This window comes from Pantoea sp. CS_6 (assembly GCF_041954745.1).
In the GTDB taxonomy this organism is placed as follows: domain Bacteria; phylum Pseudomonadota; class Gammaproteobacteria; order Enterobacterales; family Enterobacteriaceae; genus Pantoea; species Pantoea stewartii.
Genome location: NZ_JAVAYG010000001.1, coordinates 574,303 through 631,973 on the forward strand (window position 1 = coordinate 574,303; position 57,671 = coordinate 631,973).

The 57,671-nt window shown below is 54.8% G+C and carries 50 protein-coding genes and 1 pseudogene (2 of these 51 only partly in view); 24 read left to right on the forward strand and 27 right to left on the reverse strand.

Going from position 1 to position 57,671, the window contains the following annotated elements:
• On the forward strand, nucleotides 1–2,250 hold the 3' portion of the coding sequence (gene hrpA, locus RAC90_RS02575) for an ATP-dependent RNA helicase HrpA (RefSeq protein ID WP_375123905.1). 1,650 nt of this gene lie to the left of the window's left edge; the window shows 2,250 of its 3,900 coding nt (coding positions 1,651–3,900); its start codon lies beyond the left edge, outside the window; the stop codon is at nucleotides 2,248–2,250.
• Nucleotides 2,251–2,326: 76 nt separating this feature from the next.
• Here the strand turns inward: hrpA and RAC90_RS02580 are convergent, their stop codons facing one another.
• From RAC90_RS02580 to rstA, 5 genes and pseudogenes are all read right to left on the reverse strand, one after another.
• A complete protein-coding gene (locus RAC90_RS02580) occupies nucleotides 2,327–3,136 on the reverse strand; it encodes a trypsin-like serine peptidase (RefSeq protein ID WP_375123906.1) in 810 nt (269 codons plus the stop codon).
• Between the two features lie 278 nt (nucleotides 3,137–3,414).
• Nucleotides 3,415–3,900 (reverse strand): acid resistance repetitive basic protein Asr, encoded by a 486-nt coding sequence (asr, locus tag RAC90_RS02585; protein ID WP_006119259.1) that lies wholly within the window; start codon nucleotides 3,898–3,900, stop codon nucleotides 3,415–3,417.
• Between the two features lie 167 nt (nucleotides 3,901–4,067).
• Nucleotides 4,068–5,555: pseudogene (locus RAC90_RS02590) on the reverse strand (carboxypeptidase M32).
• Between the two features lie 18 nt (nucleotides 5,556–5,573).
• Complete coding sequence (rstB, locus tag RAC90_RS02595) at nucleotides 5,574–6,875, reverse strand: two-component system sensor histidine kinase RstB (protein ID WP_006119257.1); 1,302 nt, start codon at nucleotides 6,873–6,875, stop codon at nucleotides 5,574–5,576.
• Complete coding sequence (gene rstA / locus RAC90_RS02600; protein WP_006119256.1) at nucleotides 6,872–7,597, reverse strand: two-component system response regulator RstA; 726 nt, start codon at nucleotides 7,595–7,597, stop codon at nucleotides 6,872–6,874. Before rstA ends, rstB begins: the two co-directional genes overlap by 4 nt.
• Before the next feature lie 174 nt (nucleotides 7,598–7,771).
• Here rstA and RAC90_RS02605 point away from each other — a divergent pair, with 174 nt between their 5' ends.
• Nucleotides 7,772–8,182, forward strand: a complete 411-nt coding sequence (locus RAC90_RS02605) for a hypothetical protein (protein WP_006119255.1) — start codon at nucleotides 7,772–7,774, stop codon at nucleotides 8,180–8,182.
• Here RAC90_RS02605 and RAC90_RS02610 read toward each other — a convergent pair.
• Together RAC90_RS02610 and ydgH are read right to left on the reverse strand one after the other, a co-directional pair.
• A complete protein-coding gene (locus RAC90_RS02610) occupies nucleotides 8,179–9,567 on the reverse strand; it encodes a basic amino acid/polyamine antiporter (protein WP_375123907.1) in 1,389 nt (462 codons plus the stop codon). The two genes, RAC90_RS02605 and RAC90_RS02610, sit on opposite strands and share 4 nt — an antisense overlap.
• A 205-nt stretch (nucleotides 9,568–9,772) precedes the next feature.
• Nucleotides 9,773–10,726, reverse strand: a complete 954-nt coding sequence (gene ydgH, locus RAC90_RS02615; RefSeq protein ID WP_006119253.1) for a DUF1471 family protein YdgH — start codon at nucleotides 10,724–10,726, stop codon at nucleotides 9,773–9,775.
• Nucleotides 10,727–11,259: 533 nt separating this feature from the next.
• Here ydgH and pntA point away from each other — a divergent pair.
• Together pntA and pntB are read left to right on the forward strand one after the other, a co-directional pair.
• Nucleotides 11,260–12,792, forward strand: a complete 1,533-nt coding sequence (pntA, locus tag RAC90_RS02620) for a Re/Si-specific NAD(P)(+) transhydrogenase subunit alpha (protein WP_375123908.1) — start codon at nucleotides 11,260–11,262, stop codon at nucleotides 12,790–12,792.
• A gap of 3 nt (nucleotides 12,793–12,795) precedes the next feature.
• Nucleotides 12,796–14,184 (forward strand): Re/Si-specific NAD(P)(+) transhydrogenase subunit beta, encoded by a 1,389-nt coding sequence (gene pntB / locus RAC90_RS02625; RefSeq protein ID WP_375092464.1) that lies wholly within the window; start codon nucleotides 12,796–12,798, stop codon nucleotides 14,182–14,184.
• A gap of 46 nt (nucleotides 14,185–14,230) precedes the next feature.
• Here the strand turns inward: pntB and uspE are convergent, their stop codons facing one another.
• Entirely contained in the window at nucleotides 14,231–15,184 is a 954-nt protein-coding gene (uspE, locus tag RAC90_RS02630) for a universal stress protein UspE (protein WP_006119247.1), read from the reverse strand.
• A 118-nt stretch (nucleotides 15,185–15,302) separates the two neighbouring features.
• Complete coding sequence (locus tag RAC90_RS02635) at nucleotides 15,303–16,043, reverse strand: FNR family transcription factor (RefSeq protein ID WP_006119246.1); 741 nt, start codon at nucleotides 16,041–16,043, stop codon at nucleotides 15,303–15,305.
• A 318-nt stretch (nucleotides 16,044–16,361) separates the two neighbouring features.
• Here RAC90_RS02635 and smrA point away from each other — a divergent pair, with 318 nt between their 5' ends.
• A complete protein-coding gene (smrA, locus tag RAC90_RS02640) occupies nucleotides 16,362–16,928 on the forward strand; it encodes a DNA endonuclease SmrA (RefSeq protein WP_033741758.1) in 567 nt (188 codons plus the stop codon).
• Here the strand turns inward: smrA and RAC90_RS02645 are convergent.
• Entirely contained in the window at nucleotides 16,925–17,845 is a 921-nt protein-coding gene (locus RAC90_RS02645) for a LysR substrate-binding domain-containing protein (protein ID WP_033741756.1), read from the reverse strand. The genes smrA and RAC90_RS02645 overlap by 4 nt on opposite strands.
• A gap of 314 nt (nucleotides 17,846–18,159) precedes the next feature.
• Here RAC90_RS02645 and RAC90_RS02650 point away from each other — a divergent pair, with 314 nt between their 5' ends.
• Together RAC90_RS02650 and RAC90_RS02655 are read left to right on the forward strand one after the other, a co-directional pair.
• Nucleotides 18,160–19,500: an aromatic acid/H+ symport family MFS transporter gene (locus RAC90_RS02650; protein ID WP_033741755.1), complete on the forward strand. Its 1,341-nt coding sequence runs from the start codon at nucleotides 18,160–18,162 to the stop codon at nucleotides 19,498–19,500.
• Nucleotides 19,501–19,567: 67 nt separating this feature from the next.
• Nucleotides 19,568–20,908 carry a VOC family protein gene (locus RAC90_RS02655; protein WP_033741752.1) on the forward strand — a complete coding sequence of 447 codons (1,341 nt, stop codon included), beginning with the start codon at nucleotides 19,568–19,570 and terminating at the stop codon, nucleotides 20,906–20,908.
• Nucleotides 20,909–20,940: 32 nt separating this feature from the next.
• On the opposite strand, the gene RAC90_RS02660 is transcribed toward RAC90_RS02655, so the two are convergent.
• Nucleotides 20,941–21,375: a DoxX family protein gene (locus RAC90_RS02660; RefSeq protein ID WP_058701859.1), complete on the reverse strand. Its 435-nt coding sequence runs from the start codon at nucleotides 21,373–21,375 to the stop codon at nucleotides 20,941–20,943.
• A gap of 186 nt (nucleotides 21,376–21,561) precedes the next feature.
• Here RAC90_RS02660 and RAC90_RS02665 point away from each other — a divergent pair, with 186 nt between their 5' ends.
• Both RAC90_RS02665 and RAC90_RS02670 read left to right on the forward strand, forming a co-directional pair.
• Complete coding sequence (locus tag RAC90_RS02665) at nucleotides 21,562–23,079, forward strand: carboxylesterase/lipase family protein (protein ID WP_033741750.1); 1,518 nt, start codon at nucleotides 21,562–21,564, stop codon at nucleotides 23,077–23,079.
• 171 nt (nucleotides 23,080–23,250) lie between these two features.
• On the forward strand, nucleotides 23,251–24,933 hold the full coding sequence (locus tag RAC90_RS02670) for a methyl-accepting chemotaxis protein (RefSeq protein WP_039340263.1): 1,683 nt from the start codon (nucleotides 23,251–23,253) through the stop codon (nucleotides 24,931–24,933).
• Nucleotides 24,934–24,973: 40 nt separating this feature from the next.
• On the opposite strand, the gene pepT is transcribed toward RAC90_RS02670, so the two are convergent.
• Nucleotides 24,974–26,227: a peptidase T gene (gene pepT / locus RAC90_RS02675; RefSeq protein WP_375123909.1), complete on the reverse strand. Its 1,254-nt coding sequence runs from the start codon at nucleotides 26,225–26,227 to the stop codon at nucleotides 24,974–24,976.
• A 127-nt stretch (nucleotides 26,228–26,354) separates the two neighbouring features.
• Between pepT and RAC90_RS02680 the strand changes: the two genes are divergently transcribed.
• Nucleotides 26,355–27,950: an ABC transporter substrate-binding protein gene (locus RAC90_RS02680; RefSeq protein ID WP_375123910.1), complete on the forward strand. Its 1,596-nt coding sequence runs from the start codon at nucleotides 26,355–26,357 to the stop codon at nucleotides 27,948–27,950.
• A gap of 100 nt (nucleotides 27,951–28,050) precedes the next feature.
• The gene (locus RAC90_RS02685) at nucleotides 28,051–28,317 is read left to right on the forward strand and encodes a DksA/TraR family C4-type zinc finger protein (RefSeq protein ID WP_006119238.1); all 267 of its coding nucleotides are present in this window, start codon (nucleotides 28,051–28,053) and stop codon (nucleotides 28,315–28,317) included.
• A 2-nt stretch (nucleotides 28,318–28,319) separates the two neighbouring features.
• Here RAC90_RS02685 and RAC90_RS02690 read toward each other — a convergent pair whose 3' ends face one another.
• From RAC90_RS02690 to RAC90_RS02715, 6 genes are all read right to left on the reverse strand, one after another.
• Complete coding sequence (locus RAC90_RS02690; protein WP_015700245.1) at nucleotides 28,320–28,418, reverse strand: YoaK family small membrane protein; 99 nt, start codon at nucleotides 28,416–28,418, stop codon at nucleotides 28,320–28,322.
• A gap of 25 nt (nucleotides 28,419–28,443) precedes the next feature.
• The gene (locus RAC90_RS02695; protein ID WP_006119236.1) at nucleotides 28,444–28,767 is read right to left on the reverse strand and encodes a hypothetical protein; all 324 of its coding nucleotides are present in this window, start codon (nucleotides 28,765–28,767) and stop codon (nucleotides 28,444–28,446) included.
• 236 nt (nucleotides 28,768–29,003) lie between these two features.
• Nucleotides 29,004–30,188 (reverse strand): sugar transporter, encoded by a 1,185-nt coding sequence (locus RAC90_RS02700; RefSeq protein WP_039340269.1) that lies wholly within the window; start codon nucleotides 30,186–30,188, stop codon nucleotides 29,004–29,006.
• 165 nt (nucleotides 30,189–30,353) lie between these two features.
• Nucleotides 30,354–30,899, reverse strand: coding sequence for a cytochrome b561 (cybB, locus tag RAC90_RS02705; RefSeq protein WP_375123911.1), 546 nt, complete (start codon nucleotides 30,897–30,899; stop codon nucleotides 30,354–30,356).
• Between the two features lie 203 nt (nucleotides 30,900–31,102).
• Entirely contained in the window at nucleotides 31,103–31,360 is a 258-nt protein-coding gene (locus tag RAC90_RS02710; protein ID WP_033741742.1) for a hypothetical protein, read from the reverse strand.
• Between the two features lie 164 nt (nucleotides 31,361–31,524).
• Nucleotides 31,525–32,772: an MFS transporter gene (locus tag RAC90_RS02715; protein ID WP_006119230.1), complete on the reverse strand. Its 1,248-nt coding sequence runs from the start codon at nucleotides 32,770–32,772 to the stop codon at nucleotides 31,525–31,527.
• Nucleotides 32,773–32,870: 98 nt separating this feature from the next.
• Here RAC90_RS02715 and RAC90_RS02720 point away from each other — a divergent pair, with 98 nt between their 5' ends.
• The 3 genes from RAC90_RS02720 (at nucleotide 32,871) to bioD (ending at nucleotide 35,923) form a co-directional block, all read left to right on the forward strand.
• Nucleotides 32,871–33,773: a LysR family transcriptional regulator gene (locus RAC90_RS02720; protein ID WP_058701865.1), complete on the forward strand. Its 903-nt coding sequence runs from the start codon at nucleotides 32,871–32,873 to the stop codon at nucleotides 33,771–33,773.
• 118 nt (nucleotides 33,774–33,891) lie between these two features.
• Nucleotides 33,892–35,109, forward strand: a complete 1,218-nt coding sequence (locus RAC90_RS02725; RefSeq protein ID WP_039340276.1) for an ROK family transcriptional regulator — start codon at nucleotides 33,892–33,894, stop codon at nucleotides 35,107–35,109.
• Between the two features lie 115 nt (nucleotides 35,110–35,224).
• A complete protein-coding gene (bioD, locus tag RAC90_RS02730) occupies nucleotides 35,225–35,923 on the forward strand; it encodes a dethiobiotin synthase (RefSeq protein ID WP_039340277.1) in 699 nt (232 codons plus the stop codon).
• A 109-nt stretch (nucleotides 35,924–36,032) separates the two neighbouring features.
• Here the strand turns inward: bioD and osmV are convergent, their stop codons facing one another.
• From osmV to RAC90_RS02750, 4 genes are read right to left on the reverse strand one after another with little or no spacing between them, the layout of a single operon-like run.
• On the reverse strand, nucleotides 36,033–37,169 hold the full coding sequence (gene osmV, locus RAC90_RS02735) for an osmoprotectant ABC transporter ATP-binding protein OsmV (protein WP_039340279.1): 1,137 nt from the start codon (nucleotides 37,167–37,169) through the stop codon (nucleotides 36,033–36,035).
• Entirely contained in the window at nucleotides 37,169–37,816 is a 648-nt protein-coding gene (gene osmW, locus RAC90_RS02740) for an osmoprotectant ABC transporter permease OsmW (protein WP_006119224.1), read from the reverse strand. The genes osmV and osmW overlap by 1 nt, the downstream gene beginning before the upstream one ends.
• Before the next feature lie 9 nt (nucleotides 37,817–37,825).
• A complete protein-coding gene (locus RAC90_RS02745) occupies nucleotides 37,826–38,737 on the reverse strand; it encodes a glycine betaine ABC transporter substrate-binding protein (RefSeq protein WP_039340281.1) in 912 nt (303 codons plus the stop codon).
• Between the two features lie 14 nt (nucleotides 38,738–38,751).
• Entirely contained in the window at nucleotides 38,752–39,468 is a 717-nt protein-coding gene (locus RAC90_RS02750) for an ABC transporter permease (RefSeq protein ID WP_006119222.1), read from the reverse strand.
• 377 nt (nucleotides 39,469–39,845) lie between these two features.
• Here RAC90_RS02750 and RAC90_RS02755 point away from each other — a divergent pair, with 377 nt between their 5' ends.
• Nucleotides 39,846–41,309: an MDR family MFS transporter gene (locus tag RAC90_RS02755; RefSeq protein WP_205950207.1), complete on the forward strand. Its 1,464-nt coding sequence runs from the start codon at nucleotides 39,846–39,848 to the stop codon at nucleotides 41,307–41,309.
• Between the two features lie 88 nt (nucleotides 41,310–41,397).
• On the opposite strand, the gene RAC90_RS02760 is transcribed toward RAC90_RS02755, so the two are convergent.
• Together RAC90_RS02760 and RAC90_RS02765 are read right to left on the reverse strand one after the other, a co-directional pair.
• Nucleotides 41,398–41,694, reverse strand: a complete 297-nt coding sequence (locus RAC90_RS02760) for a DUF1161 domain-containing protein (RefSeq protein WP_375123912.1) — start codon at nucleotides 41,692–41,694, stop codon at nucleotides 41,398–41,400.
• A 45-nt stretch (nucleotides 41,695–41,739) separates the two neighbouring features.
• Entirely contained in the window at nucleotides 41,740–42,063 is a 324-nt protein-coding gene (locus RAC90_RS02765; protein WP_006119218.1) for a DUF1283 family protein, read from the reverse strand.
• 132 nt (nucleotides 42,064–42,195) lie between these two features.
• On the opposite strand from RAC90_RS02765, the gene RAC90_RS02770 reads away from it, so the two are divergent.
• The gene (locus RAC90_RS02770; RefSeq protein WP_058702016.1) at nucleotides 42,196–42,522 is read left to right on the forward strand and encodes a YnfA family protein; all 327 of its coding nucleotides are present in this window, start codon (nucleotides 42,196–42,198) and stop codon (nucleotides 42,520–42,522) included.
• A gap of 28 nt (nucleotides 42,523–42,550) precedes the next feature.
• On the opposite strand, the gene ydfG is transcribed toward RAC90_RS02770, so the two are convergent.
• Nucleotides 42,551–43,297: a bifunctional NADP-dependent 3-hydroxy acid dehydrogenase/3-hydroxypropionate dehydrogenase YdfG gene (gene ydfG / locus RAC90_RS02775; protein WP_277284234.1), complete on the reverse strand. Its 747-nt coding sequence runs from the start codon at nucleotides 43,295–43,297 to the stop codon at nucleotides 42,551–42,553.
• A 381-nt stretch (nucleotides 43,298–43,678) separates the two neighbouring features.
• Here ydfG and guaD point away from each other — a divergent pair, with 381 nt between their 5' ends.
• From guaD to dcp, 5 genes are read left to right on the forward strand one after another with little or no spacing between them, the layout of a single operon-like run.
• Nucleotides 43,679–45,007, forward strand: coding sequence for a guanine deaminase (guaD, locus tag RAC90_RS02780; protein WP_375123913.1), 1,329 nt, complete (start codon nucleotides 43,679–43,681; stop codon nucleotides 45,005–45,007).
• Nucleotides 45,004–46,443, forward strand: a complete 1,440-nt coding sequence (xdhA, locus tag RAC90_RS02785) for a xanthine dehydrogenase small subunit (protein ID WP_367143010.1) — start codon at nucleotides 45,004–45,006, stop codon at nucleotides 46,441–46,443. The genes guaD and xdhA overlap by 4 nt, the downstream gene beginning before the upstream one ends.
• The gene (gene xdhB, locus RAC90_RS02790; RefSeq protein WP_375123914.1) at nucleotides 46,433–48,790 is read left to right on the forward strand and encodes a xanthine dehydrogenase molybdopterin binding subunit; all 2,358 of its coding nucleotides are present in this window, start codon (nucleotides 46,433–46,435) and stop codon (nucleotides 48,788–48,790) included. Before xdhA ends, xdhB begins: the two co-directional genes overlap by 11 nt.
• Nucleotides 48,787–49,563, forward strand: a complete 777-nt coding sequence (xdhC, locus tag RAC90_RS02795; RefSeq protein WP_375123915.1) for a xanthine dehydrogenase accessory protein XdhC — start codon at nucleotides 48,787–48,789, stop codon at nucleotides 49,561–49,563. Before xdhB ends, xdhC begins: the two co-directional genes overlap by 4 nt.
• Nucleotides 49,564–49,623: 60 nt before the next feature.
• The gene (dcp, locus tag RAC90_RS02800; protein WP_367143012.1) at nucleotides 49,624–51,666 is read left to right on the forward strand and encodes a peptidyl-dipeptidase Dcp; all 2,043 of its coding nucleotides are present in this window, start codon (nucleotides 49,624–49,626) and stop codon (nucleotides 51,664–51,666) included.
• Nucleotides 51,667–51,700: 34 nt separating this feature from the next.
• Here dcp and hpxO read toward each other — a convergent pair whose 3' ends face one another.
• Nucleotides 51,701–52,858 carry an FAD-dependent urate hydroxylase HpxO gene (gene hpxO, locus RAC90_RS02805; protein ID WP_058708123.1) on the reverse strand — a complete coding sequence of 386 codons (1,158 nt, stop codon included), beginning with the start codon at nucleotides 52,856–52,858 and terminating at the stop codon, nucleotides 51,701–51,703.
• Nucleotides 52,859–53,127: 269 nt separating this feature from the next.
• On the opposite strand from hpxO, the gene RAC90_RS02810 reads away from it, so the two are divergent.
• Both RAC90_RS02810 and ampC read left to right on the forward strand, forming a co-directional pair.
• Nucleotides 53,128–54,309, forward strand: coding sequence for a glycosyltransferase family 4 protein (locus tag RAC90_RS02810; protein WP_054633737.1), 1,182 nt, complete (start codon nucleotides 53,128–53,130; stop codon nucleotides 54,307–54,309).
• 336 nt (nucleotides 54,310–54,645) lie between these two features.
• On the forward strand, nucleotides 54,646–55,788 hold the full coding sequence (gene ampC, locus RAC90_RS02815; protein WP_054633738.1) for a class C beta-lactamase: 1,143 nt from the start codon (nucleotides 54,646–54,648) through the stop codon (nucleotides 55,786–55,788).
• Between the two features lie 50 nt (nucleotides 55,789–55,838).
• On the opposite strand, the gene RAC90_RS02820 is transcribed toward ampC, so the two are convergent.
• Nucleotides 55,839–56,732 carry an SDR family oxidoreductase gene (locus RAC90_RS02820; RefSeq protein WP_375123916.1) on the reverse strand — a complete coding sequence of 298 codons (894 nt, stop codon included), beginning with the start codon at nucleotides 56,730–56,732 and terminating at the stop codon, nucleotides 55,839–55,841.
• Between the two features lie 610 nt (nucleotides 56,733–57,342).
• On the opposite strand from RAC90_RS02820, the gene RAC90_RS02825 reads away from it, so the two are divergent.
• A protein-coding gene (locus RAC90_RS02825) for a LuxR family transcriptional regulator (RefSeq protein ID WP_039340302.1) crosses the window boundary here: on the forward strand, nucleotides 57,343–57,671 show its 5' portion. Its footprint extends 421 nt past the window's final position; 329 of the gene's 750 nt are visible here — the first part of the coding sequence; its start codon is at nucleotides 57,343–57,345; the stop codon falls past the right edge of the window.

The window sequence follows — 57,671 nt, forward strand, 5'->3', positions numbered from 1 at the left end:
GAGTCTGATTTTATGGCCTTTGTTAACCTGTGGAACTACCTGGGCGAGCAGCAAAAAGCGCTGTCCGGCAATGTCTTCCGTCGCCAGTGTAAAGCCGATTTCCTTAACTACCTGCGCGTACGGGAATGGCAGGATATCTATACCCAACTGCGTCAGGTGGTCCGTGAGCTTGGTATTCCGGTGAACAGCGAACCGGCGGAGTATCGCGAGATCCACTGCGCGTTACTGACCGGTTTACTGTCGCATATCGGCCAGAAAGATGCGGAAAAGCAGGAGTTTACCGGTGCACGCAATGCGCGCTTTGCCATTTTTCCGGGCTCAGGTTTATTCAAAAAAACGCCCAAGTGGACAATGGTGGCGGAGCTGGTGGAAACCAGCCGACTCTGGGGCCGTATTGCCGCGCGTATCGATCCGGAATGGATAGAACCGCTGGCACAGCATCTGATCAAACGTAGCTACAGTGAACCGCACTGGGAGAAATCGCAGGGCGCCGTCATGGCCAGTGAGAAAGTCACCTTGTACGGCTTGCCGATTGTGGCCGCGCGCAAGGTCAACTATGGCGCGATCGATCCTACGCTGAGTCGCGAATTGTTTATTCGCCACGCGCTGGTGGAAGGCGACTGGCAAACGCGCCACGCTTTTTTCCGTGCTAATCAGAAGCTGCGCAGTGAAGTGGAAGACCTGGAACATAAATCGCGTCGCCGCGACATTCTGGTGGATGACGAAACCTTGTTTGCCTTTTACGACCAACGTGTAGGGAAAGAGGTGGTTTCCGCACGCCACTTTGATAGCTGGTGGAAACAGGTCAGCAAAACCACCCCGGAACTGCTCAATTTTGATAAGCAGATGCTGATCAAAGCGGGCGCCGATACGGTCAGCCAGCTCGACTATCCCAATGTCTGGCATCAGGGCAATCTCAAACTCAGGTTGAGTTATCAGTTTGAACCCGGTGCGGATGCCGATGGCGTGACGGTCCATATTCCGCTTCCGCTGCTGAACCAGGTCGATGAAGCCGGCTTTGAGTGGCAGATTCCCGGTGTACGGCGTGAACTGATTATTGCGCTGATTAAATCGTTACCGAAGCCGCTGCGTCGTCATCTGGTGCCCGCGCCAAACTATGCCGAGGCGTTTTTAGGCCGCGTGACCGCAATGGAAATGCCGCTGCTTGATGCCCTGTCGCGCGAGTTCCGCCGGATGACGGGCGTGACGCTGGAGCGGGACGACTGGCAATGGGAACAGGTGCCCGATCATCTGAAAATGACCTTCCGGGTGGTAGACGAACACAACCGTAAGCTGCAGGAAGGTAAAGATCTCGCGGCGCTGAAAGTGCTGCTTAAAGGCAAGGTGCAGGAAACGCTGTCCAACGTGGCGGATGATGGTCTGGAACAGCGCGGTTTACATCTCTGGAGCTTTGGCGATTTGCCTCGCAGCTACGAGCAAAAACGCGGCAACTACCAGGTAAAAGCCTGGCCCGCGCTGGTCGATGAGAAAGACAGTGTGGCCATCCGGTTATTCGACAGTGAGCATGAGCAGCAGAAAATGATGTGGCGCGGTCAGCGTCGGTTGCTGTTGCTGAATATTCCGTCGCCGGTGAAATATCTGCACGAAAAATTGCCGAATAAAGCCAAGCTGGGCCTCTATTTTAATCCCTATGGCAAAGTGATGGAGCTGATCGATGACTGTATTGCCTGCGGTATCGATAAGCTGATTGCCGAGGCGGGTGGACCGGCCTGGGAACAGGCGGCCTTCGATGCGCTGCGCGAGAAGGTCCGCGCCGAGCTGAATGATACCGTGGTGGAGATAGCAAAGCAGGTTGAGCAGATTCTGACGGCGGTCTTCAATATCAATAAGCGCCTTAAAGGTCGGGTTGATATGACACTGGCACTGGCGCTGGCCGATATTAAGGCGCAGATGAATGGGCTGGTGTACCGGGGATTTGTGACCCAAAATGGCTGGCGGCATCTGGCAGATACCTTACGTTACCTGCACGGTATTGAGCGTCGGCTGGAAAAATTGCCGGTTGATCCCCACAGCGACCGCGCCCGTATGCTCCGGGTTCAGGCCGTTGAACAGGCCTGGCAGGCCTGGCGCAACAAACTGCCGCCGCAGCATCAGAATGATGAGGATGTGCTGCATATTCGCTGGATGCTGGAAGAACTCCGCATCAGCCTGTTCGCACAGCAGCTTGGCACGCCTTATCCCATTTCAGATAAGCGCATCATGCAGGCGATGGAGCAGATCACCGCCTGACGGCGGCAAACAGGGTCTTGTAAGAATAAAAAAGCCCGCATTTAAGAATGCGGGCTTTTTTGTGTAACGGTGAGAGCTACTGCGCCAGCGCTTCCAGCCGGTCTTTAAATGACGTCACGGCAATCGCGCGGTTGTCAGCCAGATAACGGTCTTTCGCCGCCGGGGCAGAACTCTGCACCGCTATCAGTTGCCAGCCCTTATCGCCTTTCAGCAGAAGCGGAGAACCGCTGTCGCCAGGCAAGGTATCGCACTGATGCGATAAAACCGCCCGTTGCGCCCAGCCGGTAATCAGGCAGTCGCTGTGTGAATACAGGCTGTCGAGATGATCGGCGGGATAACCTGCCTGGGTCACCTTGCGGCCCGCCGCTTTCAGCGCCTCGGTTAAGTCACTACGCGAACCTTCAAACAGCGGAATCGACGTAATGGCAGAAGGGGGATTGCGCAAAATAATCAAACCGTAATCGAACGGCGCTGCATTGCTGGGGACGATCCAGCCTTCGCCATCCGCTTTCAGCTTATGCACCAGCGACGGTTCAACGCGCGCATCGATGTCATGAATTTCGTAGCGCCAGCCTTTTTTGGTAGACATAAAACGTAGCGCTACGGGTTTATCAAATTTACCTGGAGGTGTCAGTAAACAGTGGCCCGCCGTCAGGGCAAGATGGGGAGAAATTAACGTGGCGGTGCACAGATTACCGCTCTCGGTTTCCAGTTGTCCTATCGCATCCCAGGGGGCCGCGCTGACATCGGTAATGGCCTGGCGATGATCTTTGCCAAAAAACAACATTTTAATTTCGGCGGGTGTCGGTGAATCATCATTATCATCAGCATGAACAAACGCGGTGAAACTGAAAAGTCCAACGATTAACAGGGTAGCCAGGCGCATAGAACTCTCAATAGCGAGAAAAAGAAAACGTTTTTGTTATTACTAAAGTGACATAACTATAGTCAGTGAGGCGTGAAAAAGGGAGTTTTTTCAGTGAATCAGTACGCTACAGCGACTAAATAAAAAAACTGGCCGCGATAACGCCACATAAGATCATCACAATCAGAATAATTTCGAAGCGATAGCGACGGACCATATTAGCCACTCCAGTAAAGAAACACCCGGCAGAACCGGGTGTTTTTAATTATTAACGCTTACTCGGACCCTAAAGGGCGACCTTATTTTTTAGCGGCTTTTTTGTGGTGCTTTTTAGCTGCCTGGGCTTTCTGAGCTGGCTTTTTGGTGTGTTTTTTAGCGGCCTGAGCTTTCTGGGCTGCTTTTTTGTGGTGCTTTTTAGCGGCCTGAGCTTTCTGGGCAGCTTTTTTGTGGTGTTTTTTAGCAGCCTGGGCTTTCTGAGCTGGCTTTTTGGTGTGTTTCTTAGCAGCCTGCGCTTTCTGTGCAGTGTCTTTCTTCGCTACTTTCTTCTTAGCGGCCTGCGCTTTCTGGGCAGCTTTTTTGTGGTGTTTCTTAGCAGCCTGCGCTTTCTGTGCAGCTTTATGATGCTTCTTATGGACAGCAGCTTTGTGCTCAGCTTTAGCAGGTGCAGCGGTGGTGGTCGCAGCCGCTGGAGCAGCAGTTGCAGGAGCGGCAGTTGTCTCAGCAGCGAAAGCAACTGAAGACAGACCCATAGCAGCGGCGATTACCAGTGCAAATAATTTTTTCATTGCAAAATCCTCGGACTATTTTTTCATGTGTAGCCCACTGCGGGGCCGGTGAGAAGACTATATGAAAATAAAACTGGCGCGTCCGTGGGTGATTGGTATCGCTGTGTAACCGATTGTACAAAGGGGATGTACGGGAGGAAAAGGCGGCCCTCAGGCCGCCTGCTACCTTAACTGTTCAGGTAACGTTGCTCAAGATGTTTGCGGAAATAGTCTGGGTTGAGCGCTTCGCCAGTAGCATTGACAATCAACTGTTCGGTGGTGAAACGGCTGCCATGTTGCCAGATATTCTGCTGCAGCCAGTCAAATACCGGCTGCAGGTCGCCATGCTGTATCAGCTCGGCGGATTGCGGAATTGCGTTTTGTAACGCCTGGAACAGCTGCGCAGCGTACATCGCCCCGAGTGTGTATGTCGGGAAATAGCCGAAGGCGCCATCGGTCCAGTGAATATCCTGCATGCAGCCATCGCGGTAGTTGCCGCACGTATCCAGACCCAGGGATTGTTGCATCTTCTCATCCCACAGCGCCGGAATGTCTTCAACCTCAATCTCGCCTTCAATCAGCGCGCGTTCGATCTCGTAGCGCAGAATGACGTGCGCCGGATAGCTCAGTTCGTCCGCATCCACCCGAATCAGGCCCGGTTTAACCTGCTGCGTCAGCCGGACAAAGTTATCTGCCTGAAATGCGGGCTGCTCACCGAGCTGACTGATGATTTGCGGCAGGATACGCTGCAGGAAAGGCGCGCTGCGTCCCAGTTGCATTTCCATAAACAGACTTTGTGACTCATGGATCGCCGTGGATCGCGCCAGCGCAACCGGCTGACCGCGCCATTGCTCAGGCAAATTCTGTTCGTAGCGCGCGTGGCCAGTCTCATGAATGACGCCCATCATGGCGCTCAGAAACTCATCCTGATTGTAGCGGGTGGTAATACGCACATCTTCGGGCACGCCGCCGCAGAAAGGGTGCGCGCTAATGTCCAGGCGGCCATGGTTAAAATCAAACCCCAGCTCGGCCATCACGCGTAAACCCAGTTCGCGCTGTGAGGCTATCGGGAACGGTCCCTGTGGCGTGATCACCGGCTGCTGAGCCTGTTTTTCGACGACCTGCTGCAACAAGTGTGGAAGCCAGGTTTTTAACTGCCCGAAGGTATGATCCAGCGTGGCGCTGGTCATGCCCGGTTCAAACACGTCAAGCAGCGCGTCATAGCGGGAGCAGCCGTTCGCTTGCGCACGCAGTTCAGCTTCCTGACGGCTTAAGCGTACGACCTCTTTCAAATTGGTCGCAAAACCCTGCCAGTCGTTTGCCGGACGCTGTGTACGCCAGGCATGCTCACAGCGCGATCCCGCAATGGATTTGGCTTCGACCAGTTCAGCAGGCAGTAATGTTGCCTGAACATAAGCGCGGCGCATTTCGCCCAGATTGGCGCGTTCAACATCATTCAGCGATTGCTGTTCTGCCTGATCCAGCCAGTCACCAATGCGTTTATCCGTCAGAATCTGATGTTGCAGCACACTCATTTCCGCCAGCGCTTCGCCCCGTGCGGCGCTGCCACCGGCGGGCATCATGGTTTGCATGTCCCATCCGGCGATGGCGCTGAGATGACTGAAACGCTACAGGCGCTGGAAGGTCTTACAAAGGTGTTGATAGGCTGAAGTCACACAAAGCTCCTGAATGCGTTAACGTCGTGGAAGTTCCCGAAAGGGGAGATCGAGCGGCCAGCTAAAACGCAGGCTGGCACCGCCAAGCGGGCTGGTTTCAACGGAAACCCGGCCGCTGAGCGCATGGGCGATGGAGTGAACGATGGCCAGGCCAAGTCCACAGCCGCCCGTTGCGCGGTCGCGACTCGGATCGAGCCGGACAAAGGGTTCAAATACACGTTCACGTTCTTCATGGGGGATCCCCGGACCGTCATCGTCGACCTGCAAATTACCGACTGCGCCGTCAAACCATAAGCTGACCCGCAGGCGCTGGTTTGCATAGCGCAGCGCATTATTGACAAGGTTGTCCAGCACGCGCTCCATAAGCCGGGTGTCTGAAACGCCGTAATTTTCCCGCTGGGGTAAGTCCAGCTCAATCTGCGTATCCGGGTTGATGGCCTGGAAGTCTTCCATGCGTTCACGCAACCAGCTGGCCAGATCCAGCGACTGCAAATTAAGGTCGACGCGTGGACGATCCAGACGGGCATAGGTCAGCAGCTCTTCAATCAGGCTTTCCAGCTGACTCACATCACGATTCAGCGCCGCAGATTCGGCTTCGCTCAGATTATCGCTCATCTCCAGACGATAGCGCAGCCGCACAAGCGGTGTACGCAACTCGTGAGCGATACCATCAATAAGCTGTTTCTTGCTGGCGACGAGCGTATTGATATTCTCAGCCATTTGGTTAAATGCGACGCCAACGCGAAACAGGCTGGAGGTGCTGTCGAAATGAGTACGCACGTCCAGTTGCCCCTGACCAAAACGCTGAGCGGCATGTTCCAGTCGCAGCATCTCTTTCCAGTGCGGACGCAGCCAGATAAATACCGGCAGCCCAAGCGACATGCCAATAAATACGACCAGTGCCATATCCAGCAGGCGCATTTGATGCAGATAAAAAAGGTAAGGTATAGGTCCGACGGTCAGGACATAATGACTGCGCGGAATGTGTTGCAGGAAGGTGTATTTGTCGTCCAGCGCAACGATTTCGCCCGCACGCAGACGGCGTAACTCATTTTCATCCAGTTCGAACCGGCTCATGGGCTCAATATGCAGCTCAAATGACAAACCGAGATCCAGACTTTTGATCGTCTTATTCCAGTCGCGCGGCGGGATTTCACGCAGTTCACTGCGAATCAGGTAGAGCGAGCTGGCCATCAAGTCGTTCATGGACTGGCGGCCTGCGCGTTCGGCGGTAAATTTATAGACCAGCCCGACCATCAGCGACATCACCAGAAAACAGACAAACAGCAGCAGGTAGAACTGAATAAAAAGTTTTTTCATACCGAACGCGTGTCCCAGGCCTGCGGCGCAAACAAATAGCCTTTGTTGCGGATGGTTTTGATACGGAATGGCTCTGTTGCGCTGTCGTGCAGTTTTTTACGCAAACGCGAGATGGCAACATCAATACTGCGATCCATGCCATCGTAACTGACGCCGCGTAAGGTTTTCAGCAAGGCATCACGGTTAAGAATTTGTCCGGCATGGCTGGCCAGCACCCAAAGCAGATCAAAATCCGCCGTGGAAAGGGCGATATTTTCTTCAAACAGCACGACCTGGCGATTCAGGGCATCGATGGTCAGTGAGCCAAAGCGCAACATGCGTGTATTTTTCGTCGGCGCAGGGGCTTCTTCACTTTGCACCTGTTGTGACTGACGCAGGTGCAGACGCAATCGCGCCAGCAGAACGGCTGGGGGGGCCGTTTTCAGAATATAGTCCTGCGCGCCCATCTCCAGCGCGAGGATATGGTTCATATCGCTGTCAAGGGAGGTCAGCAGCACGATCGGCCCCTGCCAGTTTGCCCGTAAGTCACGGCAGATTGACATGCCATCTTTGCCGGGCAGCATGATGTCGAGCATGACCAGGTCAGGTTGCTGTTCGGCAATGGTGGCTTCAGCCCGATCGCCGCGCGTCTCAACAATCACTTCAATATCATGGCGTCCCAGGTAGGCGGCAATGAGCGAACCGACCTCCGGTTCATCTTCTACGTAAACGATTTTATGCATAATTCACACTAACGTAAAAAGGAGGGATAAAGCATAACTTTTCCTGGCGCAGAGCTCTATCCAATCACACGAAATATCCTTGAGTAACTGGTATATAATCCGCAAAATATGCAATCATTAACCCTGCGTTTAATATGAGTTCCGGATTCATTGTGATCACCTTGAGGAGCCAAAGTGTTTGATAAAGAGCTGGCATCAGCGGTATACCGTGATCGCATCCGCTTTAACTACAGTGATTTCCTGTCGGCATCCTGCAAAAAACGTTGGAGCTTTGTGGATGCCATCTATGGCGTACTGCCCATATTCGGCATGGTGACACGCAAATCTGCGCACAGTTTACAGGCAAGTGAAGATCACCTGAAAGAATTAGCCTTGCAAATCATATCAACCCAGGTCAGCGACGAAATCAACATCGCCCGCCTGATTACGTTAGCCGAGCAGCAGCACATTGCCCGCGTGGATATCCAGCTTCCGTATCCGCTGTCAGAGAAACAGCTGGAGGCGATTCATGAAGAGTACCGTAAGCCCGTGACGCTGACACAGCAGGATGACCTGCTGTGCGTGGTTCTCGGTCAGTCTCACTAAGTCAGTAGGGCCCACATCGCAGGCAGGGTTGCCACCATAATACAGACCATGGCAACCCGCTCAACGGGCCGCAGTGCCACCGCATGTCCGCCCCGACGTGCGAACATAAACAGCAAAATGCCCGGCGCATAGAGCACGACAGACATAAACAGATGCAGTGGACCGGAGGCATACAGCAACCAGATGCCGTACACGCTGGCACCGATGCCTGTCACGAGCGCCCAGGGTTTATGTTGTCCTTTGACCACCTTGATCAAATACAATCCCACCAGCAAATAGGGCACCAGAATCATTTCTGAGGCAATGGTCAACAGCATGTTGTAATCCGCACCGGTCAGGGCGATCAGGATCAGGCAAACCTGCACACTACCGTTTGTCAGCCACAGTGAGGCGGCTGGCGCATTACGGACGTTCTGGCGGGCAATACTGCGGGGGAAGGCACCTTGCTGCGCGGCAATAAACGGCACTTCTGCCGCCATAATGGTCCAGCTCAGATAGGCACCGCAGACAGAAATAATCAAGCCCACGACAATGATTGCGTTACCCCAGCTTCCCGTCAGTTGCGTCATCAGGCCCGCCATCGAAGGGTTACGCATTTCAGCCAGCGCCGCGCGCGGCACGATCCCTAACGAGAGCAGGGTGACCAGCAGATAAACCAGCAGGGCGGCCAGCACGGCCAGCAGCGTCGCCCGTCCGACATCCTTTTTATGGCGAGCACGCGACGAGACCACTACAGCACCTTCCACGCCGATAAAAACCCACAGCGTGATTAACATGGTCTGTTTGACCTGTTGCCATAACGGAACGCCGAGGCTCAGCCCGGAAAAGTCAAAATGGAAGCGGTCATAATTGAAGGCCATGACGGCCAGCACCACAAACAGCAGCAGCGGCACCAGTTTGCCCAGTGTCGCCAGCAGGTTAATGCTGGCGGCGGTCTGAACGCCCCGCAATACCAGCCAGTGAACCAGCCACAGCACTATGGATGCGCCCAGCATCGCCTGCCAGGTATTCCCGTTACCAAAAATAACCCTGTCCGGCGTATCGGTGAAGAAACTCAGGGCAGAGAAAACAATAACCAGATAGGACACGTTGGCGATAACCGCACACAGCCAGTAACCCCAGGCGGAACAAAATCCCGTCAACTCACCGAATCCAGCGCGGGCGTAGGTAAAGATACCGCCATCCAGATCGGGTTCGAGTCGCGTCAGCAGCAGCATCGCCAGCGACAGGAAAATAATCCCTGCGCCGGTGATCAGCCAGCCAGTCAGCAACGCGGCCGGACCTGCGACCGCCGCCATATTTTGTGGCAAGCTGAAAACACCCGCACCCAGCATGGAGCTGAGTACCAGCGCGGTCAGGGCACTGAGGCCTAATTTTTTCTCCAAAACATTCTTCCTGCGAGCATAAGTGGCTGGGTGACCAGCATAAACACCCTATTATATCGGTGTTGTGTTGCGTAAATCGCGTGTAATACGCTGAAAAACAGGCGGAGGATTTTACGGAGTGCGGTGAAGGATGGCAATGCGTGACTATGCAAAATTGCGCAGGGATTATGCAAACAGTTGGGCGGCTTGCGCCGCCCTTAATTGCTTATTTGAACAGATCGGCGGTCACGGTCAGGTTACCCCCGCTCTGGTTCTGCCACTGGCGTGTGATGTGGTAGAACTTCGCACCTTTGCCAGCCGCACGTTTGGCGGCTTCCTGCGAGACTTCGGTTGGTGTGCCGAAATGGCCGCTGAAGGTGACCGTATCAAACGGCTGCATCTGTGCCGCGGTGACTGCGTTCAGCTCCTGGATTTCCCGGCCGTCTGGCAGCGTCACAGAATAGCGTTTACCGGTTGAACTCTGCGTTTCAAAGAAGCGGCCCACGGCATTGCTTGGGGTTTCAGAGGAGGCAACGCCCGGAATCTCGACTTTTTTCGCCTCAGCACCGCCCGCGGCCAGCGCGGCTTTACCTGCCTGAGAATCCGCCGGAATGCTATCCGGGCTCTGCACGGCGCGCTGTTTTGCATCCGCCTTATAGATGTAAGCGGTAATGAACTGGTTGCCACCGGTATTGGCATCAACCTGACGCACAATAAAGAAGGACGCAGCGCCTTTTTCTTTCGCGGCTTTAGAAATTGCCTCGTTCACATCGGGCTGGCTGGGGAAAAAGCCGGTCACCGTCACGGTATCAAAAGGTTCAAGGCGATAGGCTTCCGCTTTCGGCAGCTCTTTCAGGCCATTAAACATCCGGTAGTCGGTTTCCTGACTCGCTTTAGGCGCATTCGCCTTATACAGATCCGCGGTTACGCGCCAGTTACCACTGTTACCGTTGCTGTCGTTAATACCTTGAATGTAATACGAATCTGCATTCAGTTCATCAGCACGTTTGGAGACGGCATCCGCCGCATCGCCAATTGCATTAAAACGACCGGTGATATTAATACGTTCGAATGGCTTCAACGCAGCCGCTTGTTCTGGCGTCAGCTCTTTAGCGGCAAACGCATTTCCCGCCAGCAGAGATAACAATGTAGATGCCAGAATAGTGTTCTTCAGCTTCATAAAAATGATCCTTCGCCTTACGCAAAATGAGTACGAAAACGTGCTGGACTCTTGATGTATAACAGAATAGCTGCTGATTATTACATGTTATAAACACGCTGTCGCAGCCAATTTTTGCGATTTCTCTCTCGTTGTGATCCGGTTTTTTTTATCACGGCATCACGAATCGGTATTTTACCTTACGCTTAAGACAGGCAGATGAATTAAACGTTCGTAACTTTATAAAAACCGTTAATGCGTTGTTAAATTTAGGTTTTTCCGAAAGGAATATTCGTATCGAAGGGCGCTTAGTTAGTTATTTATCTGCCAGTGATGCGATCAGACAGTGACGTTATGCGGCATAACGAGGCCAAAACTGGATATTACCGCAAATGTGACATTGGTGCGTCTGTGCAGTAGATCACCTGTAACATTTTCAGTAGGTTTAGACACGATTATGCCCTTGCATTTATTCACACCGCCTGAACGCGGATGACGTCAGAGCAGTCTGTACCACAAGGGTCATCATCCTTTAATCGATGAAAGGGAACACTATGTTAATTGGAATACCCAAAGAGCGGTCAGCCAATGAGTCGCGCGTGGCTGCCACGCCGAAAACCGTTGAACAACTCATCAGGCTGGGTTTTAGCGTCACGATTGAACAGGGTGCGGGTAAGCCTGCCAGTTTTGATGATGACAGCTATGTCAAGGCTGGCGCCACGCTGACCGATCGCCAGCAGGTCTGGCAAGCCGATATTGTGCTGAAAGTGAATGCACCCGGTGAAGACGACATTGCGCTGATGCGCGAGGGCAGCACGCTGGTCAGTTTTATCTGGCCTGCTCAGCACCCTGAACTGCTGGATAAACTGGCTGCGCGTAAGGTCACCGTTATGGCGATGGACGCCGTGCCCCGTATTTCCCGTGCGCAGTCGCTGGATGCGCTGAGCTCAATGGCCAATATTGCAGGTTATCGGGCCATCGTGGAGGCGGCACACGAATTTGGTCGCTTTTTCACCGGTCAGATCACCGCTGCCGGGAAAGTCCCGCCTGCCAAAGTGATGGTGATTGGTGCGGGCGTGGCGGGTCTGGCGGCAATCGGTGCCGCAGGCAGCCTGGGCGCGGTTGTTCGCGCCTTTGACACGCGTCCGGAAGTGAAGGAACAAGTGCAAAGTATGGGCGCAGAGTTCCTTGAACTGGATTTCAAAGAAGAGGCGGGCAGTGGTGATGGTTACGCCAGAGTCATGTCGGATGCTTTTATTAAAGCAGAAATGGCGCTGTTCGCTCAGCAGGCCCGGGAGGTGGATATTATTGTCACCACGGCGCTGATTCCGGGTAAACCTGCGCCGACGTTGATCACCAGGGAAATGGTGGCCAGCATGAAGCCTGGCAGCGTCATTGTTGACCTGGCGGCACAAACCGGCGGCAACTGTGCGCTTACCGTCGCCGATCGGGTCACTGTAACGGACAACGGCATAAAAATTATCGGGTATACGGATCTGCCCAGCCGGTTACCGACGCAATCATCTCAGCTCTACGGCAGCAATCTCGTCAACCTGATGAAATTGCTTTGTAAAGAGAAGAATGGCGAGATCGTCATTGACTTTGATGACGTCGTCATCCGCAGTGTCACGGTGATTCGAGACGGCGAGATCACCTGGCCTGCGCCGCCAGTTCAGGTCTCCGCCGCGCCGAAGACCGCGGCTGCCGCTGCACCGGCGCAAACGAAAAGCCCGGCGGCACCCGTTTCCCCCCGGCGTAAATATGGGCTGCTGGCAGGCGCTGTCGTACTCTTCGCCTGCCTCGCGAATGTTGCCCCCAGTGAATTCCTGTCACATTTCACCGTCTTTGCGCTGGCCTGTGTGGTGGGCTACTACGTGGTCTGGAATGTGAGTCATGCGCTGCATACGCCGCTCATGTCAGTCACCAATGCGATTTCGGGCATTATTGTGGTAGGGGCAATATTGCAAATGGGGCACGGCGGCTGGGTGAGTTTTCTTTCTTTTATTGCCGTATTGATCGCCAGCATCAATATCTTCGGTGGCTTCACCGTCACGCAGCGTATGCTGAAAATGTTTCGTAAGGGGTAAGCTATGTCTGGCGGATTAGTGACGGCAGCCTATATCGTTGCTGCAATTCTGTTCATTATGAGTCTGGCGGGTCTTTCAAAACATGAGACCTCAAGACAGGGCAATATATTTGGTATCAGCGGCATGGCGATTGCGCTGATCGCGTCTGTATTTGGTCCCGACAGCAGTCATGTTGTCTGGATTTTACTGGCGATGGTTATTGGCGGTGCCATCGGTATTCGGCTGGCGAAACGGGTAGAAATGACCGAAATGCCCGAGCTGGTGGCGATACTGCACAGCTTCGTCGGCCTGGCCGCCGTACTGGTAGGCATTAACAGCTATATCGATCATGCTCCTGGCTTGCCGGCGGTTATTGAAAACATCCATCTCAGCGAAGTCTTTATCGGCATCTTTATCGGTGCAGTCACCTTTACGGGCTCGCTGGTCGCCTTTGGCAAATTGTGTGGCAAAATCTCGTCGCGGCCCTTAATGCTGCCTCAGCGGCATAAGCTGAATCTGCTGGCGCTGGTCGTCTCGTTTTTACTGCTACTGTGGTTTGTTAACACGCAAAGTCGCGGTGCGCAGGTGTTTGCGCTGGTGATCATGCTTATCATTGCGTTGGCGTTTGGCTGGCACCTGGTGGCCTCCATCGGTGGTGCAGACATGCCGGTCGTTGTTTCGATGCTCAACTCTTATTCCGGTTGGGCGGCCGCAGCGGCAGGGTTTATGCTCAGTAACGATCTGCTTATCGTGACCGGTGCGCTGGTAGGTTCCTCGGGGGCAATTCTCTCTTACATAATGTGTAAGGCCATGAATCGCTCGTTTATCAGCGTTATTGCCGGTGGATTTGGCAGCGATGGCACAGCTTCAACGACAAGTGATGAGACCGGCGAACATCGTGAAATCAGCGCAGAAGAAACGGCAGAGATGCTCCGATCTTCCCGTTCCGTGATCATTACGCCCGGCTACGGCATGGCCGTTGCACAGGCACAGTATCCGGTAGCGGAAATCACGGAAAAACTCCGCGCCCGCGGCATCAACGTGCGTTTTGGTATTCATCCGGTCGCCGGCCGTTTGCCTGGCCATATGAACGTTCTGCTGGCAGAGGCGAAAGTGCCTTATGACGTGGTGCTGGAAATGGACGAAATCAACGACGATTTTAGCGATACCGATACGGTACTGGTTATCGGGGCCAACGACACGGTTAATCCTGCGGCGCAGGATGATCCGGGCAGCCCGATTGCCGGTATGCCGGTGCTGGAAGTGTGGAAAGCGCAAAACGTTATTGTGTTCAAACGCTCAATGAATACGGGCTATGCCGGTGTGCAAAATCCGCTGTTCTTTAAAGAAAATACTCACATGCTGTTCGGGGATGCCAAAGCCAGCGTAGAAAGTATTCTGAAAGCGCTGTAAAAGAAAAGGGCGACGATAACCGTCGCCCTTTTTACTGAAGGCCGCGTTAATCGTGCTCGTCTTCGTCGTCAAGCGTAATGGGCGAGACAAAATCATCCGGCTTAATCGCCAGCAGGTCACAGCGCAGGTGATCGATCACCTGCTCAGCCGTATTCCCCAGGAAAGCTGCCGACAGTCCGGTCCGTCCAATGGTTCCTAACACCACAATGCCCGCGCCAAGATGGGCGGACAATTCCGGGATCACTTCTTCCGGCAGGCCTTTTTCAACGTGGGTAAACTCTTCACTGATGGAGAATTTTTGTCGCAGGGCCTTCATGGCTACCAGATGCTGGCCGCGAATGGCATCGTTGTAGACGCTGGGATCAAAGTCGGGCAGTTCGATAGCAATGTTGATTGGCGTAATCGGATAGGCGCCCACCAGATGCACTTCGGTATGATTGACGCTTTCGGCCAGTTTAACGGTTTCGCGAATGAGTTTCTGATTAAGCGCATCGTGGTGCGGTTCTTCGCTGGCCAGATTGACCGCCACCAGCGCTTTGCCGCCTTCGGGCCAGGGTTGATCCTTAACCATCCACACCGGGCAAGGGCACTTACGTAACAGGTGCCAGTCTGTCGGTGTAAAAATAACGGCTTCCAGCCGGTCGTGCTGGTGCGCCATTTTCAGCACTAAATCATGTTGATGCGCCAGCACTTCCTGGATGATTGCTTCATAGGGCCGGTTGTGCCAGATGACTTTAATGTCTATATCCACACCAGCATCCAGGTAAGCCTGCGCCTGTTCACGAATCCATTCCGAGCGCTGGCTGATCACACCCTGACGCATCGCGGTGCGTTCATCTGGTGACAGCAGGGTGGTCATTTCGTATGAAAAGTCGTAGATGGGCAGAAATGCTTTGATTTTGCCGCCGATAAGCTGGTTGAGATAGACCGCACGTCGCAGCGCGGGCTGGTCATCCTGCTGAGGATCAATGGCGACCAGAATGTTTTGATACTGGGACATAGGCTACTCTCCTTAGACCAACGCGACTGGTTTAAAGATAGCCTATGTTAAGTGCACTAAGAAAGTGAAAAGATGTAGCCGGATCAACAAAATAAGATTTGTTAACCCGGCCTGAGGATTACGCCGCCTGGTGGCTCTGACCGGCCAGCGCTTCCAGCATCGCGTGGTTCTCAATGGTGATATATTTGCCTTTTACGGCCAGCATACCCGATTTCTGGAAACGCCCCAGCAGTCGGCTAATGGTTTCAACGGTTAACCCCAGATAGTTCCCGATATCGCCGCGCGTCATCGTCAAACGGAACTCACGCTGTGAGAAGCCGCGCTGGCCATAGCGGCGGGATAAGTTCCAGACGAAGGCGGCCAGGCGCTCTTCCGCGTTTTTCTTGGACAGCAGCAAAATCATGTCCTGGTCGCCTTTAATTTCACCACTCATCAGGCGCATCATCTGCTGACGCAGGGCAGGCATTTTGCCGGACAGGTCATCCAGCGTATCGAAAGGAATTTCGCAGACCATCGCCGTTTCCAGCGCCTGGGCGAAGCTGGGATGACTGGCGTTCATAATGGCGTCAAATCCCACCAGATCGCCGGCCAGGTGAAAACCGGTGATTTGTTCATCTCCCTGCTCGGTGATGGTATAGCTTTTAATGGTGCCGGAACGGATTGCGTAGAGCGACTTCAGCTCATCACCCGCTTTGAACAGCGTATGGCCTTTTTGAATGGGTTTTTTTCGCTCAATAATATTATCAAGCTGATCCAGCTCATGTTCATTAAGGGTGAAAGGGATGCATAGCTGACTGATGCTGCAATCCTGGCAGTGAATCGCACAACCGCCTGACTGAATACGTTTTTCAGGGAACATAGTAGTTTGCTCGACGATAATTGACTGGGGTCAATTTTACCATTTTCTCGGTGTAAGGGAACTCATCCGAGCAGTTTTTAGGCATACAAAAAGTGTGGTTTCCGCAATACTGCTAAAGGCTGTTATGACAGGGTTTTTTGATGTCATCTTATTAAGATCGTAAACAAATCTTTACGGATTTTTGATCTCATACAGAATTTATCTTAATCTGAAAGGCCAGAAGGGACGATAAAAACGGGATTAGCGCAGGCTTTACCGATTTTGCTACTATTTGGTTTCAAGTCAATTTTGCGTCATATCATTTACCAGGGGCGAGCCATGAACCTTGACGATGACAATCTGTTTCGTGACGCGATGAATGACGTTACGCCACTCAAAGATGCAGAAAATACGCGCTGGAATCACAGCGCCGCCAGCAAAAAAGTGCCGCCTCGGTCACCAGAACCTGAAGACGAAAACTTTTTAACCCGCGGTTACCTGGACATCATTCCTCTTGAGCAGCAACTTGAGTTTAAAGCTGAAGGCATCCAGCAGGGCGTGCTGGATAAATTACGCAAGGGGCAATATGCGCTGGATGCCAGCCTGAATCTGCTACGCCAGCCTGTTGAAACCTGCCGTCAAAATTTGTTTACCTTCATGCAGGATGTCCGTAAAGCCGGCTACAGAAACCTGCTGATTATTCACGGCAAAGGCCGGGACAATGACTCTCATGCCAACATTGTGCGCAGCTATCTTGACCGCTGGTTGCGTGAATTTGACGACGTCCAGACCTTTTGTGTCGCACAGAAGCAGCATGGCGGCTCCGGTGCGCTCTATGTCGGTCTACGCAAAACGGAAAAAGCGCGTCAGGAAAACTGGGAGCGCCATGCTAAACGCAGTCGCTAGCTGTGAAACTTACGAATGGTACTCATCAACACTTCGGCGCTCAGGCTTAAGGTGTTACCGGTGCGCGTGATTATCCCTACGGGTTCACCCGGGCCGGGAGAGGTGATGGGCAACGATATCAGGGCATTGTGGCTGAGATCTTCTTTGACGGCCCCGGAAGGCACAAACCAGATGTAGTCATAGCGCAGCGCCAGCTGACGGGCCAGCGACGTTGAAGACGTTTCGACGCAATGGGGCGGCAGACAGCACCCTTGCTCATCCAGCATCTGCTGTGCCAGGCGGCGCGGCGCGGTGCCTTCCGGGGAAATCACAACAGGCCACTGCATGGCACGTGAAAGCGTGACGTTGTCACTTAAAAGCGGATGCTCCGGTCTGACGACCAGCTTTAATGACTCCAGAAACAGCAGTTCATAGGTCAGGCCGGTCATCATCTCTTTATCCGCCATTCGGCCGATGCCCAGATCAAACTCGCCCGCTCTCAGCCCCGCCAGCAACACATTATTATGTAAGGTGGCAACCTGAATGGTCGTGTTGGGACGCAGTTGGTGAAAACGGTCAAGAATCTGTGGCAACATGCCCATCGCCGCCGTGGTTAAGGCACCAAGACGAATGACTACCGGACGCTCGTTAATCTGTTCATTAAAACTCTGGCCGGCATGATTCAGCGCTTCTAACACTTTTACCGCATGGATAAGAAACTGTTCTCCCATGGTGGTCAGTTGTGCGCCCAGCCGACCGCGTTCGAACAGGCGGACGCCGGTGAGTTCTTCAAGTTCGTTGAGGGTTTTAGAAAGCGCAGGTTGACTGAGACTTAAGGTCTCGGCTGCACGCCCCAGGGTTCCCTGCTGCGCGACGGCAACAAAGGCATGTAAATGGCGCAAGCGAATGCGCTGATTGAAAAGGATATTTTTTTCCATTTACCCAACTTAATGACATTGCCAGGTGACAGGCAACTATTTAAGCTGGATTTTGTTAACTTTGCTGCAAATTTTTATTAACAATGTGTACTTTTTGCAGCGGAGCGTTTTAAGTGGTTGATTATTAATGATGGCGTTGTTTTTTTGCCTGACAGGGCGTTTTTCACGGTTGCTGAAAAAACATCAACTTACCGCATTGCTTCTGCTTCGGCCGAAAATTTCATGCGTTTTATCGTTAACGATCAGCTATCATAAGTGCCGTTTTTTTTACCAAATCTGATAGTTGTTTAAGTCAGCCGTTGAGGAGTTTACCCGTGAGCAGTGTCGAGGCGGTAGATGTTCGCCAGTTAATTAATCAGGGTACTCTGAGTGGTGGCCAAATTCGGTTAATTGTACTCTGTTTTATCGTGGTTGCGCTCGATGGTATGGATATTGCCCTGATGGGCTTTATCGCGCCGACGCTGAAAACCGCCTGGCACGTCAGTACTCATCAGTTGGGTGTCGTGATCAGTGCAGCGCTGATTGGTCTGGCGCTGGGGGCGATGGTCGCCGGGCCGCTGGCCGACCGCTTTGGCCGCCGGTTAATGATCATTTTCAGCGTCCTGTTTTTTGGTCTGTGGACGCTGGTGACCGCATTTTCCCATAGTATCGAACAGATGATCCTGTTCCGTTTTTTGACCGGGCTGGGGCTGGGAGCGGCCATGCCCAACGTTAGTACGCTGGTGGCTGAATATGCGCCGGAGCGGCGCCGTTCATTCATTATCACCGTGGTGTTTTGTGGCTTTACCTTTGGGGCCGCCAGCGGCGGCTTTGCCGCGTCATGGTTGTTACCACGTTACGACTGGCATTCCGTTCTGTTGCTGGGCGGTATTCTTCCTTTGCTGGTCCTGCCGGTTCTGATCCGTCAGCTTCCTGAATCGGTACGTTTCCTGATTAGTCGCGGTGCGCCCGCGCAGCACATTCGCGCCATTCTTGAACGTATTCTTCCCGGCAGTACGAGCCCGGATACGCATTTCCATGCGACCGAAGCGGAAAAATCACCTGCTGAACACAGCGCCATCGCAACGGTCATTTCTCCTCGCTACCGCATCGGCAGCCTGATGCTCTGGGGCGGCTATTTTATGGGGCTGTTCCTGGTGTATCTGATCGGCAGCTGGCTGCCATCCCTGGTCAATACACAGGGAATGTCCGTGACGGAAGCGGCGATAATCACCGCGATGTACCAGGCAGGCGGCACGCTGGGATCGCTGTTTGCCGGCTGGCTGATGGATCGCTTCAATGCCAGTCTGTCGCTGGCTGTGATCTACTTCTGCGGCGGTATCGCTATTGTCGCGCTGGGTTTTTCACCGCCGCAGGTCGTTATCATGAGCGCCATTGCCTTCTGCAGCGGTTTTTGTTTTAACGGAGCGAATACCGGCATGAATGCGCTTTCCGCCAGCTACTATCCTACCCATGCCCGCGCAACCGGTTCCAGCTGGATGCACGGGGTGGGCCGAATCGGTGCCATCCTCAGTGCCTTTGTCGGGGCTGAAATGTTGTCACTCGGCTGGTCGTTCAGCGTTATTTTCTTGCTGCTCGCTATACCGGCACTGCTGACCACCGTGATGCTGGTGGTGAAAAATCGCTACGGTTTTAAGCCGATCACAAATTCATGATATTTTCCGCTGACCGCAGCGCGTTGGATTACAGTAGCTGCAACGCTCATGCTGTCAGGTGGTAAATATGGATAACTTTATCAGTGCGGATACGATTCGCACGGGCTTCTCCCAGGCCATGTCGGACATGTATCAGCAGGAAGTGCCGCTCTACGGGACGCTGATGCAGTTGGTGAAAGCGGTTAATGAGGCAACGCTTGCAGCTGATAGCGTGCTAGAGCAACGGCTGACCGAGGCCGATGAACTCAGCCGCCTCAGTCTGGAGCGCCACGGGGCCATTCGCGTCGGTAGCGCGGACGAGCTTGCCATGCTGCGCCAGATGTTTGCCGTCATGGGCATGTTTCCGGTGGGCTATTATGATCTGTCGCAGGCGGGCGTACCGGTGCACTCCACCGCGTTTCGCCCCATTGATGATGAAGCGCTGCAGCGCAATCCTTTTCGTATTTTTACCTCGCTGTTACGGCTGGAGCTGATTGCCGACCCGGCGCTTCGGGATGAAGCCGCACGGATTTTAGCCTCGCGCGATATTTTCACGCCGGAATGCCGAAACCTCATCGCGCTGCATCAACAGCAGGGCGGACTGACGGCGCCCCAGGCGCAGGCGTTTATCAACGAAGCGCTGGAAACCTTCCGCTGGCATTCACACAGCCTTGTGGAGAGCCGCACCTATCAGGCGCTGAACCAACAACATCGGTTGATCGCGGATGTGGTATGTTTTCCGGCCTGCCATATCAATCATCTTACGCCACGCACGCTGGATATTGATCGTGTCCAGGCGCTGATGCCGACGTATGGCATTGATCCCAAAACGGTGATCGAAGGTCCGCCCCGGCGTAAGGTGCCTGTTTTGTTACGCCAGACCAGCTTCAAGGCACTGGAAGAACCCGTCATTTTCACCGACGGTTTTGAGGGCACGCACACGGCGCGCTTCGGTGAGATCGAACAGCGCGGCGCGGCCTTAACGCCGCAGGGCCGCGCGCTTTACGATCGTCTGCTCAGCGAAGCCGGGAGCGGTGCGGATAATCAGCAGCACCAGCAGCAGCTCACGGCGACCTTTGCGGCTTTCCCGGATGATGAAAACGCATTACGTGAAGCCGGCTTAGCCTGGTTTACTTATCGGCTCAGCGAAAAAGGGCGAGCGGAACCGCCGCAGCGTGGGGAATCACTGGCAAGTCTGATTGAGCAGGGGCGGATTCTGGCGGATCCTGTTATTTATGAAGATTTTCTGCCTGTCAGTGCGGCAGGGATTTTTCAGTCTAATCTCGGGGACAAAACGCCGACACGTTCGGCGGGACAGGCAAGCCGGAGCAGCTTTGAAACCGCACTGGGCTGCCCCGTGCAGGATGAAATGGTGCTGTATGCAGAGAGGCAGCGGGCGTCCTTACAGCGCTGCGGCATTACCTTATAATATGAACGGGGCGGAACCGCCCCGTTTTTCCTTTACTGCAGGCGCGTATCACGGACCAGCGTAAATCTTCCCGCCCCCAGAAACATCACCACCAGAGCGCCGAACAGGTAAAGTGCTTCCGTTTCCAGTGCCCAGGCACCGACATCGGTGCGATGCCACACTGCGCCGGTTTTGACCAGCAGCGTGGCGACAACCATATTCACGGCAATGATAAACGCCGCTGGCCGGGTCATGAAGCCTGCGATCAGCATCAGCGGTGCAATTATTTCCCCTATCCAGGCACCCCAGGCGATAAAGCCCGGCAGACCGTGTTGTCGCAGTAAATGGGCAATCCAGCCCACGCCATGCACGAGCTTAAACTCACCATGAAACAGCAATAATCCCCCCAGAGTCAGACGTAGCAACAGTTTGCCGAGATCGGGATGATCGGTCATGCGCACAAAAACCTGATTGATACCGCTAAACATTGTCAGTTCCTCAAAGGCGTTTTCGTTACGCTCTCCACTAAAAACATTTTCATGACAGGGGTCAATCACGGCGACGCCTTCGGGCGATTTTTCAGCGTATTTACCGTTTTGCTTAACAACGCGTCAGAACTGGACAACATCAGATTGCCTGAAATAATGAAAAGGCACGCTAACAAGGAACACTGCATGAAAAATGACGGCCTGAAAATCGCGCTGACTGACGGAGAACTGCAGGGCACCCTTGATGACGGGATCTTTGTATTCAAGGGCATTCCGTATGCGGCACCGCCTGTCGGCGCGTATCGCTGGCGCGCGCCACAACCGGTTAAGCCCTGGCACGGTGTACGCAATGCACAGCACTTTTCTGCAGCGAGTTGGCAGAATCGTGACTACTGCCTGGCGATTGGCGGAGGCGATCCTGGTGTATTCAGTGAAGACTGCCTGTACCTCAACGTCTGGACGCCAGAGCTGCAGCCAGAGGTTCCACTCCCGGTCATGGTCTGGCTTCACGGCGGTGGCTTTACGATCGGTTCAGGTGGGCTGGCACCCTATAGTGGAAAACCCTTAGCCTCGCGGGGTGCGGTGGTGGTGACCCTTAACTACCGTTTGGGACATCTGGGTTTTTTTGCTCATCCCGCACTGGAAAAAGAGCAGGCTGACACGGGCCATATCAACAATTTCGCGCTGCTTGATCAGATCGCGGCATTACGATGGGTACAGCAGCATATCGCCGCGTTTGGCGGGAATGCCAGCAACGTGACGCTGTTTGGCGAATCGTCGGGCGCCCGCAGTGTGCTTTCGCTTTGCTGCTCACCGCTGTCCCGGGGGTTGTTCCACAAAGGGATCGTGCAAAGTGCCTATAGCCTGCCAGACGTCACCCGCGACGCGGCACGTGAAAAAGGCGTTATGGTGGCGACCGCGCTGGGTTTACCGGCGGATGCCAGCATGGCGCAGCTGCGTGAGCTGCCTGCGGACGCCTTCTGGCCGCTGGACAGCTCGCTGGGCCTCGGTCCGGTGGCCATTGCCGGTGATACGGTGCTGCCCGAGCCGGTCCTGAAAACGTTGATGGCGGGAAAACAGCACCGCCTGCCGCTGATGGCGGGCAGTAACAGCGATGAAGCGAGCGTACTGGTCTGGTTTGGCGTGGAGGCTGCCGCCGTGGTGGGACAGCTACGGCGTAATAACCATTTTCATTATCGGTTACTGCGCTGGATTTACCGTACCGGGGATGATGCGCTGCTGGGGCGGGCTGTCGCGCGGGATATGACGTTTAGCATTGTTCCCTGGCTGATCATGCGTGCGCAGGAGAAAGCGGGCATGCCGGGCTGGCGCTACTGGTTCGACTACGTTTCAGAACGATCGCGCGATCTCTACCCGCACGGCACCTGGCATGGTAATGAAATCCCTTACGTGATGAATACGCTGGCGATGATGCCGCCTGCCGACGACGATCGCACCTTTACCGCCGCAGATCATGCTTTTTCTCAACAGGTTTGCGATTACTGGTTTCGTTTCGCATGTGATGTAACCCCACACACGACGATGATTGAAGGCAAACAACGCTGGCCCGCCTGGCGCAAAAAGCATGACGTGACAATGTCACTAGGATGGCAGGGTCAAGCGGCTCTCAAACTGTTACCGGGTTTTATGCGCCGCCGCCTCGCTTTGTTCCGTTTGATGATGTCCCGCCTGGTGCGACTGTAAAGGGTGAACCAGCGCGGTGCATGCCAGACGTACGCCGGCCTGCACATTTCCACCCGCACATTATCTGTGCGGGTGGATGAAAAAAAATAACAATACCGTTACATTTTCCCGCGAGCTGCCGATAAATCTCCTGTGTCCGGTTTTACGGATTAACGTTCAAGGGATTTCTGTATGGGTATGCTTAAAAATTTCACTATTCGCACGGTTATGTTGACCATTCTGGGACTGTTTAGTCTGTTGTGGAGCGGCATTGGGCTGTTCAGCATTCATTCGCTTAACTCCCTCAGTGATGGCAATGATGTGGATCGCCATATCGTTGAGCAGATGACCGCGTTAAGTCAGGGTAACGACCAGTATTTTCGTATGATTACGCGTTTGTCGCGTGTGATGGAGAAAAAGGCCGCCGGTGTCGCCCAGGATGACACCGCCTTTGCTCCGGTACAGCAGGCGTTAGATAACATGCGTCATCAACTGGCGCTGTTTAAACAGCTGTCACCCGGACCTATGGACGCGGCCGTGACGAATGAGGTCATTGATAAATGGCAGCAACTGCTGGATCAGGGCGTCACCGTGCAGTTGCAGCGTGCCCGTCAGGATTCGCTGGATGCCTATCGTCAACAGGCGAATGACGTCACACCTGCGCTCAGCCGCGCCTTCGGTGCCAGCACCGAAGCGTTTAACAACGTGGCGAACAAGAAACTGGGACAAACCCGTGTTGAAGTGGATCGTCTGACCGCCGTGACTAAAACGATGATTTCAGCCACCGTGGTGATTGGTCTGCTGATTCTGCTGTTTACCGATCGTTATCTGGTCACAATGTTGGTCAAACCGCTGGAGAAGATTCGCGAGCATTTTGCCGTAATCGCCAAAGGGGATCTCAGTAAACCCGTTCAGGATATGGGCCGTAACTGCGTTGGTAAACTGGTTCCGCTGCTCAGTGCGATGCAGGACAGCCTGCGTGATGCGGTCAGTGCCATTCGCAGCGGCACAGAGAATATCTCGCGCGGTGCCGCCGAAATCTCTATTGGTAATAACGATCTGTCCTCCCGTACGGAAGAGCAGGCTGCCGCGCTGGAGCAAACCGCCGCCAGTATGGAACAGCTGACCGCGACCGTGAAATTTAATGCGGAAAATGCCCGTCAGGCCAGTGCACTGACCGAAGCGGCAACGCTGACGGCGAAGCAGGGCGGCAACCTGGTGGATGAAGTTGTGACCACCATGAACGGCATTTCCGACAGCTCGAAGAAAATCGCTGAGATCACCAACGTCATTAACGGCATTGCGTTTCAGACCAACATTCTGGCACTGAATGCGGCCGTAGAAGCCGCGCGTGCCGGTGAACAAGGGCGAGGCTTTGCCGTCGTCGCCAGTGAAGTGCGCAATCTGGCACAGCGCAGCGCCGGTGCGGCGAAAGAAATCGCCGGGCTGATTGCCGATTCTGTGCAGCGCGTGGAAAAGGGCGCGGAACTGGTGGGTACCACCGGCGGCACGATGAGCGGCATTTTAAAATCCGTCCAGGATGTGGATGCAATTATGAAGCAGATCGCCGCCGCCTCGGAAGAGCAGAGCAAGGGCATTTCTCAGGTTGGTACGGCCGTGACGGAAATGGACAGTGTGACGCAGCAAAACGCGGCTCTGGTTGAAGAGGTTTCTGCCGCCGCCAGCGCGCTGGCGCTGCAGACGGAAGCGCTTCAGGCTTCTGTTGCACAGTTCCGGTTATCGAGCGATGCGCCGGTAGCGCTGACACAGGACAGAAGGCCGCCAGCGGCGTCTGCAGGCCCTGCAACAGCACCGTCTCCTGTACTGCGTCCAAAAGCCGCCACGGCAGAGAACGGCGACTGGGTCACCTTCTAATCAATATGACTACCGCCTTCATCATGAAGGCGGTGATGTTTCAACTGCCTGTCTTTGACGTACTCCCCGATTGCGCCGCCAGATAACACAGTTTCTCCGCGACCTGATACGACTTAACGAACGACTTCACCGGCAGGAATTCGAAACGTGAATGGAAATTGTGCGCGCCTGTGAAAAAGTTAGGGGTGAAAATACCGCGGGCAGATAAGGCCGCGCCATCGGTACCGCCGCGCATGGGAATCACTTTGGGTGTAATGTCCAGATCGCGCATGGCAGCAAAAATCAGATCCAGCGCCCGGCGGTCGTCGCCCATGGCATTGCTGATATTGCTGTAAATATCGTGAATCGTTATCTCGACCTGTCCGGTGGGATAGCGTTCAGCAATCAGGCTGGCAACATGCTGCAATTGTTCTTTGCGCGCGGCAAAGCTCGCCAGATCGAAATCGCGAATTGATGCTTTCAGCGTCGCAACACTGGCATTGGCCTGCATTTCATTGAACCAGATATAGCCTTCACGGCCTTCCGTGTGTTCGGGCGTCGCCTGCCTGTCGAAGTGACTGATAAAGTCATGGGCCATCAGCAGCGGGTTGACCAGCACACCTTTACCGGACATCGGATGGGCGGGAACCCCGGTGAAACGCAGCCCTGCCGCCGCGCCATTGAAGTTTTCATAGACCACTTCACCCAGTTCACAACAGTCGATGGTCCAGGCAAAGTCCACATTAAAGCGGGTGTTAAGATCCAGCGCTTTGGCACCGCGCAGGCCAATCTCTTCATCGGGGACAAACGCGACGACTACATCACCGTGCTGATCCTGCAGGTTTTCCATTAACGTCATAACGACGCTGACCGCCGCTTTGTTATCGGCGCCCAGCACGCTGGTCCCGTCGCTGAAAATAATGTCCTGGCCCATATAAGGGGCAATTTCAGGATGCGCATCCCGGCGCAGCCAGATGTTCTGTTCGGGATTAAGGCACAGATCTTCGCCCTGCCAGGTCAGGATCTGCGGGTGAATATCAGGTGACAGACCGACGTCAACCGTATCAATGTGCGTAATAAACCCAATGCGTGGCGCGTCAGGGCAGTTGCCCGGTTTAACTGCCGTTACCGTCGCCTGTTCATCAACGACGACCTGTTCAAGCCCCAGTTCGCGCAATTCATCCGCCAGCAGCGCCGCCATCGCATGTTGACTCGGGGTGCTCGGTAAGGTGCTGGACTTTGCATCACTCTGACTGCTCACCGCCAGATAACGGAAAAAACGCGTGATCAACTGCGTCTGAAGTTTGTCGGTCATCACTAATCCTTATTAGTTGACTACATGCGGGGTTCGCTATGGTGAAGATTCATGCTATCAATCCACTGTTTGCACCGTTTATTTAGAGAGTCTGATTAATGGAAGTCAACATAAAGCGAGGATAATAATGAGAAACAGGTTTACAGCCCTGGGAATGATGACGGCCGGTATCGTGCTGGCAGGAAGTGTCAACGCGAAGACGCTGGTCTACTGCTCAGAAGGCTCACCGGAGAACTTTAATCCGCAACTTTACACCTCGGGAACCAGCGTGGATGCCAGTGCCGTGCCGGTGTTTAACCGCCTGGTTGATTTTAAAACCGGCACCACAGAATTAATTCCAGGCCTTGCAGAACGCTGGGAGATCAGTCCCGACGGCAAAGTCTATACGTTCCATCTGCGGCATAACGTTAAATTTCAGAGCAATAAGCTGTTTACGCCCAGTCGTGATTTTAATGCGGATGACGTCATCTTCTCTTTTATGCGCCAGATGGACAGCAACCATCCCTATCACAACGTCTCGGGCGGGCACTATTCCAACTTCGACAGTCTTGAACTGGCCACGTTAATCACCCACATTGACCGCGTTGACGATCACACCGTGCGCTTTACGCTGGCGCACCCGGAAGCGCCATTTCTGGCCGATCTGGCCTGGTATTTCGCCTCCATTCACTCGGCAGAATATGCAGACAAGATGCTGAAAGCCGGCACACCGGAAAAAGTGGATAGCGATCCCATCGGAACAGGGCCTTTCCAGTTGGTTCAGTATCAAAAAGACTCACGCATTCTGTATAAGGCGTTTCCGGACTACTGGCAGGGCAAGGCCAGACTGGATCGGCTGATTTTCAGCATCACGCCAGACGCGGCAGTGCGCTACGCCAAACTGGAAAAAAATGAATGCCAGGTGATGCCGTTCCCGAATCCTGCCGATCTCGAAAAAATGAAACAAAATCCGGACATCACGCTGAAACAGGCCGCGGGACTGAATACCGGTTTCCTGGCCTTTAACACCACCAAAGCCCCGACCGATAATGTGCAGGTTCGCCAGGCGCTGGCCATGGCGATCAACAAGTCTGCTATTATCGAGGCGATTTTTAAAGGCACTGGCGTGGTGGCGAAAAACATTCTGCCCCCCGGCGTCTGGAGTGCCGACAAAGACCTGAAGGATTACGATTACGACCCGGAAAAAGCGAAAGCGTTATTGCAACAGGCAGGCGTGAAACCAGGGACGGAAATTGCGCTCTGGGCGATGCCGGTACAGCGTCCCTATAATCCCAACGCACGCAGAATGGCGGAGATGATCCAGGCAGACTGGGCAAAAGTGGGCATCAAAGCCAATATTGTCAGTTACGAATGGGGCGAATACCTGAAACGTGTGCGCAGCGGTGAACATCAGGCGGCCCTGATGGGCTGGACGACGGCAACCGGGGATCCGGATAACTTCTTTGGTCCACTTTACAGCTGCACGTCGGCGAAAGGGGGATCGAACTCATCAAAATGGTGCTATCAGCCCTTTGAAAAGCTGATTACCGCTGCCCGTGCCGAACCCGATCAAGCCAAACGTACGGTCATGTATCTGCAGGCGCAGCAAATCATGCACGACCAGATGCCGGCCGTAATGATTGCCCATTCCACCATTTTCGAACCGATCCGCAAATCGGTGACCGGTTACGAAGTGGATCCCTTCGGCAAACATATCTTTTATCAGGTCGATATTAAGCCGTAATGTCCGTCACCGGCTTCACAGGGAGGTGAGTCGGTTTGCCTGCAAAATCCCTGATATGTTGTACAGTTAACCTGTAGAGGTAATGAAGTGGAGCATAAAAATGGCAAACGGCTGGGCAGCAGAAGGGGCAGTACAGGAGCAAATCGACAGCACCGTTAATGACGGTATCGAACGTGTGCGTCAGTCACTGGGACAGGGGGAAAGTGCCACAGAATGCGAACTGTGCGGCGAGCCGATTCCCGAAGCCCGCCGTCAGGCACTCAAGGGCGTGCGTTATTGCGTTTCCTGTCAGGAAAAGATCGATAAGCAGAAAAAAGAGAGCAGTCTCTACAACCGGCGTGGGAGTAAAGACAGCCAGCTACGCTGATCTCAGGAGCCAGGCATCGCCAGGCCGCTGCCGATGAACCAGGCGAGAAAGCCAATACCTGCCACGATGATAGCGATGGGGAACAGCAGACCAATTCTCATAATTATCCTGTGAGGTTACGCCACGTCAGGCCAGCCGCAAGGCGGCACGGTTGTTCTTCAGCAAAGTAAATAATTCAAACTGCGTGGCGTCCGTGATCTGACGCTGCACTTCACCTTGTGTATACAGCAGCAGATGAATATGCCCCAGTTGACGCCAGACGATGATCGCCGAGGCAATCAAGGCGCAGGTCGTTTCTGCCTGCACGCATTCTACTGTAGCGTAGCGAACGTCGTCTAAATCATTCGTGAAAATTTTCACCGCCTCAGCAGGTAAGATGGCCTGGAGATCCTGCAACATCACCCGGCTGACGCTACGCGACAGGTACAGCGTTAACCACTTTCTCGTCATGAACGTTGATCCTTTTTCGAGGTTAACAGATGTAATGGATGAGTCAGGTAGAAGGGCATCCTCTGACAATATAAGCGGTTATCGGGTGTGTTTAGCACCTTTCTGACGCGCTGCCCCTTCGGGCGCCGGAACAGGTCGTCTGGCCGTTCAGTGCCGCAGTGCCGCAGTGCCGCAGTGCATGATAGCAGACGAAGACGCATCGGCAGGCTTCTGCGAGGCGCAGAAGCCTGCTTCAGTTAACCATTAGAGCGTAACTGTGGGTAGCGCCGGAAAATATACACGCACCACAGCAGCGCGACCAGGCCGATCATCGCCCCCACGTTACCGACGTCAGACAGGCTCATATATACGCTCACCTGACTGCCCAGTAACGCGCCCGCACCGATGCCGATGTTATAAATGCCGGACATCAGCGACATCGCCACGTCGGTGGCATCGGGTGCCAGTGACAGGACACGGATTTGCATCGCCAGGCCAATCATCATCATCGCCATTCCCCAGACGACGCAGAGGGTGATAATCGCGCCAGGACGCACGGCGGCAAAAATTAACAGCCCCATGCATAAGGTGACCAGGGCGATGGCGCTGATCAGCAACGCTGAGGGAAAGCGTTTACCCAGCGAACTGAACAGCAGACTGCCAATAATGCCGGCAGAACCAAACAGTAACAGCAGCAGGGTGGTAAAACTTTCGCTGGCATTCGCCACCAGTTGCATAAAGGGTTCAATATAGCTGTAAGCCGTATAGTGCGCGGTCACAATGAGTGTAACCAGCAGGTACATGCCTGCCAGGGCCGGGCGGCGGAACAACAGCGGTACGCTGCTTAATGAACCGGTGTGTTCACTGGGCAGACGCGGCAAGACGCGCGCCAGCATAATCATCAGGATCAACGCTGACAGCCCGATCACGCCAAAGGTGGTGCGCCAACCCAGCGCCTGCCCCACAACGCGACCAATGGGCACCCCCAGCACCATGGCCAGTGCCGTACCGGTTGCCAGCATACTGAGCGCCTGCGTTTTTTTACCGGCAGGCGCCACACGAATAGCCAGGGAGGCGGTAATGGACCAGAACACCGCATGTGACAGCGCAATGCCAATGCGGGAAACGATTAACGAACTGAAGCTCCAGGCGAATGTCGAAAGAACATGGCTGGCTACAAAGAGGCTAAACAGTACCGTAAGCAGTAACCGCCGTTCAACATTACGCGTCAGCAGCATTAACGGCAGGGACAGCAGCGCCACCACCCAGGCATAAATCGTCAGCATAATGCCCACTTCAGCGGTTTTCATCGAAAACCCGGCAGCAATATCCGACAGTAAACCCACCGGTACGAACTCAGTGGTATTGAAAACAAAAGCGGCGATGGCCAGCAGCACCACGCGTAGCCAGGCCGTTTTACGGGAAACAGTTGTTAAAGGCATGAGAAGTTAAATCTGTCTGTGCGTCAAAAGAGGATGACAACGATCATCCCACGAAAGTGACCTGCGTCACAATTTAGTGGCTATTGTGTAGGAATCAAGCGCCGGGTGGAACCACCTGGCGCAGATTATGGTGATTTTTTTAGCCCGATGTGCAGCGTCAGGGAATCAGGGCTGGCGCGTCCCGCGTCCCGGCATCATACGCAGCAGCGCATTGTCCTTCAGCGCATAGTGATGGAACAGGGCTGCAGCGACATGTAAGCCGATGAGCCAGTAGCCCAGTGGCGCCAGGGTTTCGTGCCAGTCGACGAGCGTATCAGAGAGATCGAAATCAGGTTCCGCAGCGACCGGCATGGGAATGCCGAATAATAACCACTCGCGGCCCTTCAGGTAACGTGAGGCGATACCCAGCACCGGCAGGCTGATAAATAAGGCATAAATCAACGTGTGCGTCAGGTGTGCCAGGCCCGTTTGCCAGCGCGGTACGGGGGGCGTAATCGCGGGGCTGCGATGGCGAATTTTCAGCAGTAACCGTGAGAGCATCACCACCAGAATGGTTGCGCCCGCGCTAAAGTGTGTCACGGTCATCACAAAGCGCTGCCAGGAGCCCCGTTCCACATAACCGCGCAGCTCCATCGTGGCATAGACAATAATCAGCAGCAGCACGGTCAGCCAGTGAAGGGCAATTTGAGACGCCGCATATTTATCACGCATGTTAAATCCCTGTATGAAGAGTAAGGCCTCTAAGATAACGGAAAAAAGGCAAAATGCTTAACGAATTGGCGACTTAAAGCGGGACGGCTACAGGGGCAGGTCGGCAGCAACTGAACGGCGGGCTGGCAGGGCAGATGGCGGCGATATTCCGCCATCCTCGGGAAAAACGCGGCTGAATGGGATCGCAAAGGCATGCGCTGTGATCAGAAATCAATACCGTGCTTCAGTCCAACGCTGTCATGCAGGGGTGGGGTTTGAGCAGACATAACCGGGCAACAGTCGTCGCAGCCTAATGCGCTGGCATAATATTTTCGGGCTTGCTGTATAGCCGCTGTTGCAGAGTAAAACGTGCCCAGAAACAGTCGGTCTTCCAGACCCGGAAGGTAGCGACAGCCTTTGGCGTGTACCACGTGGTTATCGTTATAACCGGATTGTTTATTGACGTAATAGTAATGCGCCATGAGGTCTCCCCTAACAGTGAATTCAAAGATGGCATTAATCTTTGGGATTAAACCGATTATAGCGGGGAAACACCGGTAGTTAGCAATGATACTGATAATACGGACAATTCTTGTACAGCGGATTTTCCGGGCCGCATTGTGCCCGGAAAATTTGTTAAGTTTTGCTAGAGTTTGCGTTGATGCAGCCGCCACGCGACCGCCAGAGCCAGCAGCAGCAGGGTAGAGATAAACACGGTTATGCCCGGCCAGCCAAACTGATGCCAGAAAAAGCCCCCTGCCGTACCCGCCACGCTGGACCCCACATAATAACTGAACAGATACAGTGAAGACGCCTGGCCTTTTGCGCGACGCGCGCGTGGCCCAATCCAGCCGCTGGCTACGGAGTGTGCGGCAAAAAAGCCAGCACTGAACAGCATCATCCCAATAAAGATCAGAACCAAGGCATGAAAGGCGGTCAGGAGCAGGCCCGTCAGCATGATAAGCGTTGCGCCCAGCATCACCGGCCCCCGGCCATATCGACTGGTTAACGCGCCGGCTTTGGGCGAACTCCATGAACCGGTCAGGTAAACCACCGACAGCAGTCCCACCACGGCCTGGCTTAAATGCCACGGCGCACCCAGCAGGCGATAGCCGATATAGTTAAACAGGGTGACGAACGCCCCCATCAGCAGTAAGCCTTCCGCGAACAGCAAGGGCAGGCCCGCGTCGCGCCAGTGCAGGCGAAAGTTAATGGCCAGATGGCGGGGGCGCAGGGACGTCGGGTGAAAATGCCGCGAGGCGGGCAAAATTTTCCAGAACATCAGGGCGGCCGCCAGGGCAAAACAGCCAATGGCGGCAATGGCGACGCGCCAGGAGAAAAAGTCGGTTAATACGCCGCTGATCAGGCGACCGCTCATCCCGCCAATCGAATTTCCGCTGATATACAGCCCCATCGAAAAGGCGACTACGCTGGGATGGATTTCTTCACTGAGATAAGTCATCCCGACGGCCGCGACGCCGCTGAGCGACAGGCCAATAAGCGCCCGCATCAGCAGAATGCCGTGCCAGCTTGTCATGGTGGCCGAAATCAGCGTGCAGACGGAAGCCAGCATCAGCGCGGTGACCATGACAGATTTGCGACCGACAGCATCGGACAAGGGGCCGGTAATCAGTAAGCCCAGCGCCAGTGTCGCGGTGGAGACCGACAGGGAAATACTGCTGGCGGCCGGTGACACGCCAAACTGTGCAGAGAGGACCGGCAGCAGCGGCTGCACACAATACAGCAGCGCAAAGGTGGCCAGCCCGGCCGAAAACAGCGCCAGTGTCACGCGCATAAAGGGCGGAGTGCCGCGCACGATCCACGCCTGAGAAGGTGATGCAGGCTGCTGCGCCACATTTCTGTCCAGGGCGACAGCCGATGAAGAGCGATTCACAGTAATCCTTATGAGTAAAAACAACGAATAACGTAAGGCTAGGAAAAGCGGATTAGGTTGTCTAATATATTAATAATCTCAAATAATATTTTTAACCTATGAATATCGAGCTGCGTCACCTGCGTTATTTTATTGCCGTTGCAGAAGAGCTGCATTTTGGCCGCGCGGCGCAGCGGCTGCATATTTCTCAGCCGCCGCTCAGTCAGCAAATCATGCACCTTGAGGCAGAAACCGGGGCGCAGCTGTTTAACCGCACCAACCGCAGCGTGCAGCTCACGCCGGCCGGGCAACAATTTTTGCAGGATGCGCGCGCCATTCTGTTGCAGGTTGAGCAGGCGACCCAGCGTGCGGCACGACTACATCGGGGAGAAGAAGGGGAACTGCGCATTGGCTTTACCTCATCTGCCGCTTTTATTGGTGTCGTCTCGGATGCGCTCTACCTGTTTCGCCAGCGCTGGCCTGATGTTCATGTTCAGATGCAGGAAATCAATACCCGGCAGCAGCTGACGCCGCTCCATGAAGGGAAACTCGATTTGGGTGTGATGCGCAACACGCCGCTGCCTGCCGATCTGCATCATCAGCTCCTGTTACAGGAGCCGCTATGCGCGGTGGTGCACAAAGCCCATCCGCTGGCGTCCGCCGGGAAGATTTCTTTACAGGCGCTGGCCAGTGAGCCTTTTGTCTTTTTCGATCCGCAGGTGGGAACGGCGCTTTACAGCGAAATACTCGATTTACTGCAACGCTATCAGATCAAACCCTATATCACTCAGGAAGTGGGCGAGGCGATGACAATTCTCGGTCTGGTCGCGACCGGTTTAGGCGTGTCTATTTTACCGGCATCGTTCAGCCATGCCCGCCTGACGAATGTCGTCTGGCTGCCGCTTGAGGAACCGGATGCACTTTCGGAAATGTGGCTGGTCTGGTCTGCGCAACGGGAAATGAGCGCGCAGATGGCCCATATGATGGCGCTGTTGCGGCGGGAAAACGAACGCTCTCGCTAAAGGCGGAAAAATTATGTGTGATAAATCACATATCTAAGCAAATATTTGCCGCAAAAGGTGAATCTGCCGCACCATAGCGGATATTTATTTAGAAGCGCGAAAATAACCGGAGCAGGGTGTGAGTTCGGACAGCCAACCTGGCCATATTGACCAAATTAAACAAATCAATGCTGGCGTCGTTTACCGATTAATTGATCAGCATGGCCCCGTCTCGCGCATTGAATTGTCCAGGCGCGCCCAGTTAGCCCCAGCCAGTATTACCAAAATTGTCCGGGAAATGCTGGATGCCCATCTGGTTCAGGAAACCGAATTTCAGGATCCGGGCGCGCGTGGTCGTCCCGCTATCGGGTTAATTCTGGACACGGAGGCCTGGCACTACCTGGCCCTTCGCCTGCACCGTGGCACATTAACCCTGACGCTTCGCGATTTGAGCAGCAGGGCGCTGGTTGAAGACCATTTGCCCCTCCCGGATGATCCCACCCAATCCTTACTGACCACACTGACCGACCATGTTGATGCGTTTTTTATCCGCCATCAAAAGCGGCTGGAAAGGCTGACCGCCATTGCTATCACGTTGCCGGGGCTGATCAACGTCGCATCAGGCGTGGTGCACCGGTTACCCGGTTATACCTGCCATGATATGCCACTGGGCAGCACCCTGGCGGCCCGAACCGGCCTGCCGGTGTTTATCCAGCATGATATCTCGGCCTGGACATTGGCAGAATCCCTGTTTGGCGCATCGCGCGGTGCGCAGGATGTCATTCAGATTGTCATTGATGAAACCGTGGGGGCGGGCGTGATCACGGACGGACAGTTACTGCACAAAAGCGGACGTGCGCTGGTCGAAGTGGGCCATACGCAGGTCGATCCCTATGGTCAGCAATGTTACTGCGGGAATCATGGCTGCCTGGAAACGGTGGCCAGTACCGGCAGTCTGCTGGCCCTTGTTGCTCAGCGTCTGCCGGGACAGCCCGACAGCCTGTTACATCATCAAACCTTAACGCTGGAGGCGGTCTGTGAGGCGGCCCAGGCGGGTGACAGGCTGGCCCGCGATGCCATCGCCACGGTAGGGCATCATGTGGGCAGGCTGCTTGGCATGATGGTAAATATCTTCAATCCTCAACATATTCTTATCGGTTCACCGCTAAGTCAGGCGGCGGAAATCCTGTTCCCGGCGGTACAAAACACCATTCATCAGCAGTCGTTACCGGCTTACAGCGCAGGCATTCAGCTTGCACCTACTGAGTTTACTGAGCCTGGCACACTCGGTGCGGCGGCGCTCATTAAAGATTCGCTCTATAGCGGTTACCTGTTAGTGAAGTTACTACAAGGTTAAGCAACACTAACCTTGCGCTAACGCAATCTGCCTGTGCTTTTCCTTCCTTAGAATGTCTGTTCGCACGAAAGACTCATCGCCGATGAGTCGAAACCGCTGGTGAAGGAGACGTCGAGTGAAAACGCTATTTATTGCGGGAACAGATACCGAAGTGGGAAAAACCGTTGTGTCGCGCGCCCTGTTACAGAGTTTTATTCAGGCCGGTTTCAGTGCCGCAGGCTACAAGCCCGTTGCCCGTTGTGGTGTCAAAACGGAAGAGGGCCTGAGAAATAAAGATGCGTTGTTTTTACAAAGCGCCTCGTCCATGACGTTGCCTTATCAGGCTGTGAATCCCGTTATTTTCGAAAAAGAAGAAATCGGGGGTTATCCGCCTTGTGAGGTTAACTATGCGCGAATCAGTCAGGGGTTAAAGAACCTGCATCAACTGGCCGATCGCGTCGTGGTTGAGGGCACAGGAGGCTGGCGCAGCCTGATGAATGATGCCCAGCCGTTATCGGCCTGGGTGGTGGAACAACAGTTGCCGGTGATCCTGGTCGTGGGGATTAAAACGGGCTGCATCAGCCATGCGTTGCTGACGGCTGAGGCTATTCTGGGTGATGGCTTACCGCTGGCAGGCTGGGTGGCAAACCGGATCAATCCGGGGCTGGCGCACTATGCGGAGATCATTTCAGCCCTGCGTGACAAGCTTCCTGCGCCGCTGTTGGGTGAGTTGCCCTATTTGCCGCGTGTTGAGCAGCGTGATGTGTCCCGCTACCTGGATATCTCCCTGCTCAATGCCGACAAGCTGCCGGTTGCAAAGGCGAAAATAGCCTGACGCCCTTCATCTGAAAACACACGCTAATAAGAAAGACAGTGACACAGGATGCGAAACACGAAACCCGCTCGATGGAAAAGGGCCGCAACCGGGGTGCGGCCCTGATTTTTCAGGGATTCAGACGGCGACGCGTACGGCCGGAACTGAGGTAGTCCGCGATATAATCCTGCGAAATTTCCCCGCTGTAACGGCCTTCTTCATCCACAATCGGCATCCACACCGTGTTGTGTTCATACAGCTTTGACAGCACCACGCGCAGGTTCTCCTCGGCTTTGCCGGTTACCCGGAAGGTGTGCAGGATATCCTCACAGCGACCGCTGGCGCTACGCGCCTCGCGACGTTTAACAAACCCGAGCGGTTTACCATCGTCGTCCACGACGGTAATGGAACGCATATCGTTATCGTCCATAGTGCTGAACGCATCCATCAGTGGCGTCGAACGTTTCACCGTGATGGTCGGTTGCTGATCGGTCACATCACCCGCCTGCACCAGCAGCAGACGTTTCAGAGTGCGGTCCTGACCGACAAACGACCCGACAAAATCATTCGCTGGCGTCGCCAGTAATTCGTCCGGGCTGGCGCATTGCACAATTTTGCCCTGGCCAAATACGGCGATGCGATCACCGAGTTTCAGCGCCTCGTCAATATCGTGGCTGACCAGCATGACCGTTTTCTTTAACTGACGCTGCATATCCAGGAACTCATTCTGGATGACTTCACGGTTAATCGGGTCCACCGCACCAAAAGGTTCATCCATCAGCAAAACCGGCGGATCCGCCGCCAGCGCGCGAATAACGCCAATACGCTGCTGTTGCCCGCCCGACATTTCGCGCGGATAGCGATGCAGAAATTTCGTGGGATCCAGTGCCACCATGCTCATTAATTCGGTGGCCCGCTCGCGGCACTGTTTTTTGTCCCAGCCCAGCATGCGCGGCACGACGGTAATGTTTTCCTCAATCGTCATGTTAGGAAACAAACCAATTTGCTGAATAACGTAGCCAATATTGCGGCGCAGCGTGGTCGTGTCCTGGGTGCTGGTGTCCTCACCGTTGATGAGAATACGTCCGCTGGTGGCCGGAATCAGGCGGTTAATCATTTTCAGAGTGGTCGTTTTCCCACAGCCGGAAGGGCCCAGCAGTACGCACATTTCGCCCGCCGGCACCTCAAGACTTACATTGTCCACCGCTTTCATCAGCGTGCCATTTTTCTGGCTGAAGGTTTTCGTCAGATTTTCAAGTTTTATCATTATCGAATTCCCTTAGGAGTCAGCGCCAGCTGCAAACGGTGCAGCAGCCAGTCAAGAACAATCGCCAGCAGGCAAATCATCAGTGCGCCGGCAATCAGCATGCGCACGTCACTTCCGCTGATGCCATCAAGCAGGAGCAGGCCAAGTCCGCCCGCACCGATCACCGCCGCGATGGCCATAACGCCGACATTCATCACGACGGCGGTGCGGATACCGCCAAAAATGACGGGCAGGGCCATGGGGATCTCAACCCAGCGCAGACGCTGCCAGAACGTCATCCCAATGCCCCGACCGGCCTCACGCAAGCCATCCGGCAGGTTTTCCAGCGCGGTATGGGTATTACGTACAATCGGCAGCAGGGAATACAGGAACACCGCCGTGATGGCAGGCACCGCACCGATTCCCTGACCGATCAGCGAAAACAGCGGGATCATCAGACCAAACAGGGCAATGGTCGGAATGGTCAACACGATGGTGGCGATGCCCAGTACCGGCGTGGCCAGCCATTTAATGCGGACAATTAAAATGCCCAGCGGCACGCCGGCCAGAATGGCGCAGCCCACAGCGACCAGCACCAGCCAGGTATGCTGCCAGGTCAGCGTGAGCAGGTTATTCCAGTTATCAATGATGTAATGAAGGGTATCCACGATGCCTCCTTACAGCATGTTTTTGGATTGAAGGAAATCGCGCGCCACCTGTTCCGGTGACTGATGATCGATATCCACGCGCTTGTTCATCTCGGTGATGGCCTCATCCGTAATCAGCGATGAAAGCTGATTCAGCGCCGCCTCAAGGCCGGGATGGCTCTCCAGCACATCTTTGCGTACGACCGGCGTCACGTTGTAGCTGGGGAAGAAGTGCTTATCATCTTGCAGCACCTTGAGATCGAATCCTTTTACGCGCCCATCCGTGGTGTAAATCAAGCCCGCATCAACAAAACCGTCGCGGATCGCGTTGTACACCAGACCCGGGTCCATCTGACGAATTTGCGGTCTGTCCAGCGTGAGGTTGTAGGTCTTCTGCAGCGGCTTCATCCCATCCGAACGGCCATAGAACTCCAGATCCAGCCCCAGTCGCCAGTTATGTTTCGGGTCGGTTTTGCGCACCTGATCAATTTTGGCCACCAGTTGCGACAGGGTAGAAATACCTTCTTTATCCGCCCGCGCCCGCTGCATGGCAAAAGCATAGGTGTTGTTCATCGGGGCTGGATTAAGCCAGATCAGCCCCAGCCTGCCATCCAGATTTTTAACGGTCTGGTAAGCTTCCTGTGAGGACATGGGCTTGTTGATATGGTTGAAAATAATCAGTGAGGTACCGGTATATTCCCACGTCATGTCGATTTGCTTGTTAATCATGGCATTTCGACTGATTGTCGTGGCAATGTTGCGTTTTGGGATAACCTGAAACCCTTTCTTTTGCAGCCACATCACGGTCATGGCAGAAAGGATGTGTTGTTCCGTAAAACTTTTCGTCGCCAGCACCAGCGGGGCGGCAGCCTGAACGCTCTGGCTGAGCGCCAGCGTCGCCGTCAGGGCCAGCGTACAGTGCTTAATCCAACGCGTAAGCATCATCAACTCCTGTTTTATGCCGCAGCGTGCGGACTCAGATAACGGCCTAACGTCGCCAGCAACATATCCAGTATCAGGGCCACTAACGCCGTTGCCACCGCGCCCAGAATCAGGACCGGGAAGTCATTGAGGTAAATCCCCGGAAAAATCAGCTCGCCAAAGCTGCTGGCACCAATCAGGAAGGCAAGCGGGGCGGTGCCAACGTTAATGGCTGTCGCAATGCGCACCCCTGCCAGAATGACCGGCAGCGCATTCGGCAGCTCAACCTGACGCAGGCGTTGCCATTTTGTCATGCCGATACCGTTAGCGGCTTCAATCAGTGAGGGCGGAACGGCGCTCAGTCCGGCATAGGTGTTGCGGACAATGGGGAGCAGCGAGGCCAGGAACAGGGCAAACAGCGCCGGCTTATCGCCAATGCCGATCACCACCATGGCCAGCGCCAGTACGGCCAGCGGCGGCAACGTGTTGCCCACGTTAAAGATTTGCATGACATATTCTGCCCAGCGACGGGCAAAGGGACGGCTTAGCAGGATCCCACTGGGAATACCGACCAGCAGGGCAAACAGCATTGACCAGAACACTAAAAACAGGTGCTGTTGGCCAAGATAGATGAGATCAACGCGGCGGGCGACCAGTGTATCCCAGCCCAGCCCCCAAACCAGTGCGCCCAACACTGCTATCACAGCAAGCAGCGCCAGACCGGCACGTTTGGCCAGCGAAGCGTTATGCATACGGATTCTCCCTGTAGACCAATCTGTTGTTATCAAACCCTGAACCGACATGACAGACGCCACAAAAAGGGCCGCCGCGTCCAAAACCATGCCGATTGTTAAACGTGTAAAACGTTTGCGAATTTCTGCGTAATTTCGTTAATCACAGTCAACGCAGTTTTAAACCTATAGCAACGTCAAGCGAAGCGCGCCAGCTTTTATCGGTAAAATCATGGAGATAGCATGGGGGCAAAATCGCCGCAGCCCTTACTACAACTGGTTTAACAGCGAAACTACCTGATTTACCCCGATTTACGTGACAATGTCACAAAAGCGCTGAATTGATTCCTGGATGTGCAGATTTGCGCTAGCCTTAGGGAACGCAAAAAGGGAGCATCATGATCAACAGCACTTCCGCGCCGCTGCGCCGCAACTGGATTCTTTTCGCCTGCATGCTCGCCATGTTTATGGCCGCCATCGAAGTCACTATTGTGGCCACCGCGATGCCAACAATTGTCGCCGAGCTGGGGGGCTTTGCGCAGTTTGGCTGGGTATTTTCGGTTTACCTGCTGACGCAGGCCATAAGCGTACCGCTTTATGGGCGCCTGGCGGATCTGTGGGGCAGAAAGAGGATGCTGTTTCTGGGCATCACGCTTTTTTTGGCAGGGTCGGTGTTATGCGGTTTTGCGCGCAGCATGTTTTGGCTCATCGTGTTCCGCGCCTTTCAGGGCCTGGGCGCGGGAGCCATCATGCCGCTGACGTCCACGATTGTGGCCGATATCTATTCCCCCCGTGAGCGGGCCAGCGTGCAGGGCTGGCTGTCCAGCGTCTGGGGCGTGGCGGCGATTGTCGGGCCGCTCTCGGGCGCGTGGCTGGTCCAGCACTTCAACTGGTCGGTGATTTTCTGGGTCAATGTCCCGATTGGCATCATCAGTATGCTGTTGCTGGCCATCCTGCTGCCAACACATCCACAGAAACAGCCGGCCCCGTCACTGAATCTGATTGGCAGTGGCTGGCTGACGCTGTGCATCAGCGCCGTACTGATTGCCCTGTTACAGGCAGAACAACTGGGCTACTGGCTCCTGTTGTTTTTACTTGTGGGCGGGCTGGCCGGCTGGCAGTTAACCCGCCATGAACAGCAGGCACAGGCGCCCCTGTTTCCGATGCGTCTCTGGCAGAGTAAGCTGATTATTGCCGGCAATATAGGCAACCTGGTGATTGGGGCGACCATGATGGGCGTCAGCGCGTTTTTACCGACATGGATACAGGGCGTCACGGGCGGTTCGCCACTTCAGGCCGGCACCGCGCTGGCGATGATGTCCATCGGCTGGCCGCTGGCCAGTACGGTGAGTGGCCGCCTGATGCTGTTCACTTCCTATCGTTTTACCGCCCAGTTGGGCGCATTATTGTTAATTGCTGGCAGCGCCTTACTGCTGCTGTTACACAGAGAAAGTTCGCTACTGCAGGCGGGCTTCACCTCATTCCTCATCGGCACCGGCATGGGGATGACCAGCACGACGTTTCTGGTGTCTGTGCAGAATCATGCCGAATATGGCATTCGCGGTATTTGCACGGCGTCGGTAATGTTCAGCCGTATGATTGGCTCCGCGCTGGGAACGGCGGTGATGGGCGCCGTGCTAAACCTCAACCTGCAGTGGCGGTTGCCACATGCAGAGGACCCGGTGCAGCAAATTATGTCGCAGACAACCCGCGACCAGTTGGCCCCGGATGAGCTGCAGCACCTGTTACAGGCGATTGCTGCCTCACTGCACTGGGTGTTTATCGTGGCGTTGGTTATCGCGTTATCGGCGATGTGGGTCGCCGGAAAAATGCCGCGTCAGCAGCCGCAACAGGCCGACTGATACCGGGTCGTTTAGTCGTCAGGGTGCGATTCGGACGGGAACAGGAGAGAAAACGAAAAAGAGAAGGGCGACAATGTCGCCCTGAGCGTTACTGCGTTGAGGTGTCCTGCGAGCTACCCGCGCTGTCAGGGACCGCCGCCCCGTCATCGCGACCCAGCTTTTTATAAAAGATTTTCTGTGTGTCGTTATCGCAATGACCGACAACCTGTCCGCCCGCCTGGTCGGCCTGATCGTTGGGCACCACATCCAGACTAAAGCCTGATTCGGGCACACCGTTCTGGATAATTTTCTGGCTGATATCCGCTTTTACGGATTCACAGGAGGCCTGCGCCAGCAGCGGGAATGCCAAAAACGTCACTGTCAGTAATGCATGCTTCATCTTCATAACCTTTTCCTTTTGTCATGCGTCAGTCATTACTATAGCTGAAAATTACGGCAGTACCGGACGACCGGTGCGGCGATCCAGACAGCGCAACGTGTTGGGTTCCCAGTAGGCATTCAGGTTAGCGCTCTGCTCACACTTGTCACGGGTATCAAACGCGCGGTCCGCTTTATCAAACTCTTTTTCCACCCGGCGGTTCACTTTATTGCGCAGCATGTGCGTGTCATTCCACTGCTCTTTACTCTGACGGGCCGCTTCATTATTCAGCGCGCTACTGCCATTTTCAATTATCAGGCGATCGGTGTTAGCACTCACGCCAAATGCCGTGACAGAAAGCAGGGCCACCATCAGAACCGGAAGCAATTTTTTCATCGTAATATCCTTCAGTTAACACGGGCTTACCTGTGGGTAAACTTTTGCAGCCTGTGCGCAATAGTATACCATTGCCGCTCAGATGCTCACCAGCAGTGTGCATGTCGTTTACCTGCCTGAGAGATTAACGTGCTGATCAAGACTGCATTACTGTTTTTTATTACCGCCCTGGCAGAGATCACAGGCTGTTTTTTGCCCTGGCTGTGGCTGAAAAAGGGCGCGTCGGCCTGGCTGTTAGTGCCTGCCGCACTGAGTCTCGCGCTGTTTGTCTGGCTGCTGACGCTCCATCCGGCGGCAAGTGGGCGCGTATACGCGGCTTACGGCGGCGTTTATGTTCTCACGGCGCTGGTCTGGTTGCGCATCGTAGACGGGGTGAAGCTGAGTATCTGGGACTGGAGTGGTGCGCTGATTGCGTTCAGCGGCATGTTGATTATCGTGCTGGGCTGGGGCAAAGCGTAAAAAGCCAGCCCGAGGGCTGGCCTCTTAATCAGGATTTATGCACTTTAAGGCCTGCCAGCGTCTGGCTGACGGGCATCATTTCCAGGGTGTTGATGTTGACGTGTTTGGGCAGGGTTGCCACCCAGTAAACCGCTTCAGTCACATCTTCCGGCGTCAGTGCCGTCGCGCCCTCATAAACCTTATCAGCCTTGTCATCGTCGCCTTTAAAGCGCACGTTAGAGAATTCGGTGCCGCCAACCAGGCCTGGCTCAATATCCGTTACGCGCAGGGCGGTGCCGTGCAAATCGGTGCGCAGGTTCAGGCTGAACTGACGAACAAAGGCTTTGGTGGCCCCATACACGTTACCGCCCGCATAGGGCCAGCTTCCGGCAATCGACCCGATATTAATGATATGACCGACGTTACGCTCAACCATCGCAGGCAAGACGGCGCGCGTCATATACACCAGCCCCTTCGTGTTGGTGTCGATCATATTTTCCCAGTCATTCACATCTGCCCGGTGCGCCGGTTCAATGCCTAATGCCAGACCCGCGTTATTGACCAGTACATCAATGTCGCGCCATTCTGCAGGGAGGTGTGCAATTGCCTCTTCAATGGCGGCCCGGTTGCGCACATCCAGTTGCACCGTATACAGGTTGTCGCCCAACGCGTCTTTCAGCGCTTTCAGACGTTCTGCGCGACGGCCGCTTGCGATCACTTTGTGTCCTGTTTCGATGAACCGGCGGGTAATGCTCTGACCAAACCCTGCCGTTGCCCCCGTAACAAAAATAATCATCGTGTTTCCCTTATTCCGTTTCATGGTGTTCCTTTCACCTTAACACGGCATTTTTGGCGATGTCCGCTGAATTTTACGTGCACGGTCGCCCACGGTCTGCGCCGTTTTCGTGCAGCCTGCCCCGTTATTGTGCAAGCGCGTCAGACCGGCAGGACGCATTTTGGCCATCATTATGCAGGCAACCGATTGCGAAAGAATGGCAACCGTTTGCGTCGTGTATTAAGACGTTTTTTCGTTGCGCAACGAATAATTTTGATTAAGTTATTGATATATAGGTTTTAATTTTATAAACAAGGCTGGCATGACTCTTGCAAAATGTTAAGACAGAGACCAGGGTTAAGGCACAGGGCGACATTTACCCCGCCCGGCAGAGGAAACATTATGCTGACATATACGGACGCGGCGATTCGCGCCAGCTTCTTCGATTTTGCCGCAGTGGCACACGATCCCGAATCGATACTGGCGCAGGCACGCTATCTGGACGATGGCGTGCTAACGCTGCGTGAAGGGCGTGTTGTCGATCTGCGCCCCTGGCAGGAGAGCACAGACAGCCTGAATGCAGGCGGCATGATTGACCTGCGCGGTAAGCTGATCATCCCGGGCTTTGTCGATTGCCATATTCATTATCCGCAAACGGAAATGATCGGTGCCTTTGGCGAGCAACTGCTGGAGTGGCTGAATCAGTACACTTTTCCCGTGGAAGCGCAGTATCACTGCCCGGATCATGCCGCGCAGATGTCGGCATTTTTCCTGCAGCAGTTACTGGCGAACGGCACGACCAGCGCGTTGATTTTCGGCACGGTGCACCCGCAGTCGGTAGACGCGCTGTTCAGCGCAGCCGAGGCGCTCAATATGCGTATTATCGCAGGCAAAGTGATGATGGATCGCAATGCGCCGGACTACCTGACAGAAACGCCAGAAGAGAGCTATGCCCAGACGGAGGTGCTGATTGCGCGCTGGCACGAGCGCGGCCGCCTTAATTATGCGCTGACGCCGCGTTTCGCTCCGACCTCTTCTCCGGCGCTGCTGGAGAAAGTTCAGGCGCTTCGCCAGCGTTATCCGGATGTCTGGGTTCATACGCACCTTAGCGAAAACCCCCACGAAGTGGCCTGGGTGAAGCAGCTTTTTCCTGACCAGAACGGTTATCTGGATGTGTATCATCAGTATCAGCTGACCGGGCGCCGCAGCGTATTCGCGCACTGTCTGCATCTGGAAACACAGGAGTGGCAGTGCCTGCATGATACGAACTCCGCCATAGCATTTTGCCCCACCTCAAATCTGTTTCTGGGCAGCGGCCTGTTCAATATCCAGCGGAGCTGGCAGCAGGGCGTTAAGGTGGGCATCGGCACCGACGTAGGCGCCGGCACCACCTTCAATATGCTGCAAACGCTGGGAGAAGCCTACAAAGTGGGGCAACTGCAGCAGTACAAACTGAGCGCCGCAGAAGCGTTTTATCACGCCACACTGGGCGGCGCCCATGCGCTGGATCTCGACAAACACATCGGTAACTTCGCCCCGGGCAAGGAAGCGGACTTTGTGGTGCTGGATCCCGCCGTGTCCGCCTTGCAGAGGTTACGCATGGCAAACAGTAAAGATATCTGGGAAAAACTGTTTGTGCTGATGACGCTCGGCGATGACAGAAATATCGTACAAACCTGGGTTAACGGTCGCCCCGTCTGGCAATCCGCTGCAAAGGAGAACGCCGCATGATTCAGTTCCTGCTTAATGACCGTCCCGTGACAGAAGAGCAGCTCGATCCCAATCTGACGGTCCTGTCGTATTTGCGTACGCATCAGCGTCGCTGCGGCACTAAAGAGGGCTGTGCCTCCGGCGACTGCGGCGCGTGTAGCGTCACATTGGGCAGTGTCGTAGACGGGAAGCTCACCTACCAGACCGTGAACAGCTGCCTGATGCTGGTCAGTGGGTTACAGGGTAAGCAACTCATTACGGTAGAGGATCTACGCCAGGGAAAAAGCCTGCATCCGGTACAGCAGGCGATGGTGGACTGCCATGGCTCGCAGTGTGGATTCTGTACGCCGGGTTTTGTCATGTCGCTGTTCAGTCTGCAAAAAAACCAGCCTGAGTGGAATCGTCAGCAGGCCGAACATGCGCTGGCGGGTAACCTGTGCCGCTGTACCGGCTACCGTTCCATCATGGCGGCTGCCGAGCAAAGCCTGAGCGATGTTCAGCCCGACAGCTTTGATCGTCAGGCACAGCAGGTGACTGAACAGCTGATGAACCTGACACACGAGGCTATCCAGACGCTGGAAAAGAACGGTCGCACCTGTTTTATCCCGAAAACCGTGCAGCAGCTTGCCGAATGCTGTATCGCCCATCCTGATGCCGCATTGCTGGCGGGCGGCACCGATCTCAGCCTGCTGATTACCCAGCGCGACCAGCATCTCCCCAAAATGATTTCCCTGGGGCAGGTTGACGCACTGAAAGCCTGCGGCGAGGACGATAAACACTATCAACTGGGTGCCGCTGCGTCGCTGGAGCACATCGCCGATTTTATGGCGACGCGGATTCCGGGTTTTGCCGGAATGCTGACGCGCTTTGCCTCGCTACAAATTCGTCAACTCGGCACGCTGGGCGGCAACCTTGCGAACGCTTCGCCGATTGGTGATGCCTCGCCTACGCTGCTGGCGCTTAATGCATCGCTACTGCTGCAGCACGGCGACACGCAACGTACCGTGCCGCTAGATGGCTTTTTCACGGGCTACCGACAGACGGTGCTAAAGCCGGGGGAGTTTATTCACACCATTCTGATTCCTAAAGTGACGGTGTCACCGGATTTTGTGGCCTGGAAAGTCTCAAAACGACTGGATGACGACATTTCAGCGGTGTTTGCCGCCTTTAATATTCATACCGATAACGGCATCGTCACGCGTGCGCATATTGCATTCGGCGGTATGGCGGCAACGCCGCTTCGTGCGGTCGCCTGTGAACAGGCGCTGTGTGGTGCCGCCTTATCGCCGGAAACGCTGGCGAGAGCCTGTCAGGCGCTGGAAGCGACGTTTCAGCCGCTGAGCGATTTCCGGGCCAGCGCAGATTACCGTCTGCAGGTCGCCTGTAACCTGTTGCGTCGTTATGTTTACCGTTCAAACGGACTCGCCATCACAGAGGTAAGCCGCTATGTCTCATAATCGTCCGGCATTGCCTGATTCTGCGTTACCCGTCCTGTTCGCCAGCGATATGACCACGGGCGTAGGACGTAGTCAAAAACACGAAAGCGCGGAAAAACACGTCTCCGGTGAAGCGCAATATATTGATGATAAAGCAGAACAGCCGGGCTTACTGCACCTTTGTCCGCGTCTGAGCGACCACGCGCATGCGCGTATTACACGTGTCGATCTGCAACCCTGTTACGCGGTTCCGGGCGTAGTTCGCGTACTGACCTGGCAGGATGTGCCCGGCGTCAATGATATCGGGCCCCTACAGCCAGGCGATCCGCTTCTGGCAAAGGATATCGTCCACTATGTGGGCCAGATTGTGATTGCCGTACTGGCCGAAACGCCCGAAGCGGCGCGTCAGGGCGCTAACGCGGCGATGATTGAGTACGCCATTCTTCCGGCGCTGCTGGATGTCGAAGACGCGCTGAAGCAGGGCAGCTTCGTGCAGGAACCCCATATTCATCAGCGCGGTGACGTTGAGGCGGCACTGGCGCGCGCGCCGCATCGGGTTCAGGGGGCGTTCCACATTGGCGGACAAGAGCATTTCTATCTGGAAACGCAAACCGCCCTGGTGATTCCCGGCGAAGACAACGCATTGCAGGTCTTTTGTTCGACGCAGAACCCCACTGAAATTCAAAAGCTGGTGGCCGAAGTCATGGGCATCACCATGAACAAGGTCACGATTGATATGCGGCGTATGGGCGGCGGATTTGGCGGCAAGGAAACCCAGGCCGCCGGTGTTGCCTGCCTGTGTGCTGTCGCCGCCAGGCTGACCGGGCGCGCCGTGAAAATGCGCCTCGCGCGGCGTGATGACATGCGTATTACCGGCAAACGGCATCCGTTTTTTGTGCGCTACGACGTGGGGGTTGAGGATGACGGCCGCTTGTGTGGCGTGAAAATCGATCTGGCAGGTAACTGTGGTTACTCACTGGATCTCAGCGGATCGATTGTGGATCGGGCAATGTTTCATGCCGATAACGCGTACTACCTCGGCGATGCGCGGATTACCGGTTACCGCTGCCGCACCAATACCGCGTCCAATACTGCGTTTCGCGGGTTTGGCGGCCCGCAGGGCATGGTGGCGATAGAGCAGATTATGGACCATATCGCCCGCGAGCGCGGAATCGATCCGCTGACGCTGCGTAAACGGAACTACTACGGTAAACACGAGCGCAATATCACGCATTACCACCAGCAGGTGAAAGATAATCTGCTGGATGAGATCACGGAACAGCTGGAAATCAGCAGTGATTACCACGCGCGGCGGGAAGCCATCGCGGCCTTTAACGCCAGCAGTCCGCTGCTAAAACGCGGTCTTGCGCTGACGCCGGTGAAGTTTGGGATTTCTTTCACCTCAAGTTTTCTCAACCAGGCCGGTGCGCTGATTCTGATCTACACCGATGGCACAGTACAACTCAACCACGGCGGAACGGAAATGGGCCAGGGGCTCAATACCAAAGTGGCGCAGATTGTCGCGCAGGTGCTGCAAATCGATATCGATAAGATCCAGATCACCGCCACAGACACCGGCAAAGTGCCCAATACATCGCCGACCGCGGCTTCCAGTGGTACGGATCTGAACGGCAAAGCGGCGCAAAATGCGGCGGAAATCCTGCGTGAACGCATGCGCACTATGCTGTGTTCGCTGCATAACTGTCTCCCCGAGGCGGTAAGTTTCAACAACGGCGTGGTGCGCGCAGGCGATCACTATTACACGTTCGCTCAGGTCGCCCAGCTTGCCTGGCTGAATCAGGTGCCGCTCTCCGCGACGGGATATTATCGCGTGCCTGGCATCCACTACGATCGTCAGGCTGGTCGGGGCGAACCGTTTTACTATTTCGCTTACGGGGCCGCCTGTTGCGAAGTGATTGTGGATACGCTGACGGGCGAATACCGGTTATTACGGGCGGATATTCTGCATGATGTCGGGGCCTCACTGAATCCAGCCATTGACATCGGTCAGGTCGAGGGCGGCTTCGTGCAGGGGCTGGGCTGGCTGACCTGTGAGGAACTGGTCTGGAATGACAAAGGCCAGTTGATGACGAACGGTCCGGCCAGCTACAAAATTCCGGCAATCAGCGATGTGCCCGCCGATATGCGCGTCACACTGGTCGAAAACCGTAAGAATCCGGAGGATACGGTATTCCATTCCAAGGCAGTGGGCGAGCCGCCTTTCATGCTGGGGATCGCCGCCTGGTGCGCATTACAGGATGCGGTCGCCAGTCTCGCGGACTATCGCCAACATCCGGGGCTGGACGCGCCTGCTACGCCGGAGCGGGTATTCTGGGGCGCACAGCGTATGGCCGGGAGGCGAGGATGATTTTCCATGACTGGATAAGCATCCTGCACCATCTCCGTGAAACGCGCCAGCCTTGCGTACTGGTCACTGTGCTGCGCGATCGTGGCTCGGTGCCCCGGGACGGCGGCGCTAAAATGGTGGTGACGGCGAAGGAAACCTTTTTAACAATTGGCGGCGGACATATGGAATTTCAGTGTATCGCGCAGGCCCGCGCACTGCTGGAAAGCGGGCAGGCCAGCCCGCACACAGAGGATTTCAGTCTGGGGGCACGGCTGGGCCAGTGCTGCGGCGGTATGACCACCATGTTATTCGAACCCCTGTTACAGGCACAGCCGGAAATCCTGGTATTTGGCGCGGGCCATGTGGGTCAGGCGCTGGTGAATGTGCTGGCAACGTTACCCTGTCACATTAACTGGATTGACAGCCGGGAAAATATTTTTTTATCCGTGCCGCCCGGGGTGCGCATCCAGCAGCCTGACGATCCGCTGGACGCAGTGGCTGAGGCGCCCGCTGGCAGCTATTATATCGTGATGACGCACCACCATCCGTTGGATCTGGCGCTCTGTGAAGCCATTCTTAAGCGGGGAGATTTCCACTACGCGGGCGTCATTGGCTCGCAGACAAAAAGCCAGCGCTTTCGCTATCGTCTGGCCGGCAAAGGCATCGACGACGTCCGGCTGGCGCGCCTGCGCTGCCCGGTGGGCTTACCCGATGTAAAAGGGAAACTGCCTGCCGAAATCGCCGTGGCGATTGCGGGTGAGATTATTGCGGTGTACCAGCAACAACGCGGATAGGTTGTTCTGCCCGAGGCGACCTGCCACTATGAAACACTGTGTAGACTATCAGGAGCGCCTATGAACGCCCGTCAAAACCCTTTCTTTAGCGTCAGCAGTCTGCCTTATCACACGCCACCGTTTGACCAGATTCAGGAAACGGACTTTTTGCCCGCGCTGCAGGCCGGTATCGAAGAGAAACGTCAGGAAGTCCTGGCCATTGCGACATCCGCTGATGCCCCGACGTTCCAGAATACCTGTGAAGCGCTGGAGAAAAGTGGCCAGCTGCTGACCCGGGTAAGCCTGGTGTTTAATGCCATGACCTCGGCGAATACCAGCCCCTATTTACAACAGATCGATGAAGAGATTACGCCGCAACTGACCGCGCTTAATGATGAGATCATGCTGAATCGTCCGCTGTTTTCACGCATCGATCAGGTCTATGTGCAACGAAACCAGCTGGATGCCGAATCCAGACGTCTGGTAGAAATTCTCTGGCAGCGCTTTCAGCTTGCCGGTGCCAATCTGCCCGAAACGCAGAAACAGCAACTGAAAACCCTGAATCAGGAGGCGGCGCGGCTCAGTACCCAGTTCACGAATAAGCTGCTGGCGGCCACGAAGGCCGGCGGTCTGGTCGTCGAGGATGTGCAACAGTTAGCCGGTCTGAGCGCGTCCGATCTGGCCGTCGCCAGGGCCGCCGCGAAGGCGCGCGGTCTGGAAAACGCGTGGCTGTTGGTGCTGCAAAACACGACGCAACAGCCCGCGCTGCAATCGCTGACGGTGCGCGCAACGCGCCAGGCCCTGTTTCATGCGGCCCTGACGCGCAGTGAGAAAAACGATGATAACGATACCCGACAGTTAGTGCTTCGGCTGTCACAGGTGCGTGCCGAACAGGCGAGGCTGTTAGGATTCGCCAGTTTTGCGACCTGGCAACTGCAGGATCAGATGGCCAAAACGCCCGAGGCCGCTCTGGCGTTTATGCGTAATATTGTGCCTGCCGCCCGGGCAAGGGCCGAACGCGAAGCCGCGGCGATTCAGCAAACGATCGACAAGCAGCAGGGGGATTTTACCCTCAGCGCCTGGGACTGGAATTTCTACGCCGAGCAGGTCAGGCGAGCGCAGTACGATTTAGATGAGAATCAGATCAAGCCCTATTTTGAGCTCAACACGGTCCTGGAACAGGGCGTTTTCTGGGCGGCCACGCAGCTTTATGGTATTACGTTCGCGCAATGTCACGATCTGCCGGTTTACCATCCGGATGTACAGGTGTACGAAATTTTCGATGCTGACGGGAGTGGGCTTGCGCTGTTTTACACGGACTTCTTCAAACGCGACAGTAAAGGCGGTGGCGCCTGGATGAGCAACTTTGTTAATCAGTCCACGCTCCTCGACAGCAAACCCGTGATTTACAACGTCTGCAACTACACGCAACCCGCGGAGGGGGAACCCGCGCTCCTGAGCTGGGATGAGGTGATAACCCTGTTTCATGAGTTCGGGCATACGTTGCACGGCCTGTTTGCCAGCCAGCGTTATCCCAGCCTGTCCGGCACAGCAACGCCACGTGATTTTGTTGAATTCCCTTCACAAATCAACGAGCACTGGGCCAGCGAGCCACAGGTGTTTCGTCATTATGCCCGCCATCACCAGACGGGTGAGCCGATGCCCGCCGAGCTGCATGAAAAAATCATCAGGGCGGGCAAGTTTAATAAAGGCTACGAGATGAGCGAGCTGCTGGCCGCCGCGTTGCTGGACCTACACTGGCACAGCCTGGATGGCAGTCAGCCGGTACAGTCTGTTGACGGATTCGAGCAACAGGCGCTGCGCAGTGATGATCTCGATATGGCGGCCGTCCCGCCGCGCTATCGCTCCAGCTATTTCCAGCACATCTGGGGCGGTGGCTATGCCGCGGGTTATTACGCTTATATCTGGACGCAGATGCTGGCGGATGACGGCTACCAGTGGTTCGTCGAAAACGGCGGGCTGACGCGCAAAAATGGCGATATTTTCCGCCAGCAAATCCTGTCTCGCGGCAACAGCAGTGATCTCAAAGCGTTATATGAAGCCTGGCGCGGGGGCGAACCGAAGCTTGAGCCGATGTTAAAAAATCGCGGCCTGGCCGACTGAACAACAAAGGGCGGAGAATCCGCCCTTTGTTTTTTTACCCCAGCGGACCGCCTTCAATGGTCTCGCACAAGCCCGCCAGTACGCGCTCGCCGGTTTCATTTTTTAATGACTGATACCACTCCGACGTCATCACCGGATCTTTTGCATGCGTGATATCACAACGCTTGCGCGCTTTCAGAACCAGGTCTTTGACACGGTCAACGCGGCGCGCCTGATAACGCAGCAGCGCATCTTCGATGCCAAGCGAATGCGCAGCCAGGGCTGAAGCCAGTACAATGGCATCTTCCATCGCGGCACAGCCGCCCTGACCAATATCCGGCGTGGTGCTGTGCGCGGCATCGCCAAGCAGCACCACCCGGCCTTTCACGAAGCGCTGAAACGGCTCGATATCGTGAATTTCAACCCGGTTGGTGGTGTCCACATCAATGGCCGCAATCAGTTTTTGCACCGGGGCTGCCCAGCCGCTGAAATAGCGGCGCAAATCGTCACGTGCGGTAGTGCGGTCCTGTTCCAGCCCCGCAGGCAGCGGGACATCAAAGAAAAAGTAAAAGCGGTTTCCGCTTACCGGCATTAACGATACGCGCTTGCCATCCCCTACAAAGGTTGTCCACTGGTCCGCAGGCGCGATGGACTCATCAATGTTCACCAGACCGTTCCAGTTCACATAGCCCGCGTAACGGCGGGGCAGCTTTTCCCCCAGCACATAGTCCCGCACAACAGAGTGCGTGCCGTCTGCCGCGACCAGAAAATCGCCTTCAGCCTGGCTGTTGTCTTCGAAGGTGGCGACAACGCCCGTGGCGTGCTGTTCCACCTGCACGATACGTTTACCAAAATGCACTCTGTCGCGGCCGTAGGCATCCAGTAGCATGGCCTGCAACTCGGCGCGGGCAATCGGATAGGGGAATTCACCTACCTGCTGCACCAGCGGCGATAAACTGAACCGTGTCAGGGTTTCACCCGACAATGCATCCTTATAGGCCATAAAGGCCATATTACCCCCCAGCGCGCGGACTTTGTCTTTCAGGCCCAGCGAATTCAGGCATTTCACGCCATTTGGCCAGACCGAAATCGCAGCGCCGACGGGCCGAATGGTTTTTACCGCCTCATAGACTTCCGTCTGGAAACCCTGTTGCTCCAGCGCGAGGGCCGCCGTCATGCCGCCCATTCCGCCACCGATAACGATCGCTTTCATATGTTCTCTCCTTTGCATTGCGTCATATCTTGCAATTTTTGTTCCAGGCAATGAAAAGGCGGCAACCCGCATGAACAGGATGCAACTCGCTGATATTGAGGAATAATCTTTTCAGCCTGCACGCAAACCGTGCAAAAGTCCGCACCGCACCAGTGCAGGAATATTCTGTAAACCACATAAACCACGCGCTTTTAAGATGTTGCCTATGAAACATGCAATTCAGAGCGTGATATAGATCACGCCCTATGACAACGACTTCGGAATCTTTCATGAAAATTGGCATCAGCAATACGCACTATCCGGAGCAGCGCAATATCCTGGTGAATCCGGACAATCACTACATCAACCTGAAAAAGCGCAACCTGTTTTATTTCCTCAATCCGCTGCGTACACGTTTACTCAAGAAGAATAAACGCTTTGTGTTTGTCCCCGTGCCCTTCGCAATGGGGGAGAAGCCCGATATCCTGCATCTGTTTAATGAAGTCGCCATTACGCCCATGAACTGGGTCGCGACCTTCGAGACTGAGCTGCCGCGTGTTCTGCCTGTAGCGGGCGTCGCCAAGCAGGATAATCCTGAACTCAAACAACTGATTCCGTATTTGCTCAAGGATAACTGTTTTGGCCTGATCGCCATTTCCGATGCCACCTTACATATTCAGATGAAGCTGTTTAAACCCGATGTCGCCGCGAAAATTCGCGCAAAAACGTTGGTGATGCATCCACCGCAAACCCTGTTTACGCAACAGAAGCGCCCACGGCAAAGCGATAAACTCCGCCTGGTGTTTGTTGGCAACGAGTTTTACCGTAAAGGCGGCGCAGAAGTCGTGCTGGCCATCAGCGAGCTGATTGAAACGGGACAGATTGATGCTGGCCAACTCGACGTTCAGTTGATTGGTGAGCTGACGAAACGTCATAATGTTGCCCATCGTGCTTTCCAGGATAACGACGCCTTTTATCGGGACATTGAAGATCGCATCAAGCGCCATGCCTGCTTCACGCACCATTCCCGCAAGGATAATCGTGAACTGATGCAGTTGTTCCAGCAAACCGATGTGGGGTTGCTGCCGACCTGGCAGGAAACCTACGGGTTTTCCGTACTGGAAATGCAGGCCAGCGGCTGTCCGGTATTGACCAGTAACGTTCGTGCGTTGCCTGAAATTAATCCGCCCACCGCCGGTTGGCTGATTGATGGCGAACTCAACGATGACCGCGAATATCAGGTCAACAGCGAAGCCGAGAAACACCGGCTACGTCGGGCATTAATAGACGGCATTAAGACAACCCTGCTGGACATTCTTGCGCAGCCACAGCAGTTAACGGAAAAAGGCGAGGGCGCGATTCTGCGCATCAAGCAGCAGCATGATCCGCGTCAGTATTGCGCCAGACTGAACGATATTTATCGCCGTGGCGTGGTCCAGGCCGTGGAACATCCGCCCGCGCTCTCAATTTAGCAAGATTTACCAGACGTTATGCGTCAGAGTCATCATACTTGTCTGACGCATATCTCTGGAGATCGGTTATGAAAAACTTGTATGCTCTGCTGCTGACCTGCTTCATGGGCAGCAGCGCCCTGGCGCAGCCCGCTCACACGTTTCCCCCTCGCACACCGTTGCCGCAACTCACGCCCGTCGCGGCGAAATGTGATCTCTCCAGTTGTCAGACTCGCTGTTATGTTGAGCAATCTCATTGTAATACGCGAAACTCAAGTGACTGCAGTACTCAGGCACAGCTCTGTGTGCAATCCTGTGCGGCACAGTGTCAATAACCTGTCACCTGAATGAGTACTGATGAAATCTTTTCTCACTGCATTACTGATTGCGTTTACCGCCAGCGCCCAGGCGGCTGACTTGTCGTCTCAGACCATCGCCGAACGGGTGAAAAGCGTGATTGATCCGCTGATGGCGCAGCAGGGCATTCCCGGCATGTCGGTCGGCGTGCTGTATAAAGGTCGCCCTCAGTACATTAACTTTGGTGTGGCCGATACCGCGAGCGACCGGCGGGTAACAGAAAATACGCTGTTCGAACTGGGGTCCGTCAGTAAGACATTCACGGGCGTGCTGGCGGGCGTGCTGATTCGTAACGGTGCGCTGCGTCTGAACGATCCGGTCTCCCGCTACTGGCCCGCGTTAAACGGCCCGCAGTGGCAAAGCCGACGGATGGTCCATCTTGCCACCTACAGCGCAGGCGGACTGCCGTTACATCTGCCCGATGAGGTAACCAGTCAGGATGAACTACTGGCTTACGCGCAGCAGTGGCAACCGGACGCCGCGCCGGGTACACAGCGTCACTATTCTCATGTCAGTATTGGTCTGCTGGGCTATTTGATGGTGAAGGGGGAATTTGAGGAGGCGATGCAAAAGGACGTTATCACGCCGTTGCGGCTGACACGCACCTTTTATACGGTGCCCCCGTCGATGATGTTTGATTACGCCTGGGGTTATCAGGACGGTAAACCGGTACGCGTCTCGCCGGGTATGCTGTCAGCAGAGACCAGCGGCGTGAAGTCCACCGCGCGCGACATGATGGCTTTTATGCAGGCCAATGCGAATCCTAATGGATTGTCGTCCGGGAATACGGCATTGCGCAATGGCATTCTGACCGCGCAGTCTCGTTACCTGCGCGCAGGTGAACTGTATCAGGGGCTGGGGTGGGAAATTTACCCCTGGCCCATTGACAGCCAGACGATTGTTGCCGCCAGTGACAGTCAGGCCGCGCTGTCCACACAGCCCGCGACCATTCTGAGCCCGGCTCAACCCATGGATCGCGCCAGTTGGGTGCACAAAACCGGCTCCACAAAGGGCTTTGGTGCCTATATCGCGTTCGTCCCGCAACAAAACAGCGGGGTAATCCTGCTGGCCAATAAAAACTATCCCAATCCGGAGCGTATCAAAGCGGCGGTTGCCATCATGGCTATGCTGGCATCGGACTGAACTAAAAATGGCCGCACAGGGCGGCCATCATATCGACGGAGATCGATGCGTTACACTGTGCCTGTACCGCCGTCTGAACACCACACCTGGCCGGAGGCAAAACTGCACTCATCGGAAGCCAGAGTGACATAGAGCGGTGCGATTTCAACCGGTTGACCGGGACGGCCCAGCGGCGCATCAGCACCAAACTGTTCCACTTTTTCCTGCGGCTGGCCGCCACTGGGCTGCAGCGGTGTCCAGTACGGACCTGGCGCAACGGCATTCACGCGGATGCCTTCCGGCCCCAGCTGTTTTGCCAGCGCTTTAGTAAAGGCTACATTACAGGCTTTGGTCTGCGCATAATCCAGCAGGATATCGCTGGGTTTAAACGCCTGCACAGATGAGGTATTAATAATCGCTGCACCGCGCGGCAGGTGAGCCAGCGCCGCTTTTGTTAACCAGAAGGGCGCGTAAACATTCGTTTTAAAGGTGGCATCGAAATCTTCGGTGCTCAGCGTACGAATGGATTCATTAAACTGCTGGCGTCCGGCATTATTGACCAGAATATCCAGTCCGCCCAGTTTGTCGGCGGCTTCATTCACCAGTTTCTGGCAAAAGGCTTCAGAGCGCAGATCGCCGGGAATGGCGACGGCTTTACGGCCTTCGTCTTCAATCAGTTTAATCACTTCAGCCGCATCGGACTCTTCTTCTGGCAAATAGTTAATTGCCACATCTGCACCTTCACGTGCATAGGCGATGGCCACAGCGCGACCGATACCGGAATCTCCCCCTGTGATCAGTGCTTTGCGGCCAGTCAGACGACCGTGACCACGATAGCTGGTTTCACCGTGGTCGGGTGGCGGGTCCATTTCGCTCGCCAGGCCGGGTGCCTGCTGCGGCTGCTGTCTGAACGGCGGCTTCGGGAAACGATCGGGATCGAGAATAGCCTTATTTGACGTTGTCATGCGTAAGCTCCTTAAACAGTCGTGTCAGAGAACTTAAGCCTGGCACAGATGTGATTTTTGTCACATTCAAATGCTTATTATTTGTGCTCAGGCAGTTAAAAAACGGCAAAAAGACGTTTTTAATCCCCTGAATTTAACGATAAGCGCAGCGGAAACAGTGGAATATAGGGCTAGAGGGGCCGCATTCAGGGGCGCAGACCAGTCTGACAGGAAACAGAGAGGGCGTGCACGAAAGAGGAATAGCGCCTAAGTAGCTGAGAAACTAGCAGTTATTACGGGAGAAAATAAGAGATTGTATTAACAGTCATTAAGGGGGAGAATTGCTGCAGATTGAGTAACCGTGAATGTTTGTACAAATGTTTCAAAGATGTTACTATGAGTGTCCCGGCCAGCATCACTTTATATTTTGTGACGTCTGGCCGGACGTTTTCCCTGGTGTTGGCTGTTTTAGCGACCTGGCCGTACAGGTCAGGTTTTTTTTTGCCGCTAAACAACTGAAGCCATTGTAACCTCTGAATGATTCATTGTAAGTTACTCTTAAGTATCATCTTACCTGTACTATAGTGCAGGTTAAGTCCACGTTAAGTAAAAGAAGCAGCATGGAGCCTGAATGTTTTCTTTTTTCCTTGAAAATCAAACAATAACGGATACGCTTCAGACTTACATACAGAGAAAGTTATCTCCGCTGGGTAGTCCGGATTACGCTTACACTGTTGTGAGCAAAAAAAATCCTTCAAATGTTCTGATTATTTCCAGTTATCCTGACGAATGGATTAGGTTATACCGCGCTAACAACTTTCAGCTGACCGATCCGGTTATTCTCACGGCCTTTAAACGCACCTCGCCGTTTGCCTGGGATGAGAATATTACGCTGATGTCCGACCTGCGGTTCACCAAAATTTTCTCTTTATCCAAGCAATACAACATCGTTAACGGCTT

Bases quoted from the DNA above. Each gene is read 5' to 3' on its own strand.
- ydfG (WP_277284234.1), bottom strand. From the start codon at position 43,297: ATGATTATTTTTGTTACGGGGGCAACGGCAGGGTTTGGTCAGAGCATT.
- hpxO (WP_058708123.1), bottom strand. From the start codon at position 52,858: ATGAAAGCGATCGTTATCGGTGGCGGAATGGGCGGCATGACGGCGGCC.
- RAC90_RS02670 (WP_039340263.1), top strand. From the start codon at position 23,251: ATGGGTATGCTTAAAAATTTCACTATTCGCACGGTTATGTTGACCATT.
- cybB (WP_375123911.1), bottom strand. From the start codon at position 30,899: ATGCGTGATAAATATGCGGCGTCTCAAATTGCCCTTCACTGGCTGACC.
- pepT (WP_375123909.1), bottom strand. From the start codon at position 26,227: ATGACCGACAAACTTCAGACGCAGTTGATCACGCGTTTTTTCCGTTAT.
- RAC90_RS02680 (WP_375123910.1), top strand. From the start codon at position 26,355: ATGAGAAACAGGTTTACAGCCCTGGGAATGATGACGGCCGGTATCGTG.
- xdhA (WP_367143010.1), top strand. From the start codon at position 45,004: ATGATTCAGTTCCTGCTTAATGACCGTCCCGTGACAGAAGAGCAGCTC.
- pntA (WP_375123908.1), top strand. From the start codon at position 11,260: ATGTTAATTGGAATACCCAAAGAGCGGTCAGCCAATGAGTCGCGCGTG.
- RAC90_RS02690 (WP_015700245.1), bottom strand. From the start codon at position 28,418: ATGAGAATTGGTCTGCTGTTCCCCATCGCTATCATCGTGGCAGGTATT.
- RAC90_RS02810 (WP_054633737.1), top strand. From the start codon at position 53,128: ATGAAAATTGGCATCAGCAATACGCACTATCCGGAGCAGCGCAATATC.
- RAC90_RS02820 (WP_375123916.1), bottom strand. From the start codon at position 56,732: ATGACAACGTCAAATAAGGCTATTCTCGATCCCGATCGTTTCCCGAAG.
- RAC90_RS02665 (WP_033741750.1), top strand. From the start codon at position 21,562: ATGAAAAATGACGGCCTGAAAATCGCGCTGACTGACGGAGAACTGCAG.
- RAC90_RS02685 (WP_006119238.1), top strand. From the start codon at position 28,051: ATGGCAAACGGCTGGGCAGCAGAAGGGGCAGTACAGGAGCAAATCGAC.
- RAC90_RS02750 (WP_006119222.1), bottom strand. From the start codon at position 39,468: ATGCATAACGCTTCGCTGGCCAAACGTGCCGGTCTGGCGCTGCTTGCT.
- RAC90_RS02755 (WP_205950207.1), top strand. From the start codon at position 39,846: ATGATCAACAGCACTTCCGCGCCGCTGCGCCGCAACTGGATTCTTTTC.
- RAC90_RS02695 (WP_006119236.1), bottom strand. From the start codon at position 28,767: ATGACGAGAAAGTGGTTAACGCTGTACCTGTCGCGTAGCGTCAGCCGG.
- RAC90_RS02710 (WP_033741742.1), bottom strand. From the start codon at position 31,360: ATGGCGCATTACTATTACGTCAATAAACAATCCGGTTATAACGATAAC.
- xdhC (WP_375123915.1), top strand. From the start codon at position 48,787: ATGATTTTCCATGACTGGATAAGCATCCTGCACCATCTCCGTGAAACG.
- guaD (WP_375123913.1), top strand. From the start codon at position 43,679: ATGCTGACATATACGGACGCGGCGATTCGCGCCAGCTTCTTCGATTTT.
- dcp (WP_367143012.1), top strand. From the start codon at position 49,624: ATGAACGCCCGTCAAAACCCTTTCTTTAGCGTCAGCAGTCTGCCTTAT.
- RAC90_RS02645 (WP_033741756.1), bottom strand. From the start codon at position 17,845: ATGGAAAAAAATATCCTTTTCAATCAGCGCATTCGCTTGCGCCATTTA.
- smrA (WP_033741758.1), top strand. From the start codon at position 16,362: ATGAACCTTGACGATGACAATCTGTTTCGTGACGCGATGAATGACGTT.
- ydgH (WP_006119253.1), bottom strand. From the start codon at position 10,726: ATGAAGCTGAAGAACACTATTCTGGCATCTACATTGTTATCTCTGCTG.
- osmV (WP_039340279.1), bottom strand. From the start codon at position 37,169: ATGATAAAACTTGAAAATCTGACGAAAACCTTCAGCCAGAAAAATGGC.
- uspE (WP_006119247.1), bottom strand. From the start codon at position 15,184: ATGTCCCAGTATCAAAACATTCTGGTCGCCATTGATCCTCAGCAGGAT.
- RAC90_RS02700 (WP_039340269.1), bottom strand. From the start codon at position 30,188: ATGCCTTTAACAACTGTTTCCCGTAAAACGGCCTGGCTACGCGTGGTG.
- asr (WP_006119259.1), bottom strand. From the start codon at position 3,900: ATGAAAAAATTATTTGCACTGGTAATCGCCGCTGCTATGGGTCTGTCT.
- RAC90_RS02765 (WP_006119218.1), bottom strand. From the start codon at position 42,063: ATGAAAAAATTGCTTCCGGTTCTGATGGTGGCCCTGCTTTCTGTCACG.
- RAC90_RS02580 (WP_375123906.1), bottom strand. From the start codon at position 3,136: ATGCGCCTGGCTACCCTGTTAATCGTTGGACTTTTCAGTTTCACCGCG.
- RAC90_RS02760 (WP_375123912.1), bottom strand. From the start codon at position 41,694: ATGAAGATGAAGCATGCATTACTGACAGTGACGTTTTTGGCATTCCCG.
- RAC90_RS02660 (WP_058701859.1), bottom strand. From the start codon at position 21,375: ATGTTTAGCGGTATCAATCAGGTTTTTGTGCGCATGACCGATCATCCC.
- pntB (WP_375092464.1), top strand. From the start codon at position 12,796: ATGTCTGGCGGATTAGTGACGGCAGCCTATATCGTTGCTGCAATTCTG.
- RAC90_RS02745 (WP_039340281.1), bottom strand. From the start codon at position 38,737: ATGCTTACGCGTTGGATTAAGCACTGTACGCTGGCCCTGACGGCGACG.
- ampC (WP_054633738.1), top strand. From the start codon at position 54,646: ATGAAATCTTTTCTCACTGCATTACTGATTGCGTTTACCGCCAGCGCC.
- rstB (WP_006119257.1), bottom strand. From the start codon at position 6,875: ATGAAAAAACTTTTTATTCAGTTCTACCTGCTGCTGTTTGTCTGTTTT.
- xdhB (WP_375123914.1), top strand. From the start codon at position 46,433: ATGTCTCATAATCGTCCGGCATTGCCTGATTCTGCGTTACCCGTCCTG.
- RAC90_RS02720 (WP_058701865.1), top strand. From the start codon at position 32,871: ATGAATATCGAGCTGCGTCACCTGCGTTATTTTATTGCCGTTGCAGAA.
- RAC90_RS02655 (WP_033741752.1), top strand. From the start codon at position 19,568: ATGGATAACTTTATCAGTGCGGATACGATTCGCACGGGCTTCTCCCAG.
- RAC90_RS02635 (WP_006119246.1), bottom strand. From the start codon at position 16,043: ATGTTCCCTGAAAAACGTATTCAGTCAGGCGGTTGTGCGATTCACTGC.
- rstA (WP_006119256.1), bottom strand. From the start codon at position 7,597: ATGCATAAAATCGTTTACGTAGAAGATGAACCGGAGGTCGGTTCGCTC.